Annotated in this window: 54 protein-coding genes, 1 tRNA gene and 2 pseudogenes (2 of these 57 only partly in view); 10 read left to right on the top strand and 47 right to left on the bottom strand. The window is 50.9% G+C overall.

The window, feature by feature from the left end; genetic code table 11:
- From AC8GDC_RS02555 to dxr, 21 genes are all read right to left on the bottom strand, one after another.
- Nucleotides 1–185: the 5' portion of an FtsK/SpoIIIE family DNA translocase gene (locus AC8GDC_RS02555; protein WP_506558321.1), read on the bottom strand. It extends 2323 nt beyond the left edge of the window; only the first 185 of its 2508 coding nucleotides appear in the window; its start codon is at nt 183–185; its stop codon lies beyond the left edge, outside the window.
- A 50-nt stretch (nt 186–235) separates the two neighbouring features.
- Entirely contained in the window at nt 236–1867 is a 1632-nt protein-coding gene (locus AC8GDC_RS02550) for a ribonuclease J (protein ID WP_506558455.1), read from the bottom strand.
- Between the two features lie 63 nt (nt 1868–1930).
- Entirely contained in the window at nt 1931–2911 is a 981-nt protein-coding gene (gene dapA, locus AC8GDC_RS02545) for a 4-hydroxy-tetrahydrodipicolinate synthase (RefSeq protein ID WP_506558320.1), read from the bottom strand.
- A 25-nt stretch (nt 2912–2936) separates the two neighbouring features.
- Nucleotides 2937–3668, bottom strand: a complete 732-nt coding sequence (thyX, locus tag AC8GDC_RS02540; RefSeq protein ID WP_506558319.1) for an FAD-dependent thymidylate synthase — start codon at nt 3666–3668, stop codon at nt 2937–2939.
- 62 nt (nt 3669–3730) lie between these two features.
- The gene (locus tag AC8GDC_RS02535) at nt 3731–4183 is read right to left on the bottom strand and encodes a hypothetical protein (RefSeq protein WP_506558318.1); all 453 of its coding nucleotides are present in this window, start codon (nt 4181–4183) and stop codon (nt 3731–3733) included.
- A complete protein-coding gene (gene dapB / locus AC8GDC_RS02530) occupies nt 4184–4903 on the bottom strand; it encodes a 4-hydroxy-tetrahydrodipicolinate reductase (RefSeq protein WP_506558317.1) in 720 nt (239 codons plus the stop codon). It lies immediately after the preceding gene.
- Between the two features lie 23 nt (nt 4904–4926).
- Nucleotides 4927–6264: a M16 family metallopeptidase gene (locus AC8GDC_RS02525; protein WP_506558316.1), complete on the bottom strand. Its 1338-nt coding sequence runs from the start codon at nt 6262–6264 to the stop codon at nt 4927–4929.
- An 11-nt stretch (nt 6265–6275) separates the two neighbouring features.
- Nucleotides 6276–8480 (bottom strand): polyribonucleotide nucleotidyltransferase, encoded by a 2205-nt coding sequence (locus AC8GDC_RS02520; RefSeq protein WP_506558315.1) that lies wholly within the window; start codon nt 8478–8480, stop codon nt 6276–6278.
- A gap of 253 nt (nt 8481–8733) precedes the next feature.
- Nucleotides 8734–9003, bottom strand: a complete 270-nt coding sequence (rpsO, locus tag AC8GDC_RS02515; RefSeq protein ID WP_506558314.1) for a 30S ribosomal protein S15 — start codon at nt 9001–9003, stop codon at nt 8734–8736.
- Nucleotides 9004–9128: 125 nt separating this feature from the next.
- A complete protein-coding gene (locus AC8GDC_RS02510; RefSeq protein WP_506558313.1) occupies nt 9129–9647 on the bottom strand; it encodes a DUF805 domain-containing protein in 519 nt (172 codons plus the stop codon).
- Nucleotides 9648–10577, bottom strand: a complete 930-nt coding sequence (gene ribF / locus AC8GDC_RS02505; protein ID WP_506558312.1) for a riboflavin biosynthesis protein RibF — start codon at nt 10575–10577, stop codon at nt 9648–9650. It abuts the gene before it with no gap.
- Between the two features lies 1 nt (nt 10578).
- Nucleotides 10579–10992, bottom strand: coding sequence for a hypothetical protein (locus AC8GDC_RS02500; protein WP_506558311.1), 414 nt, complete (start codon nt 10990–10992; stop codon nt 10579–10581).
- Nucleotides 10993–11026: 34 nt separating this feature from the next.
- Nucleotides 11027–11392 (bottom strand): hypothetical protein, encoded by a 366-nt coding sequence (locus AC8GDC_RS02495; protein ID WP_506558310.1) that lies wholly within the window; start codon nt 11390–11392, stop codon nt 11027–11029.
- Nucleotides 11389–12279 carry a tRNA pseudouridine(55) synthase TruB gene (gene truB / locus AC8GDC_RS02490; protein ID WP_506558309.1) on the bottom strand — a complete coding sequence of 297 codons (891 nt, stop codon included), beginning with the start codon at nt 12277–12279 and terminating at the stop codon, nt 11389–11391. Before truB ends, AC8GDC_RS02495 begins: the two co-directional genes overlap by 4 nt.
- Nucleotides 12280–12281: 2 nt before the next feature.
- Nucleotides 12282–12719: a 30S ribosome-binding factor RbfA gene (gene rbfA / locus AC8GDC_RS02485; protein WP_506558308.1), complete on the bottom strand. Its 438-nt coding sequence runs from the start codon at nt 12717–12719 to the stop codon at nt 12282–12284.
- Nucleotides 12720–12721: 2 nt separating this feature from the next.
- Nucleotides 12722–15331: a translation initiation factor IF-2 gene (gene infB, locus AC8GDC_RS02480; protein ID WP_506558307.1), complete on the bottom strand. Its 2610-nt coding sequence runs from the start codon at nt 15329–15331 to the stop codon at nt 12722–12724.
- Nucleotides 15332–15551: 220 nt separating this feature from the next.
- The gene (gene nusA, locus AC8GDC_RS02475; RefSeq protein ID WP_506558306.1) at nt 15552–16529 is read right to left on the bottom strand and encodes a transcription termination factor NusA; all 978 of its coding nucleotides are present in this window, start codon (nt 16527–16529) and stop codon (nt 15552–15554) included.
- Between the two features lie 21 nt (nt 16530–16550).
- Complete coding sequence (locus tag AC8GDC_RS02470; RefSeq protein ID WP_506558305.1) at nt 16551–18311, bottom strand: proline--tRNA ligase; 1761 nt, start codon at nt 18309–18311, stop codon at nt 16551–16553.
- A gap of 24 nt (nt 18312–18335) precedes the next feature.
- Entirely contained in the window at nt 18336–19493 is a 1158-nt protein-coding gene (ispG, locus tag AC8GDC_RS02465; protein ID WP_506558304.1) for a flavodoxin-dependent (E)-4-hydroxy-3-methylbut-2-enyl-diphosphate synthase, read from the bottom strand.
- A 61-nt stretch (nt 19494–19554) separates the two neighbouring features.
- The gene (locus AC8GDC_RS02460; protein ID WP_506558303.1) at nt 19555–20856 is read right to left on the bottom strand and encodes a M50 family metallopeptidase; all 1302 of its coding nucleotides are present in this window, start codon (nt 20854–20856) and stop codon (nt 19555–19557) included.
- Between the two features lie 61 nt (nt 20857–20917).
- The gene (dxr, locus tag AC8GDC_RS02455) at nt 20918–22009 is read right to left on the bottom strand and encodes a 1-deoxy-D-xylulose-5-phosphate reductoisomerase (protein WP_506558302.1); all 1092 of its coding nucleotides are present in this window, start codon (nt 22007–22009) and stop codon (nt 20918–20920) included.
- A 53-nt stretch (nt 22010–22062) separates the two neighbouring features.
- Here dxr and gabT point away from each other — a divergent pair, with 53 nt between their 5' ends.
- The gene (gene gabT / locus AC8GDC_RS02450) at nt 22063–23397 is read left to right on the top strand and encodes a 4-aminobutyrate--2-oxoglutarate transaminase (protein WP_506558301.1); all 1335 of its coding nucleotides are present in this window, start codon (nt 22063–22065) and stop codon (nt 23395–23397) included.
- An 18-nt stretch (nt 23398–23415) separates the two neighbouring features.
- Complete coding sequence (locus tag AC8GDC_RS02445) at nt 23416–24774, top strand: transaminase (RefSeq protein WP_506558300.1); 1359 nt, start codon at nt 23416–23418, stop codon at nt 24772–24774.
- Here AC8GDC_RS02445 and AC8GDC_RS02440 read toward each other — a convergent pair.
- The 4 genes from AC8GDC_RS02440 to AC8GDC_RS02425 are packed head-to-tail and all read right to left on the bottom strand — an operon-like array spanning nt 24771 to nt 28873.
- A complete protein-coding gene (locus tag AC8GDC_RS02440; protein ID WP_506558299.1) occupies nt 24771–25574 on the bottom strand; it encodes an ABC transporter permease in 804 nt (267 codons plus the stop codon). The two genes, AC8GDC_RS02445 and AC8GDC_RS02440, sit on opposite strands and share 4 nt — an antisense overlap.
- On the bottom strand, nt 25571–26479 hold the full coding sequence (locus tag AC8GDC_RS02435; protein WP_506558298.1) for an ABC transporter permease: 909 nt from the start codon (nt 26477–26479) through the stop codon (nt 25571–25573). The genes AC8GDC_RS02440 and AC8GDC_RS02435 overlap by 4 nt, the downstream gene beginning before the upstream one ends.
- 3 nt (nt 26480–26482) lie before the next feature.
- On the bottom strand, nt 26483–27613 hold the full coding sequence (locus tag AC8GDC_RS02430) for an ABC transporter ATP-binding protein (protein ID WP_506558297.1): 1131 nt from the start codon (nt 27611–27613) through the stop codon (nt 26483–26485).
- Nucleotides 27614–28873 carry an ABC transporter substrate-binding protein gene (locus AC8GDC_RS02425; RefSeq protein WP_506558296.1) on the bottom strand — a complete coding sequence of 420 codons (1260 nt, stop codon included), beginning with the start codon at nt 28871–28873 and terminating at the stop codon, nt 27614–27616.
- Nucleotides 28874–29117: 244 nt separating this feature from the next.
- On the opposite strand from AC8GDC_RS02425, the gene ald reads away from it, so the two are divergent.
- Complete coding sequence (ald, locus tag AC8GDC_RS02420; RefSeq protein WP_506558295.1) at nt 29118–30233, top strand: alanine dehydrogenase; 1116 nt, start codon at nt 29118–29120, stop codon at nt 30231–30233.
- Between the two features lie 250 nt (nt 30234–30483).
- Here the strand turns inward: ald and AC8GDC_RS02415 are convergent.
- Nucleotides 30484–31158: pseudogene (locus AC8GDC_RS02415) on the bottom strand (FtsK/SpoIIIE domain-containing protein); the annotation flags it as partial.
- A 163-nt stretch (nt 31159–31321) separates the two neighbouring features.
- Complete coding sequence (locus AC8GDC_RS02410) at nt 31322–32758, bottom strand: aminobutyraldehyde dehydrogenase (protein WP_506558294.1); 1437 nt, start codon at nt 32756–32758, stop codon at nt 31322–31324.
- Nucleotides 32759–32933: 175 nt separating this feature from the next.
- Here AC8GDC_RS02410 and AC8GDC_RS02405 point away from each other — a divergent pair, with 175 nt between their 5' ends.
- The 6 genes from AC8GDC_RS02405 to AC8GDC_RS02380 all read left to right on the top strand — a co-directional run bounded on the left by AC8GDC_RS02405 (nt 32934) and on the right by AC8GDC_RS02380 (nt 37983).
- Nucleotides 32934–33407, top strand: coding sequence for an Lrp/AsnC family transcriptional regulator (locus tag AC8GDC_RS02405; protein ID WP_506558293.1), 474 nt, complete (start codon nt 32934–32936; stop codon nt 33405–33407).
- 176 nt (nt 33408–33583) lie between these two features.
- Nucleotides 33584–34936 carry an aspartate aminotransferase family protein gene (locus AC8GDC_RS02400; protein ID WP_506558454.1) on the top strand — a complete coding sequence of 451 codons (1353 nt, stop codon included), beginning with the start codon at nt 33584–33586 and terminating at the stop codon, nt 34934–34936.
- A 96-nt stretch (nt 34937–35032) separates the two neighbouring features.
- Nucleotides 35033–35512 (top strand): methylated-DNA--[protein]-cysteine S-methyltransferase, encoded by a 480-nt coding sequence (locus AC8GDC_RS02395; protein ID WP_506558292.1) that lies wholly within the window; start codon nt 35033–35035, stop codon nt 35510–35512.
- A 62-nt stretch (nt 35513–35574) separates the two neighbouring features.
- Nucleotides 35575–36096: a DNA-3-methyladenine glycosylase I gene (locus AC8GDC_RS02390; RefSeq protein WP_506558291.1), complete on the top strand. Its 522-nt coding sequence runs from the start codon at nt 35575–35577 to the stop codon at nt 36094–36096.
- A 10-nt stretch (nt 36097–36106) separates the two neighbouring features.
- Nucleotides 36107–36577, top strand: a complete 471-nt coding sequence (locus AC8GDC_RS02385; RefSeq protein WP_506558290.1) for an RNA polymerase sigma factor — start codon at nt 36107–36109, stop codon at nt 36575–36577.
- A 41-nt stretch (nt 36578–36618) separates the two neighbouring features.
- Complete coding sequence (locus AC8GDC_RS02380; RefSeq protein WP_506558289.1) at nt 36619–37983, top strand: hypothetical protein; 1365 nt, start codon at nt 36619–36621, stop codon at nt 37981–37983.
- 41 nt (nt 37984–38024) lie between these two features.
- On the opposite strand, the gene AC8GDC_RS02375 is transcribed toward AC8GDC_RS02380, so the two are convergent.
- From AC8GDC_RS02375 to argS, 19 genes and pseudogenes are all read right to left on the bottom strand, one after another.
- A complete protein-coding gene (locus AC8GDC_RS02375; protein ID WP_506558288.1) occupies nt 38025–38291 on the bottom strand; it encodes a F0F1 ATP synthase subunit epsilon in 267 nt (88 codons plus the stop codon).
- Between the two features lie 2 nt (nt 38292–38293).
- Nucleotides 38294–39742 (bottom strand): F0F1 ATP synthase subunit beta, encoded by a 1449-nt coding sequence (atpD, locus tag AC8GDC_RS02370; RefSeq protein WP_506558287.1) that lies wholly within the window; start codon nt 39740–39742, stop codon nt 38294–38296.
- A gap of 15 nt (nt 39743–39757) precedes the next feature.
- The gene (locus tag AC8GDC_RS02365) at nt 39758–40666 is read right to left on the bottom strand and encodes a F0F1 ATP synthase subunit gamma (RefSeq protein ID WP_506558286.1); all 909 of its coding nucleotides are present in this window, start codon (nt 40664–40666) and stop codon (nt 39758–39760) included.
- Between the two features lie 36 nt (nt 40667–40702).
- Entirely contained in the window at nt 40703–42340 is a 1638-nt protein-coding gene (gene atpA, locus AC8GDC_RS02360) for a F0F1 ATP synthase subunit alpha (RefSeq protein ID WP_506558285.1), read from the bottom strand.
- A gap of 44 nt (nt 42341–42384) precedes the next feature.
- The gene (locus AC8GDC_RS02355) at nt 42385–43188 is read right to left on the bottom strand and encodes a F0F1 ATP synthase subunit delta (RefSeq protein ID WP_506558284.1); all 804 of its coding nucleotides are present in this window, start codon (nt 43186–43188) and stop codon (nt 42385–42387) included.
- 5 nt (nt 43189–43193) lie between these two features.
- Nucleotides 43194–43742, bottom strand: a complete 549-nt coding sequence (locus AC8GDC_RS02350; protein ID WP_506558283.1) for a F0F1 ATP synthase subunit B — start codon at nt 43740–43742, stop codon at nt 43194–43196.
- Between the two features lie 19 nt (nt 43743–43761).
- The gene (gene atpE / locus AC8GDC_RS02345; RefSeq protein ID WP_506558282.1) at nt 43762–43992 is read right to left on the bottom strand and encodes an ATP synthase F0 subunit C; all 231 of its coding nucleotides are present in this window, start codon (nt 43990–43992) and stop codon (nt 43762–43764) included.
- A 47-nt stretch (nt 43993–44039) separates the two neighbouring features.
- On the bottom strand, nt 44040–44864 hold the full coding sequence (atpB, locus tag AC8GDC_RS02340) for a F0F1 ATP synthase subunit A (RefSeq protein WP_506558453.1): 825 nt from the start codon (nt 44862–44864) through the stop codon (nt 44040–44042).
- Between the two features lie 108 nt (nt 44865–44972).
- The gene (locus tag AC8GDC_RS02335) at nt 44973–45383 is read right to left on the bottom strand and encodes a Cg1360 family ATP-synthase-associated protein (RefSeq protein ID WP_506558281.1); all 411 of its coding nucleotides are present in this window, start codon (nt 45381–45383) and stop codon (nt 44973–44975) included.
- Nucleotides 45380–46483: a glycosyltransferase family 4 protein gene (locus AC8GDC_RS02330; protein WP_506558280.1), complete on the bottom strand. Its 1104-nt coding sequence runs from the start codon at nt 46481–46483 to the stop codon at nt 45380–45382. The genes AC8GDC_RS02335 and AC8GDC_RS02330 overlap by 4 nt, the downstream gene beginning before the upstream one ends.
- Before the next feature lie 3 nt (nt 46484–46486).
- Nucleotides 46487–47173 (bottom strand): L-threonylcarbamoyladenylate synthase, encoded by a 687-nt coding sequence (locus tag AC8GDC_RS02325; protein WP_506558279.1) that lies wholly within the window; start codon nt 47171–47173, stop codon nt 46487–46489.
- Nucleotides 47174–47198: 25 nt separating this feature from the next.
- On the bottom strand, nt 47199–48050 hold the full coding sequence (gene prmC / locus AC8GDC_RS02320; RefSeq protein ID WP_506558278.1) for a peptide chain release factor N(5)-glutamine methyltransferase: 852 nt from the start codon (nt 48048–48050) through the stop codon (nt 47199–47201).
- A complete protein-coding gene (prfA, locus tag AC8GDC_RS02315; protein ID WP_506558277.1) occupies nt 48051–49127 on the bottom strand; it encodes a peptide chain release factor 1 in 1077 nt (358 codons plus the stop codon). It lies immediately after the preceding gene.
- A pseudogene (rho, locus tag AC8GDC_RS02310) lies at nt 49127–50368 on the bottom strand (transcription termination factor Rho); the annotation flags it as partial. The pseudogene rho and the gene prfA, both read right to left, overlap by 1 nt.
- A 409-nt stretch (nt 50369–50777) precedes the next feature.
- The gene (gene thrB, locus AC8GDC_RS02305; RefSeq protein ID WP_506558276.1) at nt 50778–51713 is read right to left on the bottom strand and encodes a homoserine kinase; all 936 of its coding nucleotides are present in this window, start codon (nt 51711–51713) and stop codon (nt 50778–50780) included.
- A gap of 3 nt (nt 51714–51716) precedes the next feature.
- Nucleotides 51717–52808: a threonine synthase gene (gene thrC, locus AC8GDC_RS02300; protein WP_506558275.1), complete on the bottom strand. Its 1092-nt coding sequence runs from the start codon at nt 52806–52808 to the stop codon at nt 51717–51719.
- Nucleotides 52809–52841: 33 nt separating this feature from the next.
- Nucleotides 52842–54149: a homoserine dehydrogenase gene (locus AC8GDC_RS02295; protein ID WP_506558274.1), complete on the bottom strand. Its 1308-nt coding sequence runs from the start codon at nt 54147–54149 to the stop codon at nt 52842–52844.
- Between the two features lie 24 nt (nt 54150–54173).
- Nucleotides 54174–55589 (bottom strand): diaminopimelate decarboxylase, encoded by a 1416-nt coding sequence (lysA, locus tag AC8GDC_RS02290; protein WP_506558273.1) that lies wholly within the window; start codon nt 55587–55589, stop codon nt 54174–54176.
- A 2-nt stretch (nt 55590–55591) separates the two neighbouring features.
- The gene (gene argS / locus AC8GDC_RS02285; RefSeq protein ID WP_506558272.1) at nt 55592–57250 is read right to left on the bottom strand and encodes an arginine--tRNA ligase; all 1659 of its coding nucleotides are present in this window, start codon (nt 57248–57250) and stop codon (nt 55592–55594) included.
- 142 nt (nt 57251–57392) lie between these two features.
- Between argS and AC8GDC_RS02280 the strand changes: the two genes are divergently transcribed.
- Nucleotides 57393–57464 (top strand) — tRNA-Arg (locus tag AC8GDC_RS02280).
- On the opposite strand, the gene rdgB is transcribed toward AC8GDC_RS02280, so the two are convergent.
- Nucleotides 57453–57671, bottom strand: partial view of an RdgB/HAM1 family non-canonical purine NTP pyrophosphatase gene (gene rdgB / locus AC8GDC_RS02275; RefSeq protein WP_506558271.1) — the 3' end only. It continues 312 nt past the right edge of the window; 219 of the gene's 531 nt are visible here — the last part of the coding sequence; its start codon lies beyond the right edge, outside the window; it ends in the stop codon at nt 57453–57455. The genes AC8GDC_RS02280 and rdgB overlap by 12 nt on opposite strands.

Raw genomic sequence — 57671 nt, 5'->3', positions numbered from 1 at the left:
CGACGGTCTTCTTTGGAAATCTGATCAGGAGAAAGCGCTCTGGCGGCTCCACCGAATCCGTGAGCCAGGGCCAAGTAAAGACGAACCAGTGGGTGCGCACGTGAAGAACCCTCAGCCTTGGGCTTTAGAACCTGAGTCTTGGCTGGGGCGCGTTTTCTCGCGGGAGGCGATTTTCTGGTTGCCATGGCTCCAAAACTACTAGCGGGCGGCCCAAAACCCGCGGAACCTAGGGCGGCTAGCCGTGAATGACCACCGGAATGATCATGGGCTTACGGCGATGAGCCTTAGAGACCCAGCCACCAACACTTCGGCGAATAACTTGCTGAAGTGAATGAGTGTCCCTTATTCCTTCCCTAGCTGCCTGCAGCAGGGCCTTTTCAATTTGAGGTTTAACATCGTCAAAAACGTGATCTTCCTCGGCGAATGCCCGCGCCCTAATCTCAGGACCAGCGGTTATCAATCCAGAATTTGGATCCACCACAACGAAAACAGAAATGAATCCTTCTTCGCTCAATACTCGGCGATCTTTCAAATCTTCTTCGGTGATTGTTCCAACTGTCTTGCCATCAACGTAGAGCAAACCGCACTCCACTTCGCCAACCACCTTGGCTACACCATCGCTCAAATCAATTACGAAACCATCCTCAGCCAGAATGATGTTGTCTTTGCTGATTCCCGTTTGCTCGGCAACCCGGGCATTGGCAACTAGGTGACGGTACTCACCGTGCACTGGCAAAACATTCTTAGGTTTCAAGATGTTGTATACGTACATCAGCTCCCCGGCTGCGGCATGACCGGAGACGTGGACCTTGGCATTTCCCTTGTGGATTACGTTTGCTCCGAGCTTTGTAAGTCCGTCAATAACTCGGTAGACAGCGTTTTCGTTTCCAGGGATGAGCGAGCTTGCCAAAATCACGGTGTCGCCCTCAGCGATTTCAATTTCATGTTCCAACTTGGCCATCCGCGATAGCCCAGCCATTGGTTCTCCCTGGCTACCGGTGGACATAAACACCAGCTGAGAATGTTTGTATTTGTTTGCATCCTTCAAATCAACGATGGAATCATCAGGAACTTTCAAAAAGCCCAGCTCCGCAGCAATTTGCATATTGCGAACCATGGATCGACCAACCAGCACCACCTTGCGGTTGTTGCTAACGGCGGCATCAATTACTTGCTGAACCCTATGCACGTGAGAGGCAAAGGAAGCCACAATCACGCGCTTGGTGGCGCGTCCGATGACATCGTGCAGTACGGGACCAATGTCTTTTTCTAGAGGGGTAAATCCTGGCACGTCGGCATTTGTCGAGTCGCACAAAAACAGATCAAGGCCAGCTTCACCGATTCTGGCAAAGGCTCGAAGGTCTGTGATACGGCCATCGAGTGGAATTTGGTCCATCTTGAAATCGCCTGTGTGCAGAATGGTTCCAGCTTTGGACTTGATCAAAACAGCAAGAGCATCAGGAATCGAGTGATTCACAGCGATGAACTCAAGTTGGAAATCGCCCATAACCTCAACATCGCCCTCGCGAACGGTGTGAGTGTAGGCAGGCAGTCGGTGCTCCTTGAGCTTGGCCTCGATAAAGGCAAGTGTCAAAGCTGACCCGATGATTGGGATATCTGCTCTCATGCGAAGAAGGTATGGCACTCCCCCGATATGGTCTTCGTGACCGTGAGTAAGAAATATTCCAATAATGTCGCTCAGGCGATTTTTCAGGTAGCCAAAATCAGGCAGAATCACATCGACGCCTGGCTGATGTTCTTCTGGGAAAAGGACTCCGCAGTCAACAATAAGTATCTTGCCGTTGATTTCAAAAACGGTCATGTTTCGACCGATTTCACCAATTCCACCTAGTGGAATGATTCGCATAACGTCTTTTTTGAGTGGAGCCGGATGAGGCAGGGTTAGGACCACAGTCTTCTTTCTTTGACGCTACCTAGTTGTGCCAGCCACCTTCGGCAGCGCACCGCCAGCGGCAGCATTTCTATCTGGTCTAAAGTTTGCAAACGACAAGCCCGGAACTGTTCCGACCTTCTCAATTCCATCTTCAATTCTTGCGGCTTCATCGTCTTCTGGACCAACCAAAGGAAGTCGAACACGAGGTGAGCCGATTTGACCCAATCCGTGAAGCACATACTTAGCAGCAACTGTTCCTGGAACATTTGTCATGATTGCGCGCTGCAAAGGCTCTAGAGCGTTATGCACCTTGAGCGCGTGGTGAAAATCATTACGGTTGGTGGCATCAACTAATTCGCGGTACGCAGCAGGGGCTACGTTTGCGGTGACACCGATAAGGCCGGTAGCACCAATTGCGATGTGAGGCAAAACATTTGAGTCATCGCCAGAGAAATACATCAGGTCGGTTTCGTTCATGATTCTGGAAGCTTGTGCTAGATCGCCAACTGCGTCCTTGACCGCAACGATGTTTGGGTGCTTGGCGGCTCTGTGGAAAGTCTGTTGAGAAATTGCGACTCCGGTGCGACCTGGGATGTCATACAAAATTACCGGCAGGTCAGTTGCATCAGCAATCAGTCTGAAGTGAGTCAAGATTCCAGCTTGAGTTGGCTTGTTGTAATAAGGAGTCACGATCATCACGCCATCGGCGCCAGCTTTTTCACTCTGCTTGTATAGCTGCATCGCGTGAGCGGTTTCGTTTGATCCACCACCGGTGATTATCTTGGCCCTGCCAGCCGCAACAGATTTTCCAACCTCAACAAGTTTGATTTTCTCGGCATCGGTAAGTGTCGAAGTTTCACCGGTAGTACCAGTGACAACAACTCCGTCGGCACCGTTGGAGATGACGTAATCGATGTGCTTTTCAGTCGAAGCCCAGTCGACTTCACCTTCTGGTGTCATAGGCGTGACAAGGGCGACCAAGACTTGGCCGAAGATGTCCTTGTTGGTTTTTGCCATGACTAAACCCTAGCCCAAGGGCAAGTTATGGTGCTACTCGCCCGTTTTGATTGAAAGTCTCGTAGCTGTATGGCATGAGCTTTGCCCACTCATCTTCCATCTTCTCTGCACACATTTCGATCTCACGCTGTGGGTAGGACGGGAAGTGAGTGCCCTCGCGCTTGGTGCGAAGACTCAGGAAGTTCATAAGGGCACGCGCATTCATGGTGACATACATGCTCGAGTAGATATTCAACGGCAAAACAATTCGAGCAACTTCTCTTGCTACCCCTGCCTCAAGCATGCGCTGGTAGGACGCAAAGGCCGTAATTGACGCAGTCCGAGATTCTTGCTCAACAAGAGCAATCTGCTCAGCAGAACCGGGGTGAAATTCATAGTGACCGGTCTTACCGGTCTGCACCAAGTTGCGATCTGGTCCTGGAACATAGAAAACAGGTGAAAGCTCTTTGTAGCGGCCGGATTCCTCGTTGTAGCTTGCAATGCGGTGACGCATAAACTCTCTAAATACAAAAATTGGTGCCTGAACGTAGAAAGTCATTGAGTTGTGCTCGAACGGTGATCCGTGACGATCACGCATTAGGTAATTGATTAGACCTCGGTCGCGCTTGTCGGTCTCGGCATCCTGGTTTGCGGTTGCAGCCTCTAGGGACTGCTCACCCTGAGTAGACACTCGGGCAGCAAAAAGAACGTCCTGGTCGCTAGCGTTTGCTCGAACCAGTTCGACCGTGACATCGGATCTAAAAATTACGTCAGACATTCCCACTAGCTTAGCTACTGGCTCGAAACCCCGAAGGCAATTCCGCGCCGAGCCTTACGGAACTAGCTAATTGGACCCTTGCCAGTCAAAGTGATGGCCTGCCTCATGGCCTTCCTGGCTCTTGCCCTATCCCCTGCAGCGTCATATGCCAAACCAAGAGCAAACCAAGCTTTCCAATTGGTCTGATCCGCTTCAACACTTTGACGAAACTGTTCGAAAACTTCTTGAGCAGATTCCTTTGTTGGTCTGCCACTGGGACGAAGCTCAAACGGAAACTGTGGCCAAGCGTTTTCCTTTTTTAGTTGATCGCCTAGCTTTTCGATTCGAAGACCAAAACGCAGCTCCATAAAGATTCCCCAAAAAGCAACCGCTGGTAAAAACAGCATCAGGGAGCCGATTGCAATACCGATTGGCTCTCCGGAACCAACAAGAGCAAATGACCGATCAGCTACCAGCACCAAATACATAAGCACTAGAGCGCTCATAACCAGTGCGCCAAATTTAGCTGAGGTCAACTACTTTTCCTCGAGCAGGTTCATTAGTCCAACGGTTAGACCAGTGCGGCCCGGGCTTTTTCGCATAGCCAGCAGCAAGCCCTGAGCGTAGACCTCGTGCGAATCAACGACGTGCTTGAAGTACAGAGTTTCATTAGGACCGGCCATCAAAACTTCTTGCTCTGCATGAGCATCTTCGATTCTCAAACTTGTGATTGGCACACCGTTGAAAACCGGGGCGGGGTTGCCTGGGGTCACCGGCTTAGCATCCCGACCTTTTCTAGCGGCTGAAATTTCTTGCGCAGTAAATAGCGCCGTTCCAGAAGGTGCGTCGAGTTTTTTGGTGTGATGGGTTTCAATAATCTCAATTGCGTCAAAATACTTGGCAGCCTCTGCCGCAAACTTGGTTGCTAGAACCGAGCCAATCGAGAAATTTGGAATAACAACGACAGTCGCACTTTTGCCAACCATTTTGTCCCTGAGGGCATCGAGCTTGTCTTTGCTCCAACCGCTAGTGCCGACAAGGATCTTGATGTTGTTTTGGATTGCAAAATCCACAATCGCAACCGATGCATCGGGCTTCGTCAAATCAACCAGCAGGTCAGCTCCGATAGCCTCAGCTGGAGAGTTGTGGGAGCTAAGAGCTGAGTGAAGCTCTAGGTCTGGGTTTTGCTCGATCAAAGAAAGAGCGAGCTGGCCCATCCGACCTGATGCGCCGATAACCGAGATTTTGATTGCCATGCTACAAACTTACCCAGTACCGCTTAGCGGACAAAACTTTCAAACATGGTTTCGGTCACATCGCCCACCGCAACTATTGAGCGTGGCAGTTTCAATAGGTCCTGAGCGAGAGCCTGGACCTGAGAAAGTTCAACGGCAGAAAATCTCTCAATGGTTTCATCCAGGTCCATAAACTCCCCCGCCACTATCTCGGCACTTGCCAACCGGGACATTCTGGCCTGGTTAGTTTCGAACTTCAAAGCTAATGAGCCTGAAATGTTTCCTCTGGCAAGGGCTAGTTCTTCTGAGGTGATTCCGCTCTGAGCTACCTTGTCGAGCTCTGCGATCATAAGCTCGGTGACTTCCTTAGCTTTCGCTGGTGAGCATCCGGCGTAAAGACCAAATGTTGCGGCGTCGGAGTAGCCCTGATTGAAGGAGTAAACCGAGTACGCAAGTCCGCGCTTTTCACGAATCTCTTGGAACAATCTCGAGCTCATTCCGCCACCAAGCACAGTGTTTAGAACACCCATTGCATAACGTCTTGGGTCATCGACATACAAACCTTCGGAACCAACCATGATGTTCACTTGAGAAATTGGTCGGTGAATGACATTCAGCTTGCTGCCACGTGAAATCTTTGCAGGGTTCAACAGTCTTCTTGGTACCGGCTTGGCTTGTAGACCTAGGTCCCAGCCAGCAACAGATAGTCCTTGCTCAACGAGTTTGATTAGCTCCTGGTGATCAACGCTTCCAGCTGCCGCCACAACCAAATCCTGAGGACGGTAGTTGTTTTGGTAATGCTCCCATACCGCAGCGCGTGAAACGGCGGTGATGGTCTCGATCGTTCCGCCAATTGGTCGACCCAGTGGATGATCTCCCAAAACGGCACTCGAAAAAGCTTCGTGCACCACATCTTGCGGGTCATCGTCGTTCATCGCCAATTCTTCAAGAATTACTGGTCGCTCGTTCTCAAATTCTGTTTCGTCGATCAGGCTCGAGGTGAGCATGTCAGCAATTACCTCAACCGCAATCGGCAAAGCCTTATCTTGAACCTTGGCGTAGTAAGAAGTGTGTTCTTTACCAGTTGAAGCGTTGGAAGATCCCCCAACCGAGTCAAAGGCAACTGCGATGTCCATCGCGGTTCGAGTTTTGGTGCCCTTGAAAAGCAAGTGCTCTAAAAAGTGTGTGGAACCGAAGTGATTGTTTGTTTCGTCTCTGGAACCAACCGCCACAGAAAACGAGACCGAGACTGATTGGCTTCCTGGAACTTGCTCAGTCAAAATGCGAACACCGCTTGGGAGGACGCTTCTGCGAACAGAAGAGCCCCCCGAAGCGGTGAACGAAAGATCAGATTGTTCTAACGGGAGAATAACCTCGGTCATAAAGGGTTGGCTTACGCTTCCTCAACGTCAACCGGTGAAAGCGATAGCTTTCCACGGTCGTCGATCTTGGAGATTTCTACCTGGATACGCTGGCCAACCTCGAGAACATCTTCAACGTTCTCAACGCGCTTGCCGCCAGCCATCTTCTTGAGCTCCGAGATGTGTAGCAGACCATCGCGACCTGGAACTAGTGAGATGAAGGCACCGAAGGTAGCCAGCTTCACAACAGTTCCCAAGAAGCGCTCACCGATCTCTGGAACGTGTGGGTTGGCAATCGCGTTGATGGCAGCCTTGGCAGCCTCAGCGGATGGACCATCCACGGCACCGATGTAAACGGTTCCGTCGTCCTCAATCGAAATGTCTGCTCCAGTGTCGTCCTGGATCTGGTTGATCATCTTGCCCTTAGGGCCGATAACCTCACCGATCTTGTCCAGTGGAATTCTCACTGAGATAACGCGAGGCGCGGTCGGCGCCATCTCGTCTGGCTCTGAGATTGCCTGGTTCATTACTCCCAGGATGTGAAGTCTTGCTTCCTTAGCCTGAAGTAGTGCTCCATCCAAAACAGAAGCAGGGATTCCATCGAGCTTGGTGTCCAGCTGGATAGCTGTCACAAACTCGCTTGTTCCGGCAACCTTGAAGTCCATATCTCCCAGTGCATCTTCTGCACCAAGGATGTCGGTTAGAGCCGCGTAGCGGGTCTTTCCGTCAACCACGTCAGAGATAAGTCCCATCGCAATACCTGCAACCGGTGCACGAAGTGGCACACCCGCGTTTAGCATCGCCAAAGTTGAAGCACAAACAGAACCCATCGAGGTTGAACCGTTTGAGCCAAGGGCTTCGGATACCTGACGGATTGCATATGGGAATTCATCTCTTGCAGGAAGCACTGGAACAAGGGCGCGCTCAGCTAGAGCTCCGTGGCCGATTTCGCGGCGCTTTGGAGTTCCAACTCGACCGGTTTCACCGGTTGAGTAAGGAGGGAAGTTGTAGTTGTGCATGTAGCGCTTCTTGGTCACTGGTGAAAGTGAGTCAATCTGCTGCTCCATCTTCAACATGTTCAGTGTGGTGACACCAAGGATCTGGGTCTCTCCACGCTGGAAGATTGCAGAACCGTGAACACGTGGGATTACTGATACTTCAGCATCCACCTGACGGATGTCGCGCAGTCCACGGCCATCGATACGGATTCCTTCTTCAAGAACACGACGACGCATAACCTTCTTGGTCACAGACTTGTAAGCGGCGCTAAACATAGCCATCTCTTCTTCAGAAACGGTGGCTGCCATCTTTTCCTTGACCTGTGCCTTGTAGGCATCGTCCTGGTCCTGACGAGACTGCTTGTCAGCTACCTGGTAAATGCGAGCAAGTTCTTTTTCAGTTTCCTTCTCAACGATTGCGTAGAACTCATCGGTGTAAGGCAAGAACACTGGATACACGCCGCTTTCGCGAGATGCAACAGCAGCAAGTTTCTGCTGAGCCAAGATCAATTCCTTGATGAATGGCTTGGATGCTTCAAGACCTTGAGACACAACCTCTTCGTTTGGAGCGGTTGCGCCTTCATTCTTGATTAGATCCCAGGCGTTCTCAGAAGCTTCTGCTTCAACCATCATGATTGCGATGTCTTCTTTACCGTTTTCAACGATTAGACGACCTGCAACAACCATGTTGAATACCGCCCGCTCGAGCTGAGAGTACTTAGGGAATGCAACCCACTGGCCATCGATTAGTGCAACACGCACTCCACCGATTGGACCGGAAAATGGCAAACCAGCAATCTGGGTCGACATAGATGCCGCGTTGATTGCTAGAACGTCGTATAGCTCGTCAGGCTCGATAGCCATAACGGTCACAACAACCTGAATTTCGTTTCTTAGGCCATCAACGAATGATGGGCGAAGTGGACGGTCAATTAGACGACAGGCCAAGATGGCCTCAGTCGATGGACGACCCTCACGACGGAAGAATGATCCTGGGATTCGTCCCGCGGCATACATTCTTTCCTCAACGTCGATAGTCAATGGGAAGAAGTCGAACTGGTCTTTTGGCTGCTTGCTCGCGCTTGTTGCCGAGAACAGCATTGTTTCGCCATCTAGATAGACAGCTGCCGAACCCTGCGCTTGCTGCGCTAGGCGTCCTGCTTCGAAGCGAATGGTTCGCTTTCCGTACTTGCCGTTGTCAATTACTGCTTCGGCTGATTTAATTTCTGGACCTTCCATGGTCCCTCCTCTTTGTTTATAAGCGCGTTAGTTTTTTACTCAACTGTTGAGAAAAACGCGCATAGCGAGGATGAGGCGAGAGATTTTTTGCCGCTAAGACTTAGCTGCTGCCTGGTCGTCAGTAGAAAAACTTGGGGAAATTCCCAAGATCCACCACCGAGGACCAGCAAACCTATCCTCATCGCTCAATAATGAGCCTAACAGGGTAAGGCAAATAAGCCTAGGAAACTAGGCGAATAAGGTGATTTTTGCTTTAGCGGCGGATGCCGAGGCGCTCAATAAGCGCACGGTAGCGGTTGATGTCTACCTTCTGGAGGTATCCAAGAAGACGACGACGCTGACCAACCATTAGCAATAGACCACGACGTGAGTGGTGATCGTGCTTGTGCTCTTTTAGGTGCTCGGTTAGGTCCTTGATGCGCTGGGACAAAACTGCAACCTGAACCTCAGGAGAACCGGTGTCACCTGGGTGGGTTGCGTACTGAGCGATGATGTCGTTTTTTACTTTTGCTTCTAGTGACACTTTTATTTCCTTCGATTCGCTGCGCGGCGCAAAAAACCTTTTGTCTTTTGCTCTGTGGATCCGCGGCCGATACACGGCAACTTTGAAAGCTTACCTCAGCTTGGGTCTCTAGCGCCAGCCCTGAATTAGGCCTCAGAAGCGTACTTATTGCCCTGTTCGCGAGATTTAGAAGGGAGTAGGCACAAAATTAACAAAAATACCTGAACGCCAAAAGCAATCAGAAGAGTGGGTACGAAGTAGGCAACCGAGGTTGCAAGCACCTCAATCTCAGGAGCGGAGGTGGACTGCAGGTAGCCAACAACACCTATGATTCCCATCAACAAAGGAACAATCGGAAGCAGGTACAAAAACAACCACTTCCCTGACCAGCCCGAGTCCTGGATCCTTCGTGAAGTGACGGCAAGGGTTGGAATTAGAAGAACTAATGCGGCGATGCTGGAAAGTGGCGTCGGTTGGTTGATTGCCTCAATCAAATCATCGGTTTCAATTGGTGGCCAGATGATGGACTCGATCGTAGAAAGCACGATGCCAATCAACGCTGTTGCCAGAATGTAGAACCAGTACTCGCGCCTGGATGCGGTGCCTTTGAACTTTCTGAAGTTCACAAAGGCCGACTTCACGGCATCAACAAAGGTGATTTTCATTTACAGTCCTAACTGGATTCTAACTACGTCTAAATCTAGATTGATTTGCTTAACAAGTGCCTCAACTCCGTCAAACTTTGCGGCGGGTCGCACAAAATCAACGAACTCCAGTGAAACAACCTTGTCGTATAAATCAAGCTCGGTCTCATCCAAGACGTGAGATTCCACGAGCCTTGGAACGGCCTGGAAAGTCTCGTTGATGCCCACCGAGTGCGCAGCCGGGTATCTCTTGCCTTCGGAAATCAACCAGCCAGCATAGACGCCATCGAGTGGAAGGTAGCCTTCGGCATCCCGCGCGATGTTCGCGGTTGGAAAACCTATCTTTCGGCCAATTTTGAGACCGTGCTCAACCATTCCGCTAACTTCATGGACGCGTCCTAGCATTTTGTTTACTAGCTTGACGTTTCCCAAATCAAGCAGCTCCCGTACCAAGGTTGTTGAAACCACTTCCCCATCTACATGCACTCGCTTGAGCTCAATAACTTCGAAACCGTGATCGTCACCGAGGGCCTTGAGTGACCCAAAGTTTCCGGAGCCTTGATTGCCAAATCTAAATCCTTCACCAACCAAAACCAACTTGGCGTTTAGCCCATCAACAAGGATCTGTTTCACGAATTGTTCGGGGGTTAGATCTGCCAGTTCTTGATTGAACTCAAGTTGCAGCATGGTCGAGACACCAAACCCAGCGATCAGATCTGCTTTTTGACCAGGCCCAAGAATCGGTAGCTTTGCTCGTTCTGGGCGCAGCAGGTGATCTGGATGACGATCAAAAGTGACAACGGTTGGCGTCAAATTCTGATTTGCAGCAGCGTCAACCACTTCGGCGAATAGAGCTTGGTGGCCTAAGTGAATGCAATCAAACTTGCCAATGGTGATGGTGGATGGGCCAATTCCTTTTGGTATCTCAGAGAGCGAAGTTAGGATCTGCAACCTAAAACTCCCTCTGAGTTTTTCTGATCCAGAGCAATCCAAGTATTGGCAATATCAGTGGGATGTATCCGTAGCCAGAACCAAAGCCCGACCAAACGCTCTGGTGAGCAAATAGCTCTGGAGCGACAAAGGATAGAGCTCCAACCGAGAGCACACCAGCAAGTTCAAAGATGACAGACCAGAGCGCTACTTGCCGCCAACTCTTTCCAGCTTTAGCCAACGAAATTGTCGCCAAAATGTAGACCAACGCACTCACTAGTGAAAGTAAGTAGGCAAGTGGAGCTTGTTCAAATTTGGTCACTATCTGGAAGCTCGCGCGGGCAGTGGATGAAACAGCGAACACAGCATAAAAGACAATAAGAAGTCGGCCAACACCAAGTGTGCGCTTGGGGTTTGAAGCTGGTGCCTGCGTCATTTTGTTGTTAGCCGTACTTTCTTTTTTTTGTTAGCTAGTAGCTTCCAGTCCAAATCTGGTTCATGCGAACCAGCATGACTGCAACTGTTAGTGCGGCCACCCCGAGAATAACTGTTGACCAGCGATTTCTTTCAACCAGAGCCCAAAACCCGGCACCAACTGGAACCATGATCGCAACCAGCAAATAGGCATAAAACTCAACGGTATCTACTGCAGCTTCTGCTCCCCCGACAACAACAATCGTCGTGTAGACAAACTGGCCTATCAGTCCCAAAAGAACTACGCCAAGAGCACCAACGCTCCAAAGACTGGGGAGTTTTCCAATTAGGCCAAGGCCTAGGCAGAACAATCCGACAGCTACGGCGAACCAGAGCTGAGATAAATAAAGCACTTCAATCATTTTTGTTCTCCTTGAAAGACCACAACTGATTTTAAGCCTGAACCAACCGGCTCCAGAACCGCCACCAGTTCGCCCAAACCTGAAAGCCCAGCAATCAAGCCAGTTTGTTCTCCAACATCAGAAAGTCTCTTACCGTGAACCAGGTCAGTGACCTGCTTATCGCTGAGATTGATGGTTGGAAACAAATCGCTGGCAGCTTGAGCAAGTGGGGTAAGAGAAAGATTCTCAAGTTCAGTTATTTGATTTGCCTTTGCAACATCAAAGGAGCCAACCCGGGTTCGCCTGAGTTTGGTGATGTGCCCGCCAACTCCTAAGGCCTGACCTAGATCTCGAGCAAGAGCACGAATGTATGTACCAGAGGAACAATCGACCTTAACTTCCAGGTCAATAAATCCCTCGGGTGATTTAGAGCTGGAAACAAGTTCAAAAGCGCTGACTGTGACTTCACGCGATTTAAGCGCTACCTCTTCCCCGGAACGAACAAGATCGTAAGCTCTTTTGCCATCTACTTTGATGGCGCTCACAGAAGATGGTCGCTGTTGAATCACTCCAGTGAGTTTTTCAATCTCCTGCTGGATTTGTGCATTTTCTACTGCAGCTAAGGCTTCCCGGCTGGCAGTTGCCAGAACCTCAGACTGCGAATCATCGGAGATTGTTGAAACTCCAAGCCGAATAGTTGCCAGGTAGGTCTTGTCAGCGCCAACCAAAAAGGTGAGCAGCTTGGTACCTGATTCGATTCCCAAAACTAAAAGTCCGGTTGCAAGCGGATCAAGGGTGCCGGCGTGACCTACTTTTTTTGTACCGACGGCTTTTCGAACCTTCGCCACAACATCATGACTGGTCCAGTCGGTTGGTTTGTCGATTAGAACAAGACCTGAGGCAACCAAGACTATTCCTGGTCTTCGATTTGCTTTGGTTCCTTGTATGGATTGGCATCGCCTGCCGGCTTAGCAACCGCAGCTAGCTTGGCTACCTGCTCATCCCTGGCTCGAGCGGTTGCCAGAAGATCATTTAGTTGGGCTGCGTTTTCTGGAAGCTCATCGGCAATGAATTCCAGGGTCGGGGTCAAACGAATCGAAAGGTTGTGACCAACTTCTCCCCTGATGCGTCCAGTGTTGCGCTTGATGATTTCATTGGAACGAACGCGATCTTCATCAGAGCCAAAGACGGTGTAGAAAATTTGTGCATGGGAAAGATCTGGAGTCACCTTTACCTCGGTAAGCGTCACAAAACCAAGGTCTGGATCCTTGACCGCTTTTTCAAGCGCCTCGGCTACAAGTACCTTGATTCGTTCGGCTAGCTTTCGAGCTCTGGCAACATCAACCATGATTAGACCCTTGGCTTCTCGCGCATCTCGAAGGTCTGGATGATATCTTCAAGCTCTAGCTCGTTGAATCCAGCAAGGCCGATACCACACTCGAAGTCAGTCTTGACTTCGCTGGCGTCATCCTTGAATCTCTTCAGGGAGTCAACCTTTAGGTTGTCAGCGACTACGACGCCTGCGCGAAGCACACGCGCAAGAGAGTTTCGCTTGATGGATCCAGAGCGAACAATCGAACCTGCAATTGTTCCAACCTTGGAGGACTTGAATAGTTCGCGAACCTCGGCAGTACCAAGCTGGAACTCTTCGTACTCTGGCTTGAGCATTCCCTTGAGGGCCTTCTCGATATCTTCCAAAGCAGCGTAGATAACCGAGTAGAAGCGAATGTCCACTCCCTCGCGGTCAGCACGCTCCTTGGCCTTGTTATCCGGCTTGACGTTGAATCCAATGATGATCGCGTTGTCCACGGTTGCAAGGTTTACATCCGATTCGGTCACAGCACCAACACCGCGGTGGATGATGCGTAGCTGGACTGAATCGTCCACCTCGATCTTCAACAGCGAGTCTTCCAGCGCTTCAACAGCACCAGATACGTCACCCTTGATAACCAAGTTGAGGGCTTCAACCTTGCCATCTTCGAGTGCCTTGGTGAAGTCCTCGAGGCTAACGCGCTTGCGAGTCTTGGCAAGAAGTGCGTTTCTGTCGGCTGCTTCGCGCTTTTCAGCAATCTGTCGTGCCTGACGCTCATCGTCGGTCACAACAAATGTGTCACCGGCGCGAGGAACGCTCTGCAGGCCAAGTACCTGAACTGGTCTTGAAGGTGTGGCGGACTCAACTGGCTCGCCGTCTTCGTTGAACATCGCACGCACACGACCGTGAGCACTGCCGGCAACAATCGAGTCACCGACTTTTAAAGTTCCGGACTGAATAAGTACTGTCGCTACAGCTCCACGACCCTTGTCAAGGTTGGCTTCAATGGCAACACCACGAGCGTCCTTGTCTGGGTTTGCTCGCATGTCCAGAGCAGCATCAGCAGTTAACAGAACTGCGTCAAGTAGCTCAGTAATTCCCTGTTTCTTCAACGCGGAAACTGGGACGAACATAACGTCACCACCGTATTCTTCGGCGATCAAGTTGAACTCGGTTAGCTGCTGCTTGACCTTGTCAGGGTTAGCGCCTTCCTTATCAATCTTGTTCACGGCAACCACAATCGGAACTCCGGCTGACTGTGCGTGGTTTAGAGCCTCAATTGTTTGAGGCATCACGCCGTCATCGGCTGCAACAACCAAGATTGCGATGTCGGTTACCTGAGCACCACGAGCACGCATAGCGGTGAAAGCCTCGTGACCTGGGGTGTCAATAAAGGTAATGGCGCGGTCTTGACCCTCGTGCGTGGTGTGAACCTGGTAAGCACCGATGTGCTGGGTGATTCCACCAGCTTCACCTGCTTGAACGTTGGCGTTTCTGATCGAGTCCAAAAGCGCAGTCTTTCCGTGATCAACGTGACCCATGACTGTCACTACCGGTGGACGAGGTAGTAGGTCTTCTTCGTCGTCTTCGTAGTCGGTTGAAATATCCAACCCGAAGCCTTCGAACAGCTCGCGCTCTTCGTCCTCAGGAGAAACCACTTCGATCTTGTAGCCAAGCTCTTCTCCAAGAATCTGGAAAGTTTCGCCATCCAAAGACGCTGTTGCTGTAGCCATCTGACCAAGTGCGAATAGCACTGTGATCAGCTGACCGGCATTCGCATCAATCTTGTCTGCGAAGTCTTGAATCGATGCACCGCGGCGCAAACGAATAACTGTTGTTCCATCACCGCGTGGCACAACTGCGCCACCAAGGCTAGGAATACTTCTTTGTTCGAATTCTTCTCTCTTGGTGCGCTTTGACTTTCGGGCTCTTCCGCCTCCGCGTGCTCCGCCCTTACCAAACGCTCCTGCAGTTCCTCCGCCAACACCGCGACCGCGACCGCCGGCTGGTCCTCTTCCTGGGAATCCTCCACCCGGAGCACCGCCACCGAGTCCTGGCTTTGCTCCACCAAATGCCGGGCGAGCTCCGCCTGCACCAGTTGGTCTTGCTCCTGGTCTGGAAGTTCCACCTTCTGGTCTAGCTCCAGGTCTTGGGGCACCTGGTCTTGTTGTTCCAGGTCGGGCCATACCTTGAGCGGAGTTAAACGGATTGTTTCCAGGTCTTGCCATCGGGCGAGGAATACCCATTCCCTGACTTGCAGCAAACGGATTGTTTCCAGGTCTTGGAACACCCGGAACCGATGATGCGGCAGGTGGTGTCTTCGGAGCATCAGTTATTGAACTTGGGGCAAGTCTTGAAGTCTTCTTCTTTGGTGCTTCAGTTTCCTCCGGTGCTTTTGCAACCTCGGCTGCAACTTCAGGCTCGACTGCAGCGGTCTTTTTGGCAGCGGCTTTTGGCTTAGCAACTTTTTTGGTCTCTTCAGCAGGCTTGGCATCAGGGAAGGCAGCGCGAAGTTTTTTGGCAATCGGGGGTGCGATTGTGGAAGATCCGCTCTTGACGTATTCGCCGAGCTCTTCTAGTTTTGCCAGAGCTACTTTGGTATCAATACCAAGTTCTTTGGCTACGTCGTAAACACGTGGTAGCGCCACTTACTTCTCCTGTCTGGGCCTTCCCAAACAGGGCAGGCCGTTAAAGCTGTTGGGTACTCATTTCGAGATACTCATTAGATTTCCAACATCTTTTCTACCTGTTTCTTACTTTCCTAAAGGACTTGAATCAGTTTCACTGGTTCGTTGTCCGATTTTGACCAATTGGTCCGTGGCGGTAAAGCCATCAAAGGCCAGTCTAGGCCCAAAGTGCCAAAACGCTCTAGTCGTCTTCCAAAATACTGTCGGGCTGGATGTCAATCTTGGCTCCGGTGAGCTTGGCGGCAAGCCTGGCGTTCTGGCCTTCTTTACCGATAGCCAGCGATAGCTGGAAATCAGGGACCAAGACCCGAACCTGGCGCTCTTCCGCGTTGATGAGAAAGGCATCGGAAACCTTCGCAGGAGAAAGCGCATGGGCCACAAACTTTGGCAGATCGTCGGAGAAATCAACGATGTCGATCTTCTCGTCGTTGAGCTCATTCTGAACAGCGCGCACCCGCTGCCCTAGTTCACCAATGCAGGCTCCCTTGGCATTGACCGCAGGATCATTTGCTCGAACAGCAATCTTGGTTCGGTGACCGGCTTCTCTGGCAACTGAAACAATCTCAACTACTCCATCGGCGATCTCCGGAACTTCCATGGCAAACAACTTGCGAACTAGTCCAGGATGAGTTCGAGAAACTGTGACTTGAGGACCCTTAGTTCCCTTGGAAACATTTGTCACGTAAACGCGTACGCGCTTACCATGGGCGTAATCTTCTCCGGGAACCTGCTCTTCCGGAGGCATGATTGCTTCTATCGAACCCAAGTCAACATAGACCATGTACGAGCGCTGTCCCTGCTGAATGGTTCCGGCAACGATGTCGCCATCTTTACCCTTGAATTCTCCAAATAGACCTTCGTCGTTTATGTCTCGAAGGCGAGAGGCAATTACTTGCTTGGCAGCGCTGGCTGCGATTCGACCAAAGCCATCGGGGGTGGACTCGGTCTCACCGGTTTCGTTGCCTTCTTCGTCGAGGTTGGTTGCAAAAATCTGAACGTGGCCGGTTTTCTGATCCAGCACGGCACGGGCTTTATCGGTATTGCCGACGGTGCGGTGGTAAGCGGCCAAGATGGCGGCTTCAATGATTTCAACGAGTTCCTTGAACGGAATCTCTTTTTCGCGCTCCAGTACCCTAAGGACACTCAGGTCGATATCCACGGGCAAACCTCCAGACGCTATTTAAATTTCAGACAAGGCTGATTCTAGCTTGATAGAACGCCTTTCCCCACTCCTGCGATTCCAGAGCTCAACTTCTCCAGTTTCCAGCCCCTTGCCAACAATCAACACCTTTGGAATTCCAAGTAGCTCGGCATCGGAGAACTTAACTCCCGGGGAAACCTTGGTGCGATCATCAAGCAAAACAGTTTTGCCGGTTGCCTCAATTTCGCTCGCCAGTTTTTCAGCTGCAGCGAAAACCGAATCGTCTTTACCCGCGGCCACAACGTGAACATCGGCCGGTGCAACTGACGCAGGCCAAATCAGACCCTTGTCGTCGTTGTTTGCCTCGGCCAAAACTGCAACCAGTCTTGTGACACCAATTCCGTAGGAACCCATGGTGACAGTCACCAACTTGCCGTTTTCATCTAGAACTTTTAGATCCAATGCTTCGGCGTATTTTCTACCCAGTTGGAATACGTGACCGATTTCAATTCCACGAGCTAGTTCAAGCTCACCCGAACCATCCGGGGCCTGATCGCCAGCACGAACTTCAGCAATATCTGCAATTCCATCCGAAGTGAAATCTCTTCCAGCAACCAAGTGGAAAACGTGCTTTTGATCCAAATTGGCTCCAGTTATCCAACTGGTTCCAGATACAACTCTTGGATCAAGTAAGTACTTGATTGCAGCAGGGGCTTTTAGCCCAAGGAACTGTTTTCCATCTTTGGTCGGACCGATGTAGCCCTTGACAAGCGCGGGTAGTTTTGCAAAATCTTCTTCTGTCGCTTGCGAAACTTCGCTCGGTGAAAAAGCGGCTTCTGCGCGCTTTTCATCAACTTCGCGATCTCCAGGAATTCCAACGATCACGAAAGAGCGTTTTCCTTCGGGGGAAGTAAGGGCTAACACAACGTTCTTCAAAGTATCTGCCGCGTTCCAACTTGTTCCATCCGACTTTTTTACTTTGTCGTTAGCAAGATCAACCAGAGTCTTGATGGTTGGAGTGTTTGGAGAATCGTGCACAACTGCTGCAGGCTGTGATCCAATGGCGATTTCTTTTGGAACTACCGTTGCAACTGCCTCGACGTTGGCAGCGTAGCCACCTGCGGATCTAACAAAAGTGTCTTCTCCGATTGGAGATGGCGACAAGAACTCTTCCGACTTAGATCCACCCATAGCCCCGGCGTCAGCTTTGACGATTACGTATTCAACACCCAAGCGAGTAAAGATTCGCTCATAGGCTGCGCGTTGAGCTTGGTAGGAAACCTCTAGTCCTTCGTCATTTATATCGAAGCTGTATGCATCCTTCATCACGAATTCTCGTCCGCGAAGCAAACCAGCACGAGGCCTTGCCTCATCGCGATACTTGTTTTGAATCTGATACAAAGACAGCGGCAGGTCCTTGTAGCTGGAGTACATATCCTTCACAAGCAGAGTGAAAACTTCCTCGTGAGTTGGGGCCAGCAAGTAGTCGGCTTTCTTGCGGTCCTGAAGACGGAATAGATTGTCGCCGTATTCGGTCCATCGACCGGTTGTTTCAAAAGGTTCTCTTGGCAAAAGTGCTGGGAAGAAAACTTCTTGCGATCCGGCATTCGCCATTTCTTCGCGGACAATTTTCTCGATCTTGGCTTTTACCAGCAGACCTAATGGGAGCCAGGTGTAAATTCCGGGAGCTGCGCGCCTGATGTAACCTGCACGAAGCAAGAGTCTGTGACCTTGAACATCAGCGTCTGATGGGTCTTCGCGAAGGGTGCGAACAAACAGTTGCGATAGGCGGATAGGCATGGGCTCAACTTTACCCGTTAGCCGCTATTTATCTTTGACTACCACCTGTGGTGAGCCAACTAGAGCTGGATCCATCTCGGCAGCTAAGCGGTTGGCTTCTTCGATGAGGGTTGCAACAATCTCGCTTTCAGGCACAGTCTTGATAACTTCACCCTTTACAAAGATCTGACCCTTGCCGTTTCCAGAAGCCACTCCAAGGTCCGCTTCTCGAGCTTCGCCTGGGCCATTTACAACACAGCCCATTACTGCAACGCGGAGTGGAACGGTTAGTTTCTCAAGTCCTGCGGTGACATCGTTGGCCAACTTGTAAACATCAACCTGTGCTCGACCACAGCTAGGACAGCTAACAATTTCAAGTTTTCTAGGACGAAGATTTAGGGACTCCAAGATCTGTGAGCCGACCTTCACTTCTTCGGCAGGAGGAGCGGAAAGTGAAACTCGGATGGTGTCTCCGATTCCCTTCGAAAGCAATGCTCCAAAAGCAACAGAAGATTTGATTGTTCCCTGGAAAGAAGGGCCAGCTTCGGTCACTCCTAAGTGAAGTGGCCAGTCACCGCGCTCGGATAGAAGTTCGTAGGCGCGCACCATAACTACTGGATCGTTGTGCTTTACCGAAATCTTGAAGTCGTGGAAGTCATGCTCTTCAAACAAACTTGCTTCCCAAACAGCGGATTCGACAAGCGCCTCCGGTGTTGCCTTGCCGTACTTTTCCATAAGTCTTGGATCAAGCGAACCTGCGTTAACACCAATTCGAATCGAAACTCCAGCGGCTTTAGCAGCTTTGGCAATCTCGCCCACGTGGCCGTCAAACTGGCGAATGTTTCCAGGGTTTACTCGAACCGCTCCGCAACCGGCATCGATTGCCTGAAAGACGTAGCGAGACTGGAAGTGAATATCGGCAATAACCGGAATCTGAGATTTCTTGGCAATGATGTGCAGAACATCAGCATCGTCCTGCGAGGGGCAAGCAACACGAACAATGTCGCAACCGGTTGCGGTCAGCTCGGCAATTTGCTGAAGAGTTCCGTTTATGTCGGTAGTTGGAGTTGTGGTCATCGATTGCACGGAAATTGGAGCGTCGCCACCTACTGCGACTTTGCCAACCATGATCTGGCGCGTCTTGCGTCTTGGCGCTAGAACTGGTGGTGGGCCTTTTGGAAGACCTAGATTTACGGCTGGCACAATGCTCCTTGCACTTTTTATCTGCTTAAAGCATAAGCACTATTTTGAATGGGCCTAAGCACTAGCCAAACAGTGAGATTGGGTTCACTAAATCAGCGGTAATCAGTAGGGCGGAGACCACCAATAGCGCGATGAAAACGAAGTAAGTAAGAGGCATCAGCAATGCCGTGTCAGCAGGCCCCGGGTCTTTTCTACCGGCGATTCTGTATAGGCCTCGCTTGATACTTTCGTAGATTCCTCCAGCAACATGACCACCATCTAAGGGAAGAAGCGGAACCATGTTGAAAGCGAAAAGCGCAAAGTTCAAAGACCCAAGAATTTGAATTCCAGTTGCCAGCTTGTCGGCAAACCCGGCCTGATTCGAAGCTGCCACTTCCCCAGCAACTTGACCTATTCCAACAATCGAAATCGGACCGTTGGGATCTCTCTCACCGCCGCCAAAAGTTATAGCGGTGACTTCTACAACTTCCTGCGGCAGCCTCAGAATTAGAGTTCCAATTTGAGCAATTGTTGACCCCGAGGCCTCAAGCGACTGAACCAAAGGAACTGGCTTTCTCTCGGGAGCTAGAAACACACCAAGGAAAGGTTGTGGTGCAGAAACTATTTCTCCGGACTCATCCAGAATCGGATTGCCAAGTGAATCAAACTGCGGACGCTGTTGAATAACAGCCGTCAAAGTCACCTTGATAACTTCGCCGTCTCGAAGAATCTCGAACTCGGCTGTTGGAGTGGCTGTTAGCAAATCTCTAATCTGTGCCCAGTCGGTTGCCTTGTTTCCAGCAACTGAAACAACTTCATCGCCTGGCTTTAGCCCTGCAACGTGTGCCGGGGTCTGCTCCGAAACCGGGCATTGAACACTGGTGTTATCAAGACAAACCGAAACCGCGTCGATCTTCAGCGAGCTTTGATAAATGCCAAAGCCGGTTAGGGCAATAACCGTCAGCAATACTCCAAGCACAAGGTTCATAAAGGGACCGCCGAGCATGATGATCATGCGCTTGATTACGGGAAGTTGATAGAACTTGCGGTTGGCATCCCTTGGGGTTTCATTTTCAGAGTGAGCAAGACGAGCCTGGGTAATCATGTCGTAGAAAAATCCAGTTTTGGTTTCTGGTTTTTTTGCCGGTGGATACATGCCAAGCATCGCGATGTATCCGCCAAGTGGGAATGCCTTTAGACCGTATTCGGTCTCGCCTACCTTTTTAGAGTAAAGAGTTGGCCCAAATCCGATCATGTACTTGGTGACTTTGACGCCAAAAAGTTTCGCCGGCAGCAAGTGACCGATTTCGTGAATTCCGATTGAAACGCCGATTCCCAGCACTATAAACAAGATGCCGGCTAGGTAGGAAAGAGTTTCGCTCACGTCAACAAACTTACTTCACGCTTATTGTGATTTAGCTCTAACCCAACCGATTGTGGGGAAACTAACAGGCCTTGGCAATCTGGGCGTCGGTTCGATCCCTCGCCCACTTCTCAGCAGCCAAAAGTGATTCCAGCGTTAGCTGCTGCTCTGGTTGATGGGCGTCGACTGCTCGCTCAATCAATTCGGTTATCTGATCAAAAGTAATCGCACCTTGATGAAAAGCCATCACTGCCTGCTCGTTTGATGCATTGTAAACAGCCGGGTAACTCTTTCCAGCCATTCCCACCTGACGAGCTAACCGAACTGCCGAGAAGACGCTTTCATCAAGTGGCTCGAACTGCCAGGAATGTGACTTGGTCCAATCGACCGGATTCGAAACTGAATCCAGTCTGTCGGGCCAAGAAAGACCCAAAGCTATTGGCAATTTCATATCCGGCGGTGAAGCTTGAGCAATAACCGAACCATCCACGAACTCAACCATTGAGTGAACTACAGACTGCGGATGCACGGTGACCTCAATGCGATCAAAAGGTATATCGAACAACAGGTGGGCCTCAATAAGCTCCAGCCCCTTATTGACTAGCGATGCCGAGTTTGTGGTGACAACTTGACCCATCACCCAGGTTGGGTGTGCCAGTGCTTGAGCAGGTGTGACCTTAGCAAGTTGATCTTTATTGAATCCCCGGAAAGGACCACCCGAGGCGGTAAGAATTAGCTTTCGAACTTCGCTGCTGGAACCTGAACGAAGGCACTGAGCAATTGCAGAGTGCTCGGAATCAACTGGCACGATTTGGCCAGGGCTTGCAAGGCTTGTGACGAGTTCCCCGCCAACTATCAGAGACTCTTTATTTGCGAGCGCCAGTGTCTTGCCGGTTTTGAGTGCGGCAAGGGTTGGGGCTAGACCAATTGAGCCAGTAATACCGTTTATAACTACATCGGCAACGGTTTCTGAAACCAGCAAAGTTGCCGCAGCCGATCCAAGGACCGCCTTTTCCTCAGGTAGTGAGAAGTGCTTGCGCTGAGCCTCAAGGGCTTCCGCGTTTGAGCCCGCGGCAAGACCGACCACCTGAAACTTGTCAGGATTTTTATCGATGACCTCAATGGCCTGGGTGCCAATAGATCCCGTGGATCCAAGGATTATGACGCGGCGCATTTACCCATATTGGCATGCTGGAGCCTCCAAATAGACAGGCGTAGAATCTAAGCATGATTACTGCAGAAATCGCCCAAGAGCGCAAACTAGTCACTGCTATTCCAGGACCTAAGTCCCAGGAACTGCATAAGAAGAAGCTTCAGGAAGTTAGCCACGGCGTTGGCACCCTGTTGCCGGTTTACATCGACCGCGCCCACGGCGCCATTTTGGTTGACGTTGACGGCAACCAGCTAATCGACCTTGGAAGCGGTATCGGAGTTGTGACCATCGGTCACACCAACCAGCAACTAGTTGATGCCGTTATTGAGCAGGTTCAGAAACTAACTCATACCCTCTTTACAGTCACCCCATACGTTCCTTATGTGCAGGTTTGTGAAATCCTGAACCGCCACACCCCCGGCAACTTCGAGAAGCGATCGGCTTTGTTCAACTCAGGTGCCGAAGCCGTTGAGAACGCAGTAAAGATTGCCCGCAAGCACACCGGTCGTGGCGAAATTGCCGTGTTTGACCACGCCTATCACGGCCGCACCAACTTGACCATGGCCATGAACTTCAAGGCCCACCCATACAACACCGGGTTTGGTCCCTTTGCTCCAGCCGTGACACATGTTCCGATGTCTTACCCGTTCCGCGACCCAGAGGGTATGACCGGTGAGCAAGCAGCACGCCGCGCGATTACTTATATGGAAAAGCGCGTTGGAGCAGAATCCCTTGCAGCAGTAGTCATCGAGCCAGTTCAGGGTGAAGGTGGATTTATTGTTCCTGCGCCTGGTTTCCTTAGAACTATTGCCGAGTGGGCGAAGAAAAACGGCATCGTGATGGTAGCCGACGAAGTTCAGTCCGGTATCGCACGAACCGGTAAGTGGTTTGCAAGCGAATGGGAAGAAGGCTTCGAGCCGGATCTTGTGATCATCGCTAAGGGAATTGCCGGAGGCATGCCAATTTCGGCAGTGACCGGTCGCGCCGAGATTATGGACGCTTCTCACCCAGGTGGACTAGGTGGCACCTACGGCGGTAACCCTGTTGCAGCAGCAGCTGCAGTTGCGGTGCTATCTCAGCTGGAAGCTGGCGGAGTGCTAGAGCAGGCCGAAAGAATTGAGCGCATTATTCGTCCTCGACTTGAGGCGATGAAGGCCAAGTACCCAGTAATTGGAGATGTTCGCGGACGCGGAGCAATGCAGGCAATTGAGTTTGTTGAGCCTGGCACCATGAATCCAAACGCCAAGGCAGTTGAGCTAGTTTCAAAGCACGCTCACACTAACGGTGTTGTGATTCTTTCAGCCGGTACCTATGGAAACGTCATCCGCTTCCTACCACCGCTTGCAATCACTGACGAGTTATTGAATGAGGCACTCGATGTAGTAGAGGCTGGAATAGCAGCCCTCTAAGCGAGGATCCTAAACACCATGACTTCCTTTCCCGATTCCGCGCGCTTAAAAAAGCTGTTTGACGAAGAGGTGAGCCTCTTCATCAAACAAAACCCCGAGTCAAAAAAACTCCACGATAAAGCTGCGGGACCGATGATGAACGGTGTCCCGATGTCTTGGATGGCTAAGTGGCCAGGACCATATCCGGTCTATGTGAAAAGCGCCAAGGGTGCTCACTTTTCTGACGTTGATGGTAATGACTACGTTGATTTTTGCCTAGGTGATACCGGTGCCATGGTTGGTCACTCCCCCGATGCATCAATTGCTGCTATCAAAAACCAACTCGAAAAGGGCATCACCTTGATGCTCCCTACCGAGGATGCGGCAATTGCCGCCCAAACTCTGGCCGATAGATTCGGCGTTGAGAAGTGGCAGTTCACTTTGACCGCCACCGATGCCAACCGCCACATCATTCGCTACGCAAGGCACATCACCGGTCGCAAAAAGATACTCATTCATGACTACTGCTACCACGGCACTGTGGACGAGACTTTTGCAAATCTAGATGATCAAGGCAACACCGTAAGCCGAGTCAATAACATCGGAGCTCCGGTAGATCCAAAAGAAACCACCTGGGTGGTTCCATTCAATGACTTAGGCGCAGCCGAAAGAGCTTTCGCATCAGGCGAAATAGCAGCAGCGCTTATTGAACCGGCAATGACAAACATTGGAATTGTGCTTCCAGAACCTGGCTACCTAGAAGGTCTTCGCACACTTGCAACAAAATACGGCGTGATTTTGATTCACGATGAAACCCACACCCTTTCTGAAGGTGTTGGTGGAATGACTAGACGGCGGAACCTAAAGCCAGATGCTGTGGTTCTTGGAAAAACCATTGGGGCTGGAATTCCAGCTGGCGCCTTTGGTATGACCAAGGAGCTTTCGGCAAGAATCTTTTCTTCTTTGCACCTAGAGCACATCGACGTCGGTGGAGTCGGTGGCACCTTGGCAGGAAACGCTTTATCGATGGCCGCGGTTCGTGCCACCCTGACTGAAGTTCTTACCGAAGAGGCATTTGCTCGAATGGAAGATCTCTGCACCATTTGGACCAAGGATGTTCAACAAATCATTGATGAGTATCAGATTCCTTGGCAGGTGTCCCAGCTTGGCTGCCGCGCGGAATACAGCTTTAGTGCGACTGCTCCTAGAACTGGCAAGGAAGCTGCGGATGCTGATGATTTCGAACTGCAGCAATACCTTCACTTGCACGCGCTAAACCGCGGAATTTTGATGACGCCATTTCACAACATGGCTTTGATCTCCCCGGCAACGACGCTTGAAGATGTGAAGCGTCACACCGAGCACTTCAGGGATGCAGCTAAGGCGCTATTCGCCTAGTTCTTTTTGGCTAGAGCTTTGGCTCGCATTGCTCCACCGATCTGGAACACCAACACCAACGCAATTGCGAAGATAAAGACAGCCGAACCAATAACGTTTGCCTCTGGCGGAATTCCTCGAACCGCAGCAGCAAAGACATACTTAGGGAAGGTCACTTCGGTACCGGAGTTGAAGGCCGTGATGATGTAATCATCGAAGCTCAATGCAAAAGCTAGAAGTGCCGCAGCCATAATGCCTGGCAGTAGCAGAGGCAAAGTAATCTTGGCAAAAACCTGAACCGGTGGTGCGTAAAGATCGCGACCCGCTTCTTCAAGCTTTGGATCTAGCGTCGCAATTCTTGCTTTCACGGTCACAACCACAAAGCTCAGGGTGAACAGAATGTGGGCAACGATTACAGTTCCGAGTCCCTTAGGAATACCAACGTTCAAGAACTGGGCCGCCAGACCTGCGCCCATAACAATCTCAGGAGTTGCTAGAGGAAGAAACAAAAGAAGATTTGTAGTTGAGCGGAATTTGAACTCGTACCTCGTGACGGCAATTGCCAACATGGTTCCAAGGATTGTCGAAACAATTGTGGCAATTGTTGCAATCAGGATCGAGTTTCCAAAAGCCAAGCAGACGTCGATGTTGTTGCAAACGCCAGTCCAGTTATCGAAAGTGAAGCCCTGCCAACCGGTGGTGTTCTTGAACGGGTCATTGAAAGAGAAAACGAATGTGTAGGCAATTGGGATCATCAAGAAAACAAAAGCAAGGATTGTGTAGGTAGGAAGTAGGTACTTGCCGAGGCTGAATCTGTTCATAGCAGATCCTCTGTTCCAGTGCGCCGAATATAGACCGCAACCAAAACAACGATGGCAGCCATCAACATCACAGAAAGTGCCGATGCACTCGGGTAGTCCTGGATTCTCAAGAAGTTGGATTCAATCACGTTTCCGAGCATGGCCGTATTCGGGCTTCCAAGAAAAGATCTGCTGGCGGTGACGTAGTCACCGGCGATTGGAATAAATGTAAGAAGCGTTCCGGATGTGATACCCGGGATTGATAGTGGGAAGGTGACCTTCCAGAAAGTGTTAGCCGGCTTGGCGTATAGGTCGCTACCTGCTTCAAGCAAAGCGGTATCTAGACGCTCAAGGTTTGTGTAAAGCGGCAAGGTCATAAAAGGAATGAAGTTATAGGTAAGACCGAAGATCACAACCATCGGAGTTCCGAGCAGGAACTCATCTTGAGCCATAAACGAGGTATCTCGAAGCAAAATCGATAGCCAAGAATCCTGACCGAAGATTTCCTTCCAAGCGAAGGTTCTAAGTAGAAAGCTGATGAAAAACGGGGCGATAACCAGAGTCAGCATTAGACCCTGAAGAATTGGATAGTTTCTTGCCTTTACGGCAATGAAGTAAGCAATCGGATAGCTGAATGCCAGAGCCAGCAGCGTTGCGACGGTTGCGTAGATAAATGAGCGAACGATTTGCTCAAGGTACTCGCCCGTTACGAAGGCGTAGTTTCCAATTTCAAAACCTGCTTGGTACTGACCGATTCCACCGCCAGGAATTGGGGCCTGAAGCGAGGTCGTGATAAGCGATACAAAAGGTGTGATGAAAAATAGCCCGAGGTAAATCATTCCTGGCAGGAGCAGAAGCAAAACAATTCTTGATTTTTTAGGTTGGCCAGCCGCTGAGATTTTTCCCCTAGTAGCTAACTGAGCCATTGCTTACTTACCCTCTTGGGCTTCTGCAGGTAGGTCAGAAAGGCCGAAGCTGTGCTCCACCTTCCAGCTAACCCAAACCTTTGCACCCAGTTCGGTCACAGGTGACTTACCAACGTTCTGAGCGAACACAGTCACTTTGCCAATCTGCGGGATCTCGATCAGGTACTGGTTGCTAACGCCAGTAAATCGAATGTCTATAATTTCTCCAGGACCAATGATGTTCAAGCCAGCCGAAGCATCGGGAGCCTGGTCCTCGTGGAAAGTTGCCTTCTCAGGGCGAACACCAATTGCGATTTTTCCGGTGGTCTTTTCTGCTCGCTTGGTAGGAACAGTGATTTTGTTTCCCAGAACGTTGATGCTTACCGAATCAGCGTTCGACTCCGCTACCTCTCCAACAAACAAGTTGGACTGGCCCAAGAACTTCGAAACGAAGATGGTCTTTGGTCTTTCGTATAGGGCCTCTGGGGCACCCATCTGCTCGATGCGACCTTTGTTCATAACAGCGACGGTGTCGGCCATGTCCATGGCTTCTTCCTGGTCGTGAGTCACGTGCAAGAAGGTAAGTCCAACTTCCATCTGGATAGCCTTTAACTCAACTTGCATCTGGCGACGCAGCTTCAAATCCAGAGCACCTAGAGGCTCGTCAAGCAGCAACAGTGAAGGACGGTTAACCAGCGCCCTGGCCAGAGCCACACGCTGCTGCTGTCCACCAGAGAGCTGAGTTGGGCGACGCTGAGCTAGGTGTTCAAGTTCCACAAGCTTTAGTGCATCGACGGCTTTTGGCATCGGATCGGAAACCTTGCGCTGCTTCAATCCAAAGGCAACGTTTTCCAAAACGGACATGTGAGGAAATAGTGCGTAGTTTTGAAAAACGGTATTGACAGGTCGCTCGTGTGGCTTATCTGCAGTTACGTCTTTGTTTCCGATCAGGATCTTGCCCTTGGTCGGGGAATCAAGACCTGCAACCAATCGAAGGGTTGTTGTCTTTCCGCAACCGGAAGGACCCAGCAGGGCGAAAAACTCGCCCGCTGGAATCTTCAGATCAAGATCTTCGATCGCGACGAAACCTGGAAACTCTTTCCGGATTCCAACTAGCTCGAGATCTGCACCTCGTGCTACGAACTCGGTTGCCACCTATGCGCCCAGAAGGACACGCTGCCAAGCGGTTGAGAACGTCTGCTCTTCCTCCGGGTTTAGAGCTCGGAATGCGTGAGTCAACGACAAGAACTCTTCGCTTGGGAAGATCAAGTTGTTCTCAGCAAGAGCTGGGTCAAGCTTGATTGCCTCATCGTATGCTCCTGCAACAGGTGTGATGTAGTTCACCCAAGCAGCAAGCTCTGCGGCGTTTACTGGGTCGTAGTAGTAGTTCATCAGCGCTTCAGCGTTCTTCTTGTGGGTAGCTCCAATTGGAACAGTGAACACGTCAGAAGAAATAGTTCCACCGGAGGAAGGAAGGAAGAAGCCGAACATGTCCTTGGTGCGCTTTGACATGTTCATCTGGACAACGTCACCAGACCAAACAATTCCAGCTACGTAGTCTCCGTTTCTAAAGCCCTTGGTGTACTCGTTACCTTCGATGTTGCGGATCTTGCCGTCGGCATACAAACCAGCAACCTTGTCGACGATGTTCATGTAAGCATCTTCAGTGAAAGAAGAGGCGCTGGTAATGTCAATTCCCTCAGAGAGTGCAATCACACCAATGGTGTCGCGCATCTCTGACAAAACTACAATTCGACCATTGAGCTCATCGGCCCATAGGTCTTCAACGCTCTCAGGAGCTTCTTTGCCAGTTAGGTCCTGGTACAAAGCCTTGTTGTAAGCAATTCCACCCAAGATGCCCTGATATGGAAGTGTGTAGTCACGGTTCGGGTCATAGGAAGCTCCGAGGTAAGCAGGAGCCAGATTTGCCTTGTTAGGGATGTTGGCAGCATCAAGCTTCTGAGCAAAACCATTTGCAACGTATCGAGCGGCCATCCACTCTGTAGGGCAGATAACGTCGACGCCGATGTCCTGACCTAGCGCAAGCTGATCTTTAACAATTGCGAAGTACTCATCGTTATCCAAGTAAGTCTCTAGGTACTCAACTGCAATTCCAGTTTGCTCCTGGAATCGGTCAAGGGTTGGACGAGAGGTCTCGTCTTCTGATAGGTCCATGTATTCGGTCCAGTTATCCCAAACCAAAATCTTCTCTGTGTCAGAAACATCGACACCAGGGGTCAATGCTGTAGGTTCTGTGTTGGTTTCTGCTGCCGGAGCACACGCTGCCAAACCTAGAGCCGCTGCAGTTCCACCGATACCAGCAAGTGCTGTTCTTCTAGTGAGCTGCTGACGTCTGTGCATTTTTACCAGTTCGGCCATCATTGGATCTGCTGGAAGTGAGTTGGGGTCTTTCATTTGACTACTCCTATTTACGTTGGTAAGGAAACAAGGTAGGAGACCCAACTCAAGCTGGGCTCTTCAGCCCCAATCTTGCCACAAATCAATAACCCCTCAAGCCAAAAAAGGCCAAAATGGCCTCAGCGTGGCACGGCTCATTTCTGAGAGTTTGTAGGGAGATAACAGGGCCTCGGCCGGCGGGCCCAAACGGGTATCCTGAGTCTGCGCCATAGTGGCGCCTGAAAAAACAGCAGGAGCCCCCATGAAGATCTCAGTTCCCAAAGAGGTCAAGAACAACGAGTTTCGCGTCGCCATCACCCCAGCTGGAGTTCACGAACTGGTAGGTCTGGGCCACGAGGTCTTCATCGAGCAAGGCGCGGGCCTTGGCTCTTCAATTAGCGACCAGGAGTACCTAGAGGCAGGTGCCAAGATCACCAGCGATGCCGCGAGCACTTGGTCCTCAGCTGAATTGGTTTTGAAAGTAAAAGAGCCAATTGCCTCCGAGTACCCTCATCTTCGCGAAGGCTTGACCTTATTTACTTACCTTCATCTTGCAGCTGATCTTCCGCTAACTAAAGAATTGGTTGCCAAAAAAGTCACGGCGATTGCCTATGAAACCGTTCAGCTTCCCTCTAGACAACTTCCGCTGCTAGCTCCAATGTCAGAGGTAGCAGGTCGCCTTGCTCCACTTGTTGGCGCTAACACAATGCTTCGTCAAAACGGAGGCAACGGAATGCTTTTGGGTGGAGTTCCAGGAACCAGACCAGCACGGGTAGCAGTCCTAGGCGGCGGAGTCGCCGGCACCAATTCGATTGCGGTTGCAGTTGGCATGGGAGCAGAAGTCACTGTTTTAGATACCAACTTGAACCGCCTTCGCGAGCTGGACGCTTTGTATGCCGGAAGACTACGAACCATCGCAAGCAACAGCTTCGAAATTGAGCGGGCAGTCAAGGACGCCGATTTGGTCATTGGTTCGGTTCTGATCCCGGGAGCAAAGGCTCCGAAGCTTGTTACTAACGCTCTGGTCAAGAAGATGAAGCCTGGAGCAGTGCTGGTTGATATCGCAATTGACCAAGGAGGTTGCTTCGAGGACTCGAAGCCAACTACTCACGCGGACCCGACTTTCAAAGTTCACGACACTGTTTTTTACTGCGTAGCGAATATGCCTGGAGCTGTACCTCACACCTCTACTTATGCCCTGACCAACGCAACCCTTCCATACGTGAAAGCAATTGCGACTCTGGGATGGAAACAGGCGCTGCAGGCTGATCCTGCTTTGGCTCTGGGCTTGAGTACATTTGCCGGAGCAGTTGTGAACGAGCCGGTAGCGGTTGCTCACCAGATGGAATCAAAACCTCTAGCTTCGGCTTTGGCGTAAATCCCAAAGGAAAGTAAAAACCTTCAGCAGAGGTGTTGGCTGTAGCTAGATAGCCACTTCCCCACCCAGTAACCGCGGCAAGAGATAGTTTGCCTGGATTCATTCCAAGCTGAACCAAGTCAATTGGATCTGAACTTGCCATAGCAATCCGTGCCCGCAAGTTCGTGAGCATCGATCGGGGTATTCCGGTCAGTGACTGAGTTGCTGCGATTAAGTGAATACCAAGTGATCTTCCCCTGGCACAAACATCCTCCAGGCAAGAAATGGCTTTTGCACCGGTAGCCAAAGCTGCCGCCAACTCATCAACCACAACGACAATTTCAGACATCTGCTCCCCAAGCTCATTGAACTGCTCGATGCCGGAAACCTGGCGAGAAGCAAAAATCTGTTCTCTTTTTTCAAGCTCCCCCGCCACAAAATCCCAAAGTTGCTTTTGCTTTGAAGTATCTAGATCGGTTGCAAGACCAACCGCTTGGGGCTCAAACTGCTCGAGGGTGGCTCCGCCCTTGAAATCAAAAAGCACCAAATCGCAGGAGCTTTGTTGAAGAAGCGAATACAAAAGCAGCTTCAATAGTTCAGATTTTCCGGAGCCGGTTGGACCAACAATGATCAAGTGCGGACCCGCAGTTGCAAGACTCAACACTTTCTGGCTGGAGTTGTTTGCCCCAATCCAAAGCTGCAGCGATTTGGCCGGATCCAAATCAAAGCCATGTTCAAAAATTTGATCTTTGGTCCAGGCTAGAAAATCCGGGGCAATTTGACGTGCGTGATTGGCAAGTAGCAACTCGTGCCACTGCTTTTTCCAGAACAATTCGAATCTTGGCAGCACGCGATTGGCTATGGCCACTTGACCTGTCGAAACATCGATTCTCGAATCTGGTTCAAATACCGGGTAGCGATTCTTATAGAGCGAAGCTCCGAGCATTAGGGAAACCATCAACGTGCTGATCAGAGCTAGTTGCCAATAGCCGCTAGAAAAGCCGGCAGTTAATCCGATGATTAGGGAAGGTAAGTACCAGATCAGCTGCATAAAAACTAAACCTGCCTGAGATTCAGGCAGGTTTAGTCAAAGAATTCAAAGCTGTGGATTAGTCTCCGATGTAGCTCATGACGTGCTTGATGCGGGTGTAATCCTCGAAGCCATACATCGATAGGTCCTTGCCGTATCCGGAGTGACGGAATCCACCGTGAGGCATCTCAGCTGCAAGCGGTATGTGGGTGTTGATCCACACGCAACCAAAGTTCAGTCCCTTGCTAAAGCGCATCGCTGTGGTGTGATCCTTGGTCCACACACTCGAAGCCAGACCGTACTTCACATCGTTCGCGTTTCTCAGGGCCTCGTCAGCGTCCTTGAACTTCTGAACTGTGATTACCGGACCAAAGATTTCAGATTGAATGTGCTCATCTTGCTGCTTCAGCCCTGACAAAACGGTTGCCTCTAGGAAGTAGCCCTCTGATCCAACCTGGGTGCCACCGATTTCTAGGTTGGCATGAGAAGGTAAACGATCGATAAAGCCCTTCACGCGCTCAAGCTGACCGGCGTTGTTCACCGGGCCAAACAATATGTCGTCGCGGCTTGGGTTTCCGGTGATTGCGTTGGCCTTTACTTCCGCTACCAGAATCTTCAAGAACTCATCGTGGACGCTTTCTTGAACCAAGATGCGAGTAGCAGCGGTGCAGTCCTGACCGGCGTTGAAGTATCCGGCAACGACAATTTGCGCTGCAGCTTTTTGTAGATCAGCATCAGCAAAGACAATCACTGGCGCCTTTCCTCCAAGCTCGAGGTGCACCTTCTTTACATCGGCCGAAGCTGCCTTAGCAACTTCCATACCAGCGCGAACTGAACCGGTGATTGAAACCATCTGCGGAATCTCGTGCTCGATTAGCGCACGTCCGGTGTCGCGGTTTCCGGTCACGACGTTGAATACGCCCGGTGGAAGATGCTCTGCTGCAATTTCAGCAAGTAGCAGTGTTGAAGCAGGGGTAGTGTCCGATGGCTTTAGAACAATGGTGTTTCCAGCAGCAAGAGCTGGTGCGAATTTCCAAACTGCCATGTTCAATGGGTAGTTCCAAGGAGTCACCTGACCGATGACACCAATTGGCTCGCGACGAATAGAAGAAGTATGGTCTCTGGCATACTCAGCAGTTGCGCGACCCTCAAGGTTTCTGGCAGCACCTGCGAAGAATCTGATCTGATCGACGCTTGGGTCCATCTCGTACTCAACCAAAGTAGGTCTTGGCTTTCCGGTGTTCTCTGATTCAACATCGGCTGCTTCTTCGGCACGGGCTGCTAGTGAATCTGCAATTCTAAAAAGAGCTAGCTGACGCTCGGAAGGAGTGAAGTTAGACCAAACATCAAAAGCCTTTTCGGCTGCCTTGTACGCTCTGTCCACATCGGCATCCGAGGAAACCGCTGCGGTTGCATAGGTGACACCGTTGGCTGGGTTGATTACATCTGAGCGCTCTGAGCCCTTGGAATCAACGTATTCACCGTTGATGAAGTTTTTTAGCTCTTTTACTGCCATTTCCATGCTCCTTTTAGAAACCGATAGCAACACCGTTGTTGGATACCGCTAGACAAGATTCTAACCCCGAAATTTCGACCCAAAAAGCGAGCTTTGGATTAGAAATCAGCAGCGAAAGCTCGAATTGGCTTCGGATTCGTTTGCTAAATGGCCAAACCGCTGGCAAAATCCATATATGTCAAGAACCGGTAGGACCATGGTCTCGGGCCTTGACGAGCTCTCAAAACTGATCGTTGAGCAGCTCCAGCAAGATGGCCGCAAATCTTATGCCGAAATCGGCAAAGCGGTGGGCCTTAGCGAAGCAGCCGTGCGCCAGCGCGTGCAAAAACTCACCGATAAAGGTGTCATGCAAATCGTCGCGGTCACAGACCCCATGCAGCTGGGCTTTTATACCCAGGCCATGATTGGCATTCGCTGCAATGGAGACACCACGAATTTGGCGGATGAGCTCTCGAAACTGCCTGAAGTTGACTACGTTGTTATTACGGCTGGAAGCTTTGATATTCTGGCTGAAGTGGTTTGTGAAAATGACGACTCACTTATAAACCTGCTCAACAACAAGATTCGCAAGTTTGATGGAGTCACTTCAACTGAGACTTTTGTTTATCTCAAGCTTCAAAAACAGCTATACAACTGGGGAACACGGTAGTACAAACAACCAAAATGGAAGAGTAAAAAATGGCAGTCAAAGAAAGTCGAGCAAAGAAGCTCGTAGCAGGGATCAAGTCACTTCTAAAATCCCCACTCAAGAAGATCACTTCTGGGGCCAAGGGGAAACTCCCTCTGGTTGAGGCCCGCAAGGCCGGAACCAAAATCACCCCAGCCATGCTGCAAAAATCTGCCAAGGCGCACCTCTGGATGCACTTCACCAGGTACAGCCTCTTCGAAAACAAAGACATGCCGATCATCGCTCGCGCTGAAGGCCACCACATCTATGACGTCAATGGTGAGAAGTACTTCGATGGCCTCTCTGGACTTTTCTCTGTAAACGCAGGTCATGGTCGCAAGAGATACGCTGACGTTGCTGCAAAACAGATGCAGGAGCTCGACTTTTTCCCACTCTGGGGATTCGCCCACCCGAGGGCTATCGAGCTTGCCGAGCGTCTACTTTCTTATGCACCGGAGAACCTAAACCGCGTTTTCTTCACCACCGGTGGTGGCGAAGCGGTTGAGTCGGCTTGGAAGATTGCCAAGCAGTATTTCAAGATGACCGGCAAGCCAACCAAACACAAGGTTATTTCTCGCCACGTGGCTTACCACGGCACCAGCCAGGGAGCACTTTCCATTACCGGTATCCCTGCAATGAAGAAGATGTTTGAACCTCTGGTTCCATCAACCTTCCGCGTTCCAAACACTAACTTCTACCGCGCACCTAGCAATTTCAAGAACGAGGATGAGTTTGGTCTTTGGGCTGCTAACCGCGCTGAAGAAATGATTCTGTTCGAAGACCCAGATACCGTTGCGGCTATCTACGCAGAGCCAATCCAGAACTCCGGTGGTTGCTTCACAGCTTCACCGGTCTACTGGAAGAGACTGCGGGAGATTTGCGACAAGTACGACGTGCTTCTGGTAGCCGATGAGACCATCACCGGTTTTGGAAGATCCGGAACCATGTTTGCTTGTGAAAGGTACGGCATCGTTCCAGACATGATGGTGCTGGCCAAGGCTATGACCTCTTCGTATCAGCCACTAGGTGCTTTGATGATCACCGAGCGCCTATTCGAGCCATTCAAAGCCGGAACCAACATCTTGGCTCACGGTTACACCTTCGCAGCTCACCCGGTTGCTTGTGCAGTAGCGCTTGAAAACCTCGATGTGTTTGACGAAGAAGACCTAGTTGGAAACGTTGCCAGAAACACAGCAAAGTTCCGAAAGACCCTAGAGAAGCTTTACGATTTGCCAATTGTTGGCAACGTGCGCGGCGATGGCTACTTCTTCGCAATTGAACTAGTAAAAGACAAGGCCACCAAGCAGACCTTCACTCCAGCTGAGTGTGAGAAGCTGCTTCGCGGATACCTTGCTGGAGCGATGCTGAAGGTCGGACTTTACGCTAGAGCAGACGACCGCGGAAACCCAGTAATCCAGCTAGCGCCACCGCTAACTATTGGACCTAAGGAATTCGACGAATTGGAGCAGATGCTGCGCAAGGTGTTAACCCCTGCGATGAGCAAGATCTAGAAAAGTTCTGTAGGAACCCCCAGGTCTATTACCTGAGGGTTTTCCACATATCCAAATTGATTAGTTCCAATCCCCTAATTGTTGGAGAATAAATCCATGAAGCTCTCCCCTAAAGCTGTAGCGAGTGTGGATACACCTATTGGCCCAATTACTTTGATTGCTCAGGGCGAAAAGATAGTTCGAGTTGAACTTGGAAAAAGAGCTCGCGCTGAGGGTAGTTCCAAAGTGCTAACCGAGGCCAAAAATCAACTCGCAGCTTATTTCTCAGGCAAGCTCGAACGCTTCACCGTCCCGATTGACGCAGTTGGCACTGAATTCCAAAAATCAGTCTGGAAAGAAATTGCCAAGATTGGCTTTGGTCGAAAACTTAGCTACGGCGAAATTGCAGCCAAGATCGGCAATCCCGCTGCCTCGAGAGCAGTGGGTGCGGCCGTTGGTTCTAATCCGACACCTTTGCTGGTTGGCTGTCACCGAGTATTGGGCTCCACCGGCAAGATAACTGGATTCACCGGAGGCAAAGGCATCAAGACCAAAGCCTGGCTGCTGGATCACGAGCAGATCGAGTTTCGAGCTTGAGTGGCCACGTCACCAAGTATGAAGACGGGCTAACTCGCTGCCGGTGGCCACAAAACGACGAATTGTATATTCACTATCACGACACCGAATGGGGTGTGCCACTAACAGGTGACGACGCCATGTTTGAACGGGTTGCCCTCGAGGGCTTTCAGGCTGGGCTTTCATGGATCACCATTTTGCGCCGGAGAGAAAACTTTAGAAAAGCCTTCAAGAACTTCGAGATTGCCAAAGTGGCCCGCATGAGCGACAAAGATGTCGAAAAGCTAATGGGCAATGATGGAATCATTCGAAACCGAGCCAAGATTGCATCTACCATTTCCAACGCCAAGCTAACGCTAAAGCTTGAGGATTCCCTATCGGAAATCATCTGGAGCCATGCTCCAAAGGTTCGCACCAAACGAGTCTCGGCAGAGAAGTTTGAATTTGTTGCAATAACCCCTGAGTCTGAGGCCTTGAGCAAGACACTAAGGAAGCTTGGATTTTCTTTTGTTGGGCCGACGACTATGTATGCGCTGATGCAGTCAATCGGAATGGTCAATGACCACGCCCCCGGATGCTTTAGGCGAAATCAGCTACAAGATTAGACTTGAGCAAGTGAGCCCAGAAGAATTCACCGCGTTGTATCGAGGTTTCTTGCCTCAGATTTCCAGCTATCTGGTTAGACGTTGCGAGAAATCAGATGTTGAAGAGTTAGCCTCTCGGGTATTTGAAATTGCCTGGCGTAAAAGAGCTCAAGCGCCTAAGGAATATGAACTGCCCTGGCTTTACCGAATCGCAGGTTTCGTAGTTGCTAATCACCGCAGGGCCATCAAAACTGAACAGAACTTCGTAGCTAGATTCAAGCCGTTAGATTTTGCCCCTTCCCCTGAGGACATAGCTATTGCCGATCTGAGCCTCTCAAATGCCTGGGGCAAGCTAAACCCCTTTGAGCGTGAAGCAATCTCACTGACCGCCTTTGAAGGACTAAGCAATCAAGATGCTGCCAAGGTCCTTGAAATCAGCCCAAATGCCTTTACCCAGCGACTAGCCAAAGCCCGGGCCAAGCTAAAGGCAAATCTTTCGTAGATTTCTAGACACATTTGGGCGAGCCCAGACATAACCTATATATGACAAACAATGACGAACTAGACCAGCGGCTAGCAAAGGCCGACCCTGCCATCAAGCGCGTAGCGCCGGAGCTTCGTGAAAGCATTCTCGCCTCCGCGATAGCAACAGATAGCAAGCTCACGCTGCGAGCACGTTTTGAGCTTCTGAGCCAAAACCTCAGGCGAGCAAGCCTTGGTCTTGCTGTTGGGGGTTCGGCAGCAGCGGTTGCTGTTGCCATGGTGCTAACTTCTGCCCCAACTCCACTCATCCAGCTATCTGGCATGCAGGGATCCGCAAACCCAGAATCTGTGTCAGCCCGAATGGACGGCGGCGCCGACAAAATGATGATGCCATACGTCAACTTTGAGTACGTGGCGGGTCCAAATCTTTCCAGTGAAACAGGATCCGGTCAGGTCTTCAAGTTGGTTCGCCAATCAACACCGGAAGAAGTTCTGGCTAATGTGGCAGCTGTCTTTGGTGTTGAAGGATCAATCAAGAAATACCCGGACTTTGCAGAAACCAATCCTGGCTATTTCTTTGGCCAGTCCAATGACCCATGGGGCTATGACGGCAAGAACCCGGTGATTTCCCTCTGGTGGTCAGGAACCGCTTCTTGGAACTACTCCAACCCAATTGCATATCCTGAATCTAAGTGTGAGGAAACCGACGCTGACGGAAACTGCATCGCCTGGACTGAGTTCAAGCCAACACCGGAACTACTGCCAACAAAAGAAGAAGCTACCGCCAAAGCGCTTGAGGTATTCAATGCAACAGGACTAGATGTTTCAGCATCAGAGATTCGCATCGATGCTTCAGAGTGGGGCGTTAGCGCATCGGCTTCGATGTATGTGGATGGCCAACCTACCAACGTTGAGTGGTACCTGGGCTGGTCCTCAACCGGAGTACTTAGCTACGCCGGTGGTCACTCAGTGGCAGCCGAGGCTATGGGAACCTTTGACACCATCTCTGCTCTATCCGCAGTCGACAGACTTTCTGACTGGAGATGGAGCGGTTCACCCTCAGGTATCTTCTACCAGCGCTTCCAGCCTCCGATGATGACTGAGCCTGCCCCATACATAAAAAGCGGCGAGGCTAGTTCCGATTCAGCTCCCGCTGACTCATCGATTGCAATCGATCCGATGCCAGGCGAGGAATTTGTGCCCGAGACTGTGACATTGACAGTTGTTGAATCGGAAAGCGCTTTGCTGAGTGTCTGGGACGCCAACGGCGAAGTGTGGCTAGTTCCTGGATACATCATGGTCAATGACCAAGGCTGGTTCGGTGCTGTTATCGCCTTGATTGAAGGTGTGATTGAACTGCCTAAGGAAACTGAAGTTGACATCATGCCGCTACCGGCTGATGACTCAAGCGTTTCAAACAAGTAGGACTGCGGTGCAGAAGCTTCTGCAAGTAGTTTGATTTTGTACTAAACCAGCGAAGCGTTTCTAGCAACAACGGTCACTACGTCGTGCTCAACGCTTAGAAAGCCATCCTCGGCACTGAACTTCATAACTTCGCCCTCGGGCAAAGTCACGCGAACTTCACCGCTGGACAAAATTGCCAGCATAGGTTCGTGGCCTGGCAATAGACCAATCTCGCCCTCGACGGTTTTGGCAACCACCATTTTGGCGGCACCCGACCAAACCGACGAGTCGGCGGAGACTAGTTCTACTTTTAAGCTCTTTTCGGACAAAGTTAGTTACCGGATTCCTTCTGAATCTTTTCCCACTGACGCTGAACATCTTCAAGTCCTCCGACGTTGAAGAATGCCTGCTCGGCAACGTTGTCGAATTCACCTGAGGCGATCTTCGAGAAGCCTTCGATGGTCTCCTTCAGTGGAACGGTTGATCCTGGAACACCGGTGAACTTGGTAGCCATGTAGGTGTTTTGAGATAGGAACTGCTGGATACGACGAGCTCTAGATACGGTGACCTTGTCTTCTTCAGAAAGCTCCTCAACACCCAAGATGGCGATGATTTCCTGAAGTTCCTTGTTCTTCTGCAGAATCTGCTTCACGCGAACTGCAGTCTCGTAGTGATCCTTCGCGATGTAGCGAGGGTCCAAGATTCGAGAGGTCGAAGCAAGTGGGTCCACCGCTGGGTATAGACCCTTAGATGCAATTTCACGGCTTAGCTCGGTTGTTGCATCCAAGTGAGCAAATGTGGTTGCAGGGGCTGGGTCAGTGTAGTCATCGGCAGGTACGTAAATAGCCTGAAGAGAAGTAATTGAGTGACCACGGGTAGAGGTAATTCTCTCCTGCAGCAGACCCATCTCATCGGCCAAGTTTGGCTGGTAACCCACAGCAGATGGCATACGACCTAGCAGTGTCGAAACCTCAGAACCTGCCTGAGTGAAGCGGAAGATGTTGTCGATGAACAACAACACGTCCTGCTTTTGAACGTCACGGAAGTACTCAGCCATGGTTAGAGCTGAAAGTGCAACGCGAAGACGGGTGCCTGGTGGCTCATCCATCTGGCCGAACACGAGAGCTGTCTTGTCGATAACTCCGGACTCGGTCATTTCGTCGATCAAGTCGTTACCTTCACGGGTACGCTCACCAACACCGGCGAACACCGAAACACCGTCGTGGTCTTCAGCTACGCGGTAAATCATTTCCTGAATTAGAACTGTCTTACCAACACCAGCACCACCGAAAAGACCAATCTTTCCACCCAGTACGTATGGGGTTAGTAAGTCGATGACCTTGATACCGGTTTCAAACATCTGAGTCTTGGACTCCAGCTGGTCGAAAGCTGGTGGCTGACGATGGATTGGCCAGCGCTCTGTGATCTCAATCTTTTCGCCTGGCTTACCGTTTAGAACTTCACCGGTCACGTTGAATACGCGACCCTTGGTCACATCCCCCACCGGAACAGAGATTGGGGCACCGGTGTCATTAACGCTGCCGCCACGCACCAAACCATCGGTTGGCTTTAGTGCGATGGCACGCACCAGGTCATCACCTAAGTGCTGAGCGACTTCAAGGGTAAGAGTGATTGTCTCCCCCAGTAGCTCGATCTCGGTGGTTAGGGCGTTGTAGATCTCAGGGATGGCATCGTGTGGGAACTCGATGTCAACAACTGGACCGTTTACTCGCGCAATGCGCCCGGTTCCTGCCTTTGGGGTGGTCTTTGTCTCGGCCATGTTCTTTTCTTTCTCTTAGTCCTCGTCGCCTGAAGTGGACAGGGCATCTGCTCCACCGACGATTTCGGAAATCTGCTGTGTAATTTCGGACTGACGTGCTTGGTTGCTCAATCTGGTGTAGTTCAAAATCAACTTCTGGGCGTTGTCTGTTGCGCTCTTCATGGCCTTCTGGCGGGCAGCGTGCTCAGAGGCTGCCGACTGAAGCATGGCGTTGAAGATACGGCTTTCGATGTATACCGGAAGCAGTGCATCAAGCACCTTGTTTACATCTGGCTCAAATTCGTAAAGCGGGAATACTTCAGATTTGCTAGGTGGCTCAACGCCTTCAACTACCTCAAGGGGTAGCAGGCGCACCACCTCAGGAATCTGGGAGATCATCGAAACAAAGCGGCTGTAGACAAGGTGAATCTCATCCACTCCACCATCTTTGAAATCTGTGCTGAAATCTGCCACCACTGCATCGGCGATTGCCTTAGCGGTTTCAAATTCTGGAAGATCGGTTCCACCGATCCACTGCTTTCTTGCGGTGCGGCGGCGGAAGTTGAAGTAGCCAACGGACTTTCGTCCAACTAGGTAGTAAACAACGTCTTTACCCTGAGATCTAAGCAGTGTTGATAGCTGCTCAGTTTCCTTTAGAACGTTTGAGGAAAACGCTCCGGCTAGACCTCGGTCTGAAGTGAAGATAACAATCGCGGCGCGATCGATTCTTTCAGGCTCGGTGGTTAGCGGGTGATCGATGTTTGAGTAGGTGGCAACCGCAGAAACTGCGCGAGTGACTGCCCTTGAGTAAGGAGTAGAAGCGGCAACGCGCTGCTGCGCTTTGTAAATGCGAGACGCCGAAATCAACTCCATGGCGCGAGTGATCTTCTTAGTGGTCTGTGCCGACTTGATTTTCTGTCGGTAGACCCGTAGCTGTGCTCCCATTTCTCTCCTTTCCTATACCTAGTTAGCTTTAGTGCCTTAGCGCTTCTGCTTTACGATCTTTTCCTGGTTGACGTCTTCTTCTTCCATTGCGGCAACGCTTTCGTTACCTACAGAAGCTAGAGGAACACCCTGGCCAGTCTGGAAGCTCTTCTTGAACTTCTCGATAGCACCTTCAAGCTCGCGAACGGTGTCGTCCTCGAGGTTGTTGGTTTCACGAATAGTTGTAAGGGCCTGCGAGTTGCGCTTTAGGTAGTCCAAGAATTCAGACTCAAAGCGAAGCACATCTTCAACTGGAACCTCATCGAGCTTGCCTGAGGTACCTGCCCAAATCGATACAGTTTGGTCCTCAACTGGGTATGGAGAGTACTGAGGCTGCTTTAGAAGCTCCATCAGTCTTGCTCCACGCGCCAACTGCTGACGAGATGCAGCGTCAAGGTCAGATGCAAACATCGCAAATGCCTCAAGTGAGCGGTACTGTGCTAGCTCCAGCTTTAGAGTTCCAGAAACCTTTTTAATTCCCTTGACCTGAGCTGCACCTCCAACTCGAGAAACCGAGATACCTACGTCAATAGCAGGACGCTGGTTCGAGTTGAAAAGGTCTGACTGCAAGAAGATCTGTCCATCGGTGATCGAGATCACGTTGGTAGGAATGTATGCAGAAACGTCATTTGCCTTGGTCTCGATGATTGGTAGTCCAGTCATCGAACCGGCACCCAGCGCATCGTTTAGCTTCGCGCAACGCTCAAGCAGACGGGAGTGTAGGTAGAACACATCTCCTGGGTAAGCCTCGCGACCTGGTGGGCGGCGAAGAAGAAGCGATACCGCACGGTATGCCTCGGCCTGCTTGGAAAGGTCATCGAAGATGATCAGAACGTGCTTGCCGCCATACATCCAGTGCTGACCAATTGCGCTACCGGTGTAAGGAGCTAGGTACTTAAAACCGGCTGGGTCTGATGCCGGAGACGCCACGATTGTTGTGTACTCCATTGCTCCAGCTTCTTCCAAAGCAGCCTTCACACCAGCAATGGTGGAGCCCTTCTGACCGATTGCAACGTAGATGCAGCGAACCTGCTTCTTGGCATCGCCGGTTGCCCAGTTGGACTTTTGGTTGATGATTGTGTCAATTGCGATTGCAGTCTTACCAGTCTGACGGTCACCAATGATTAGCTGACGCTGTCCGCGACCAACAGGGATCATCGCATCGATTGCCTTGATACCGGTCTGCAGTGGCTCGTGAACGGATTTTCTAGCCATAACGCCGGGAGCCTGAAGCTCAAGTGCACGACGTGCCTCAGCCTTGATCTCACCTAAACCATCGATTGGGTTACCCAATGGGTCAACAACGCGACCTAGGAAGCCATCGCCAACTGGAACAGAGAGTACCTCGCCGGTGCGCTGTACTTCCATACCTTCTTCAATGCCCTCGAAGTTTCCGAGCACAACGGTACCGATCTCACGCTCGTCAAGGTTTAGAGCAAGACCCAGGGTGCCATCAGCGAACTTCAATAGCTCGTTGGCCATCGCACTTGGCAAGCCTTCAACGTGCGCGATACCGTCACCGGCGTCGATTACGTGGCCCACCTCGTTTCGCGAGGCCTTGTCTGACTCATATGAGTTCACAAATCCCTTCAGGGCGTCGCGAATCTCGTCTGGGCTGATTTTCAGATCTGCCATGTGCTTCCTCTACTTCTGGGGCGAACCCCGTTTTAGATGTTGGCTTACGCCAGCATCATCCTTGCTTGCTTGAGACGGTTAGCAACGCTACCGTCAAGAATCTCTCCAGCGATTTGTACCTTTACGCCACCGAGGATTGCTGGGTCTACCTCGATGTTCAGTCTTAGTGCCTGGCCGTGAGTCTTAGTTAGCGCACTCTCCAGTGCGCTTCTTTGGCTCTCACTCAGCGGCGTCGCTACCGTCACGTTTGCAACTAGACGCTCTGCGAATGCAGCCAGTAGCTTTCCGAACTGCTCAAGTACAACTGCCAAACGGCGCTTGGTTGAACCAACCACCGCGAAGCGAATCAACAGACCTGCCTCTGGACCAAACTTGCCTGCCAAAAGTGCATTCACTAGAGCAATCTTTTGATCGCTCGATGCCTGTCTTGAGGCAAGTGCGATCTGAAGCTCCTGGTCAGAGTCAACTACCTGGCGGAACTCAAACAGCTCAGCCTCAAGAGCTTCTAGCTTGTTCGACTTGGCTGCGATTGCCGCAACCGAGTGAACAGCTAGCTGCTCAAGTGCACGAACTAGATCAGAACCGCTAGACCAGCGAAGATCAACTAGCTTTGCAACAAAATCAACAGTCTTTGAAGAAACGCTCTTGCCAAAAACAGCCGCTAGGGCAGCTTTTTTGCCAGCGATCTCGGCGGAAGGGTCCGAAAGAATGTTGCGTAGTTGCTTAGAGTCGGCCACGGCTGAACCGATTGCGAAAAGTTCTTCCGCAAACTTCAGGTCAGCGTCGTTTAGCAACGGCGTGATAATTTCCTTCGCCGCTGCTACCGCTTGTCTAGTTGAGCTGGACATGGTTTCTAGTTGCCTGCCTTTTGAGACTGAATGTCCTTCAAGAACTCATCAACAACCCTGGAGGCTGTTGCGCTGTCCTTGAGGCTTTCGCTAACCACTTTCGAGGCTAGGTCGATTGCCATGGAACCAACTTCAGCTCTTAGTGAGATCAATGCAGCCTGACGCTCCGCCTCGATCTGCGCTTTAGCAGTTGAGGTGATGCGAGCGGCTTCTGCCTGAGCTTGCTCTTTCAATTCGGCAAGAATGGCTGCGCCTTCGGCGCGTGCCTCTTCACGAATTGCGCTAGCTTCGGCGCGATTGTTCTCTTGAGCCTTGGAGATCTCATCGGTTTTGGCAGCTGCCTCAGCCTGAGCTTTCTCAGCGGCAGCTAGGCGTCCTTCGATAGCTTCAGTTCTCTCATTCAAAGTCTTCTTGAAATTCGGAAGAACTTTGAACCAAAAGAAGCTCAGCATTATCACGAAGACAACCGACGACCAAAGGATGTCGTAGTCAGCTGGCAGGAGAGGGTTTTTAGCCTCTGTCTCTGCTGCAGCGACGAAGATCCTTGAAATCATTGTTTAGTCCTGACTTGGTTTAGGCGAAGATGAATGGAGTTGCTAGACCGATAAGAGCTAGCGCTTCGGTGAAAGCGATTCCAAGCCACATTGTGACCTGAAGCTTTGAAGCTAGTTCTGGCTGGCGTGCGATGGATTCGATGGTCTTTGATACAACAAGACCTACACCGATACCAGGACCGATTGCTGCTAGACCGTAGCCAACTACGGCGATGTTGCCGGATAGCTCGGCGATGTTAGTGATGTCCACTTGATTTTTCCCTTCCGTGGTTTTTCCCTGACGGTTGTCAGTTTTCTTTAGTGCTCATCTGCCAGGGCCAACTGAATGTAAACAGTTGTTAGCAGGGTGAACACATAAGCCTGTAGGAATGACACCAGAATCTCAAAGAGAGTAAAGGCGAATCCAAAAATAAATGTCCCGATACCGAAGAACTTGAAGAATCCATCGGCGTAAAAGAAGAAGAACTGGGTTGCTCCGAAGCAAAGTACCAGCAAAAGATGTCCGGCAACCATGTTCATGGTCAATCGAAGTGCCAAGGTGACCGGTCTCAAGATAAAGGTGGAAAGGAACTCAATTGGGGTCACCATTACATAAAGAGCTGGTGGAACCCCGGATGGGAACAAGGAGTTCTTGAAGAATGCAAATCCATGTTTTTTCATGCCAGCGTAGATAAAGGTGACATAGGCGGCGACAGCTAGGACGATCGGTAGTCCAATGACCGAAGATGCAGCGATGTTGAGCCCAGGGATGATTCCAGTGATGTTCATGCCCAGCACTGTGAAGAAAATCGTTGTTAGTAGCGGTAGGAAGCGGTCGCCATCAACTTTTCCAAGCTGACCGTGCGCGATCCCAGTGCGAACGAAGTTGAGGGAAATCTCCCCGATTAGCTGGAACTTGGTTGGAACAAAGCTCTGATTGCGACTGGCTTTCTGGAAGGAACGGGTCCAGAGATAGAACAAGATCAGCAATAGCGAGACAACCAGAAGGCGAATCAGCATGATTCTGTTCAATGCGAAAGGAGTGCCCTCAAACGCGATGATTTCAGGGTAAAACTCCATGATGGAGGGTCCCTTGTAGTTACCGGATTCGTCGGTTACCGCTGCCTTGATAAGAAGGCTCAGTGCGTTATCTAGCAGGGCAGGCTCCTGTTTCGGGGCGATTTATCGCGGCGATTTACAGTGTCGATGCCCCAGTCGTTGCGGCACCTGTAAAAGTGTAGCAAGAAAAAACTAGGCCTCGACCACGGGGATCCGGGCTGAAAGCACGGCAATGGAGTCAATAACCAGGGACCCCAAAATGGCCGCGACCAGGGTAAGAAACAGCACTGGGCCGTTTATGAACTCAGCCCCCTGTAAAGACCTTGCCAGAAGAGCAAACCCAATTAGCTTGATAAGCCACCCGCCCATGACCACTCCAAAAAAGCCGGCCAAGGAAAGCTTTCTTCCAATCATCATGCTCACGACGGTTAGGGCACCAAAAGCAAAAGCCAGTCCCGCACCGATTAGCGCACTAACAACCCCGTTCATGCTCTCTACAAAGTATCCGGCCAGTGAACCGAGTGAGGCAATCAAACCAGTCAAAAGGGCCGTTTGTCCCAAAACTTTCTTGAATAGCTGATCAGCGCTGGTTGATGATTTCATCTGGCTGCCTTTCTTCGACGCTCAATAACTGGCCACAATGTAAAGATCATCGCTGGAAAAGCTGCAACTATGGTCAAAATCAAAACCAGCTCAGCAGAGATGAACAATAACGCCAAGGCACTAAGTGAAATCACTGCAGTCCAAAGATAAAACACCGTCACCGAACCGGTATGGCTGTGACCAAAATCCTGAAGTTTGTGGTGGAGATGCTTTCGGTCCGCCGAAAAAGGAGACTTGCCGGCACGGATTCTTCGAAGCACCGCAAGAGTCAAATCAAGTAGCGGCAACATCAAAATTGCCAATGGCAATATCAAAGGCAGAAAAGCTGGTGCCAACAGCGAAGTCGATACAGCGCCCGGGTCAACCTGACCGGTGACTGCCAGTGCTGAGGTGGCCATCAAAAGACCAAGTAGCATCGCCCCGCTGTCGCCCATGAAGATCTTGGCTTTGTGCCAGTTCAGTGGCAAAAAGCCAAGACAAACACCGATAACGATTGCCGAAATCAAAGATGCCAAGTTGAAGTAGTTGGTGGGTGAGGTTTGCTGGGCCAGTAGATAGGTGTAGATGAAGAAGACGCTAGTGCCGATTAGCACTACTCCCGCCACCAGGCCATCCAAGCCATCAATGAAGTTCACTGCGTTTATAACCAAAACCGTGATAAAGATTGTCACCACGATCGAGACGCCGTAGCTGCCAATCACCAACCCGCCGATTGGCAAAGAGACAATCTGAACTCCTTGCCATGCAAGGATTCCAGCAGCCATGAACTGGCCTGCGAGCTTGATGGTCCAGTCCAAATCCAAAATGTCATCTAGTACACCGATGATCGCAATCAGCGTTGTTGCTGCTGCAATGGCAAGGATGTGAATCGGATCTTCAAACACAGAGCTGAACCAACCAAGCGATGCAGCAACCGCAAGAGATACCAAGAAACCGATTAGCATCGCCAACCCACCGATACGAGGAGTTGGATCGGTGTGGACATCACGTTCGCGAATCTCGGGCATGATTGAGTGCTTACGGCTGAGGCGAAGTGTCAAAAATGTGGCAGCAAAAGTCACCAGGGCGGCAACTGCCATGATCAATAGGTAGGCTCTCAAGCGCTAGCCCTCCAAGAATTCGCCAAGAACTGTTGCAAGTTTTTGTTGACTGAGTGCCCCACGGCGAACAATTTTCACCTTGCCAGTTGTGACGATCTCTCCGGACTCAGAAACAGTGTCGACCAAACTGGTCATGTCAACAATTGTCGAGGCCTCACCCTTCGGGCTGGCTCCCCCGTCAAGGTAAACCTTGACCTTTGCTCCGAGAGCAATCTCAGCTTGCTGGCATGTGATGGCTGCAGGTTCGCCAGTCAGGTTTGCACTCGAAACTGCAAGCGGACCGGTTTCTTGGAGCAGAGCTAGTGCAATTTTGTGATCTGGCATGCGAAGTGCGACGGTGCCTTTAGTCTCGCCAAGATCCCAAGTAAGGGAAGGCTGCGCTTTCAAAAGCATGGTTAGCGCGCCAGGCCAAAAAGTTTCTGCCAATTTGTGAGCTAGCTGAGGGATATCTTGTGCAAGACCTTCCAAAGCTGCGGCGTTTCCGATTAGTACCGGTGGCGGAGCCTGACGATCTCTTCCCTTAGCTGCAAGTAGTTTTGTCACTCCCTCGTGAGAGAAAGCGTCACAAGCCAAACCGTAAACAGTATCGGTTGGAACTACCACTAACTCTTTTCTTCCAAGGGCGGCTTTTGCCAGTCTCATGCCTGTCAATAAATCGGTGTCGACGGAACAGTCGTAGATTCGCTCCACTGAACACCGCCTATTGTCTATGCCTTTATGGTCTTACTGCCGAAATCATCCGGTCTTTGCCGGTTAGATCTGAAGCAGAAACCACTTCCTGCCAACCTTGGGTTAATAGTAGTTCACCGATTGCAGGGGCTTGGGTGTGGGCATGTTCAAGCACTAGGTGCCCACCGGGCCTTAGTAAATACCAAGCTCGAGTGGAAATCTGGCGAATCACATCCAGCCCGTCCGCCCCGCCATAAAGGGCAAGAGCTGGATCATGAAGCTGCACCTCTAAGTCAATTGGAACTGCGGCATCTGGAATGTAGGGCGGATTGGAAACCACTAAATCCACGCCCGCTTCAAGTTCTTCCAGCGCAGTTGTTAGGTTCTCATTTCTAAGAGCCTTCGGATCTAATCCGTAGCGTTGATAATTTCGAGTCAAGAACGAAAACGCATCCTTTGACAACTCAACGGAATAAACAATCGAACCGGCAACTTCAGTATTGAGTGCAATGGATATTGCTCCGCTTCCAGAGCACAAATCCACAATCACTGGATTCTGAATGGCTTCAAGCTTTTGTATTGCTAGATCAACAAGCTGTTCTGTCTCAGGACGCGGAATGAACACACCGGGTCCAACTTCTAGCTCCAAGTGCCTAAAGGGTGCAAGACCAGTGATGTGCTGAAGTGGTTCACGCTTTTCACGTCTTTGAACCGATTCTAGGAATTCTGAAAGCTTGTTCTCGGGAAAACTTTCTCCCGCAATTGCCAGAAGTGTTAGCTCTGATCGGGACGCTTCGAGAATAAAACACCCAAGCAGTTCAGCATCGACACTTGGAGATAAAACTCCCGCGGCGGAGAACTTGTCGGTAGCTAATTCCAGGGCTTCCGAAATGAGCATTTACTTCTGCCCCAGTGCTGCCAGTCTGGCTTCTTCGTCAGTTTGAATTGCGGACTGAACTACCGGTTCTAAAGCACCGTCCATAACCTGATCTAGGTTGTAGGACTTGTAGCCGGTTCGGTGATCAGCGATGCGGTTTTCAGGAAAGTTGTAAGTTCTAATTCGCTCTGACCGGTCAACCGATCGAACTTGAGATTTTCTTGCAGCAGACTGCTCGGCATCGATCGCTTCCTGCTTCGCAGCCAAAAGTCTTGCACGAAGCACGCGCATGGCGGCTTCACGGTTTTGTAGCTGAGACTTCTCGTTCTGCATCGAAACCACGATGCCTGTTGCAAGGTGTGTGATTCGAACTGCAGAGTCTGTGGTGTTCACAGACTGTCCACCGGGACCGGAGGAGCGGAAAACATCAACCCGGATATCGTTTGCGCTGATCTCGACTTCTTCAGGAGCATCAACTTCAGGGAAGATCAACACTCCGGCAGCCGAGGTGTGAATGCGGCCTTGAGTTTCAGTGACTGGAACACGCTGAACGCGGTGAACTCCACCTTCATACTTCAGGTGTGCCCAGACTCCCTCGGCAGGGTCATTGGAATTTCCCTTGATGGCAAGCTGAACATCTTTGTAGCCGCCGAGGTCGGATTCGTTTTTGTCTAGAATCTCGGTCTTCCAGCCCTTTGAGTTGCAGTACTGGATGTACATGCGCAGAAGATCAGCAGCGAATAGGGCTGATTCAGCACCACCCTCACCGGCCTTGATTTCCATGATTACGTCTCGACCGTCGTCAGGATCTCTTGGAATTAGCAGGCGACGAAGTTTCTCGTTGGCCTCTTGAAGTTTTTGCTCTACGGCAGGCAATTCTGCTGCGAATGCTTCGTCTTCTTTTGCAAGTTCCTTTGTCGCAGCCAAGTCATCGTTTAGCTCAACAACCTGGTGGTAGGCAGAAACGATTGCGCTAACTTCCGCGTAGCGTCGGTTTAGCTTCTTGGCTAAGGCTGGATTCTGATGCACTGCTGCATCAGATAACTGCTCCTGAAGCGAGGCGTGCTCAGCCAGCAGGGGCTGGACTGAATCGAGCATTATTCTCCGTCAGAACCTGAAGGAATCGGCATGGACTTTTGAACCTGCATTAGGAATTCAACGTTGCTTGAGGTTTCCTTCAAGCGGTTCAGCACAAGCTCAAGAGCTTGCTGCTGCTCAAGACCTGCAAGTGCACGACGAAGCTTCCAAATAATCTTGGTCTCGTCCGGGTTCATGAGCATCTCTTCGCGTCTGGTACCAGAAGCGTTTAGATCCACCGCTGGGAAGATTCTCTTGTCGGCAAGTGCTCGAGACAATCGAAGCTCCATGTTTCCGGTTCCCTTGAACTCTTCGAAGATAACCTCATCCATCTTGGATCCGGTCTCAACCAAAGCAGTTGCAAGGATGGTTAGCGATCCGCCATCTTCAATGTTTCTAGCAGCACCAAAGAAACGCTTCGGTGGGTAAAGTGCTGACGAGTCAACTCCACCGGAGAGAATTCGACCGGATGCTGGAGCGCTTAGGTTGTATGCGCGACCTAGGCGGGTGATTGAGTCCAAAAGAACTACTACATCGTGGCCAAGCTCAACTAGGCGCTTCGCGCGCTCAATTGCAAGTTCGGCAACCGTGGTGTGATCTTCTGCAGGGCGGTCGAAAGTAGAAGCGATAACTTCACCCTTGACTGTGCGCTGCATGTCGGTTACTTCCTCAGGACGCTCGTCAACTAGAACAACCATTAGGTGAACCTCTGGGTTGTTAGTTGCAATCGCGTTGGCAATGGCCTGGAGAACTAGTGTCTTTCCAGCCTTTGGAGGAGAAACGATCAATCCACGCTGACCCTTACCAATTGGAGCAACCAAGTCGATGATTCGAGTTGATAGCTTGTTGGCTTCGGTTTCGAGGCGGAGTCTGGTCTGTGGGTAAAGCGGAGTTAGCTTTCCAAACTCCACGCGCTCGGTTGAAGCGTCCTGGTCGAGACCGTTGACAGAGTCAACGCGCACTAGAGCGTTGAATTTCTGACGGCCCTGACCTTCGCCCTCGCGAGGCTGACGGATGGCACCAACTACGGCGTCACCTTTTCTAAGTCCGTACTTCTTTACCTGTCCCAATGAAACGTAAACGTCATTTGGACCTGGCAGGTAGCCGGAGGTACGAACGAACGCGTAGTTTTCTAGAACGTCGAGAATACCTGCGACGCTAATTAGCACGTCATCTGGAGAGATCTCTGGTTCTGCTTCTTCACGGTCATTTCCGCCGCCACCGCGTCTGCGGTCACGGTCACGATCGCGGTAGCGATTACGGTTTCTAGAATTACGGCCACCGCCACGACGCTCGTCGTCAAAGTCGCGGTTTCTGCGGCGTTCGCCACCTTCTGAGTTTGAGTTTGAGTCGCTGCTTGAAGAATCGCTTGAAGAGTTTTCTCTCGGGGCCTTGGCCTCTGACGAGTCTGACTTATCTTCTGCAGGCTTTGAGCCTCTGGTGCGAGTCTTTATTGATGCTGATTCGGTTGCCTCGGCTGGAGCGGCAGTTTCTGCTACTGCTCTGCGGGATTTGCGAACCGGCTTGTTGTCTTGGATTTCATCCATTTATGTGATTGCTCTTTCTTGAGTGATTAGATAACCGACTTTGAAAATCTGATTATCGCCAACACGATTTGAATCGCGTGGTATCGCAGTTATTTTCTGCGGGGATTGCACCTAGATTTGACGCTTATTTGCCGTCTTGTTTTTGGTGTACCTCTAGCGTAGCACCTTTATTGTCCACGGCCAACAGTAGCGGTTGCCACTGTGGATACTTCTTTTCAACTAATTCCTTGGCTCTAAGCCTCTCGGAAGGGTCGCTGGCAAGGACTAAAACCGAAGGCCCAGCACCCGAAACTACGGCAGCATGGCCATTACTTCTAAGCACTCTAATCAGCGCATCGGTTTCTGGCATAGCTGAGGCTCGGTAGTTTTGGTGGAGCTTGTCCTCGGTGGCAGCCAAAAGCAGTTCAGGTGACTGAACCATGGCCGCAACCAAAAGAGCTGATCGAGAAACGTTGAACACCGCGTCCGCGTGGGGCACAGACTCAGGCTGCATCGATCTGGCAAGCTCGGTAGACATCTTGCTACTTGGAACAAGAACCAGAGGCGATACTCCGCGGTGCACTGAAAGCTTCTTGGTGTGAGGTCCCGACTCGTCTTCCCAGGCAATACTCAATCCCCCAAATAGTGCAGGGGCAACGTTGTCTGGATGATTCTCGAATTCGGTAGCAAGATCAAGCATTAGCTTGTCGCTTACTTCGGCAATACCGGTAAGCAAACCCTTGGCCGCCATGATTCCGGAAACGACCGCTGCTCCTGATGAACCCATGCCACGACCGTGAGGAATGCGGTTAACGGCACGAAGGGCAAGGCCTGGGGCTGGCTGCTTGAGACGCTTAAAAGTTTCAAGAATCGCGCGAACAACCAGGTGAGATTCATCCAATGGAACCTGGCCTTCACCTTCGCCGCTGACAACTACCGAGATAGTTCCAGGTTTTGTAGCGGTGACTTCTAGGTCGTCATAGTAAGCAAGCGCGATTCCAAGCGTGTCGAAACCCGGGCCCAGGTTTGCAGATGTTGCAGGTACCTTTACCTTTACTACGGTTCCTTCAGCTACTGGCATTTTTTAGGCCAATCCCAATCTCTCCGCTACCTCAGCGGCATTTGTCGAAACTGCTTCTGGGGTGATCTCTTTTCCTGCTTCGTCCTTAAGGGCCCAACCTGGGTCTTTGAGTCCATGGCCGGTCACGGTGATAACAATTAATGCGCCAGCAAAACTCTCTCCAGTTTGTGAAGCTTTGTATAGCCCAGCTGCACCGGTGGCCGAGCTTGGCTCAACAAAGACGCCAGCTTCTTGAGACAAGAAGCGATGCATCCAAAGGATCTCTTTGTCAGATACCGCACCAAACTTGCCTTTAGATTTTTCCCTAGCAATCTGAGCTAGGTCCCAAGAAGCAGGATTTCCAATGCGAATGGCAGTGGCAATGGTGTCTGGGTTTTTTACCGGAGAGCCCTGAACAAAAGGTGCCGAGCCCTCGGCTTGGTAACCATACATCTTCGGCAAAGCTTTGATGCGACGAGCCTTGAAATCTTCTTGGTATCCCTTGAAATACGCAGAGTAGTTTCCAGCATTTCCAACCGGAAGCACGTGAAAATCAGGAGCCTGACCCAAAGCGTCAACAACTTCAAAGGCTGCAGTTTTCTGACCTTCGATGCGGTCAGGGTTCACCGAGTTCACCAAGTGCACTGGGTAGTTGGTTGATAGATCTCTAGCCAGAGTTAGACAGTCATCGAAGTTTCCCTGAACCTGAAGAATCTGAGCCTTGTGCGCAACTGCCTGAGAAAGTTTTCCAAGTGCAATCTTGCCCTCTGGAACCAACACCACAGACTTGATTCCAGCTGCAGCTGCATAAGCAGCAGCAGATGCCGAAGTGTTTCCAGTAGATGCACAAATCACAGCTTTAGCTCCGTGGCCTACGGCCTTGGAAACGGCCATGGTCATACCGCGGTCCTTGAATGAACCGGTTGGGTTCATTCCTTCAAACTTAAGATAGACGCGGTCTGCTCCGACGAGTTTTGCCAGAGCCGGGGCTTCAATAAGTGGTGTGCCACCCTCTCCGAGGGTGATGACCGGGGTGCTCTTGTCTACATCAAGTCGGGAGAAATACTCATTGATAACTCCGCGCCACTGATGCGCCTTCTTTGGTTTACCAAACAAGGTAAACACCTCTTTCCATTGCAATAAATCTCATTACAGTCCCTCAACCCGAATAAAGGAGGAAACTGCCTGTACTGCCTCGTTGGATTTCAAAGCCTTGACCACGCCAGCCAAAGCTGCATCGCTTGCTAAGTGAGTACCGATTTCCAAACTTGCGGTTTGCAAGTTACGTCCCAGCACCGCCTGCTCAACAGTTTCAATAGAAACGCCGTGCTCAGAGAACAAGCTAGCAATCTTTGCAAGCACACCCGGCTGATCTTTTACTTCCAGCTGAATCACGTAGCGAGTCTTGACTCGGCTCATATCCAGGACTTCAAAGTTTGCGTGGATTGAATCAGCAAGACCTGGTCCGCCAGCAACGTGGCGTTTAGCAGCTGAAACTACGTCTCCCAAAATCGCTGAGGCTGTTTGGGTTCCTCCAGCACCAGATCCATAGAACATCAATCGGCCAGCAGCTGCGGCCTCAACAAAAACGGCGTTGTAGGCACCATCGACTGAGCCCAGAGGGTGAGATCTTGGAACAAGGGCTGGGTAAACCCGAACCGAGACTCCCTCAGGGCCAGAGTCGTCAGCCTCAATAAATTCACAAATTGCAAGCAACTTGATTACAAACCCATCGCGTTTCGCAGCTGCAATCTGCTCTGCTGTGACTCCGGTGATTCCCTCACGGTAAACCTTCTCCAGAGGAACCTCGGTGTGAAAAGCCAGCGAGGCAAGAATTGCTGCCTTCTGTGCGGCGTCGTAGCCATCAACATCCAAAGAAGGATCGGCTTCGAGGTAGCCAAGCTCGGTGGCTTCCTTCATGGCGGCTTCAAGCGTGATTCCGCTTTTGTCCATTCGGTCAAGAATGTAGTTGGTCGAACCGTTTACGATTCCCATGATTCGAGTCACGCGGTCTCCAGCAAGAGACTCGCGAAGTGGACGAATGATTGGAATGGCCGCGGCAACCGAAGCCTCGAAGTAAAGCTGAGCGCCGACCTGTTCGGCTGCGTTGAATAGTTCTGAACCGTGAGTTGCAAGTAGTGCCTTATTGGCTGTGATTACATCTGAGCCAGAATTAAGGGCCATAAGAATGTAGTCCTTGGCTGGCTGTAACCCACCCATAACTTCAATCACGATGTCAGCGCCAAGAATCAAACCCTCGGCATCTGTAGTCAATAGCTCTTTTGGAAATCCGTTGCGCTTGGTTTTTAGATCCCGAACAGCAATGCCAACTAGCTCCAGATCCGCACCAACGCGCGCTGCTAATTCACTTTTTTGCTCAAGCAATAGCCTGGCGACCTCGGATCCAACTGATCCGGCGCCAAGCAACGCAACCCTGATAGGGCGATATTCACTCAAATTCGATTCCTTACCCATTCAAAACTACCCTGTCTTGTCTTCCGAGTAGCCAGGGTCGCGAGCAAACATGTCGGCTTCGGTTTCAGCTCTAAGTATTAGCTGAGCATTTCCGCCCTTGACCGCAACAATTGCGGGGCGAGTTAGATAGTTATAGTTGCTAGCCAGTGAGTGACAGTAGGCGCCGGTTGCGGCAACGGCCACTAGGTCGTTGGGGTTTACATCAGCTGGAAGGTAGCAGTTTCTGACAACAATGTCGCCGCTCTCGCAGTGCTTACCAACCACTCGCGCTAGTGCTGGCTTTGCTGTTGAAGACCGAGAGGCAAGAATCGGTGAGTAGTCGGCACTATAAAGACTTGGACGTGCGTTATCGCTCATGCCTCCATCGATGCTGATGTACTTTCTAACTCCAGTTACACCATCTTCAGAAAGCTGCACGTCTTTAATGGTTCCGACGTTGTAGACAGTGATTCCCGCAGGTCCTGAAATTACACGGCCAGGTTCAAAGCAAAGTACCGGAACCGCAATACCTGCTTCGCCACACAGCTTGGCTACCTCATTCGAAATCTGGTCAGCAAAAACCTCGATAGCTGGAGCTTGATCGGCAGATGTGTAGTTAATTCCAAAACCGCCACCGATGTTGAGCTCCGGGACCTCTCCGCCTTCAAGTAGCTGTTTGTGCAGCGGGATCAATCGACGAACCGATTCAACAAAGCCTTCAATGGCAAAGATCTGCGAACCGATGTGCGAATGCAGACCAAGAAACTTCAGGTGAGAGTGTGATCTGATCTTCGCTACCAATGCCGGAACATCTGAAATCGCGATACCAAACTTCTGATCTTCCCTCGCGGTTGCAAGGTACTCGTGGGTGTAAGCGTGCACCCCAGAATTGACGCGAATGCGAACAGGCTGAATCTTGTCTTGCGCGCCAGCAACCGAAGCAATGCGTTCAATCTCAATTTCAGAGTCAATAACTATTGCCCCGACATTTGCTGTCACGGCCCGACCGATTTCATACAGAGACTTGTTGTTACCGTGCAGGCCGATTCGATCAGGACTAATTCCACCTGAAAGAGCAAGGGCCAGCTCTCCCCCGGATGAAACATCGAGGTTCAATCCAAGCTGGTCAATCCACTTCACGATTTCAGTGGTAAGTAGTGACTTGCCTGCGTAGTAAATCTTTGCGCTCGATCCAATTTCAGCTGCTGCCTTTTCGAAAGCGCTTTTGACCTTCTTGCCTCTTGCAAAAAAGTCATCCTTGTCAATCAGCATCAAAGGAGTTCCATACTGAGCTGCCAACTGTCCAACTGGGACACCAGCCAAAGAAATATCTCCCGCTTGGGACCTGGTCATACCAGCCGGCCAAATCTTGGAATCGATGTGGTTTGCGTCCTTTGGTTCAACCAGCCAGGCTGGAGCAAATTTAGCTTGATTAGCACTCATGATTACATCCGCTCCGGCGCTTGGACGCCTAAAAGTCCAAGACCATTTCTAAGTACAACACCGGCTGCGTCGTTGAGCCATAATCTCGTGGAATGAATTGGCTCAACCGGCTTGTCCGACAGCGGGATAACTCTGCAGTTGTCGTACCAGCGGTGGTAGCTGCCGGCAACTTCTTCGAGGTATCTTGCAATTCTATGTGGCTCTCTAAACTCAGCGGCCTGAACGGCCAGTCTTGGCAGTTCGCCAAGTTTGGCAAGTAAATCGGTCTCGGTCGGGTGATTCAGTAGCGCGGGATCAAAGTTTGAGTGGTCCACGCTCATGCTCTTTGCATTTACTGCAACCTGTTGGGTTCTGGCGTGTGCGTACTGAACATAAAACACCGGGTTGTCATTGGTCTTTTTGGATAACTGAGCAAGGTCGATATCTAATTGTGAGTTTGAAGATGACCTTGCGAGCGCATACCTTGCAGCATCAACGCCCACTGCCTCAACTAGATCCTCCATCGTGACGACAGTTCCAGCGCGCTTAGACATGCGAACTGGCTCGCCATCGCGAAGAAGGTTAACCATCTGACCAATGAGAATTTCTAGATTCACTCCTGGCTCATCGCCAAAAGCCGCACACATCGCCATCATGCGCTGAACATAACCGTGGTGGTCAGCTCCAAGCATGATTAGGCAGCGATCGAAGCCGCGCTCACGCTTATCTAAGTAGTAAGCAAGATCTCCCGCTATGTAGGCAGCATTACCGTCAGATTTGATAATTACTCGGTCCCGGTCGTCACCAAATTCAGTTGATCGAAGCCAAACAGCGCCGTCTTCGTCAAATACGTGTCCCAATTCACGGAGTCTGGTGATTGCCTTATCAACTGCTTTTGAGTCATGCAGCGAGTTTTCGTGGAAGTAAACATCAAAATCAACACCGAACTCGTGAAGCGACGCCCTGATCTCACCAAACATCTGCTCAGTTCCCTCAGCGCGGAATGCTTCTTGGGCGTCCTCGTCACTGAGGGTCAGGATCTCCTGTGAAGATTTAGCCATCACAGCGTTGGCGATCTGCTCTATGTATTGACCGCCGTAGCCATCCTCTGGCGCAGGCAAGCCTTTGGCGCGAGCCAGTAGGGATCTAGCAAAACGGTCGATCTGCTCTCCGTGGTCATTGAAGTAGTACTCACGTGTGACTTGAGCTCCTTGAAATGCCAAAACTCGAGCAAGTGAGTCTCCAACAGCTGCCCAACGGGTTCCTCCCATGTGGATTGGACCGGTTGGGTTTGCTGAGACAAACTCCAAGTTCATCTTCAGGCCCTTTAGGCTCTCGCCCTTGCCGTAGTTCGAACCTGCTTCGACGATCGCTTTTGCTAATGCTCCAGCACTTGCCAGATTCAAAGTGATGTTGATAAATCCTGGACCTGCGATATCCACCTTGGAAACTTCATCCAGAGCTTCAATTCTTGGTGCTAGCAGTTCTGCGAAAGCTCTCGGGTTCAGACCAAACAGTCCTGATAGTTGCATCGCGGCGTTGGTTGCCCAATCACCATGCTCACGATTTCTTGGGCGCTCAACAACAATCTCAGCGGGCAGTTCGGCCGCGACCAGCGAGCCATCAGCTTGCATCTGTTCCAAGATGCGCCGAATGGCCACAGCTAGTTCTGCTGGAGTCACGGTTTTGCCTCACGAGTAGGAGCTAAAAAGAATTCAAAGATCTCGGCGGTGAGAAACACCTTAGGTAAATAAAGGGAATTCTTTACAAATCATACCGAGAAAGGCCCATTTCTAGCCACGCTGTTAGGCTGAAGCAAGTATTGCCCCCATAGCTCAGGGGATAGAGCACCGCCCTCCGGAGGCGGGAGCGTAGGTTCGAATCCTACTGGGGGCGCAAAAAGCTAGCCAGCTGAGACAGCGCCATAGATCGATGACTAATTGAGTTTTTCACCATCGGCTCCAGCTCTCCAGTGGTCACCTCGAAGCCTTCAGGAATAAAGATTGGGTCGTACCCAAATCCGTTTTCGCCAGATTCTGAAAACGCAATTCTCCCAGGGCACACTCCAGTGAAGGACTGCTCCCCCGCATCACTCACCATAGA

It is taken from the genome of Rhodoluna miladensis (SeqCode) (assembly GCF_965234705.1).
In the GTDB taxonomy this organism is placed as follows: Bacteria; Actinomycetota; Actinomycetes; order Actinomycetales; family Microbacteriaceae; genus Rhodoluna; species Rhodoluna miladensis.
This window is presented reverse-complemented; position numbering and strand designations above follow the sequence as displayed.

Coding starts and splice junctions, on each gene's coding strand:
- AC8GDC_RS02425 (WP_506558296.1), bottom strand. CDS start 28,873: ATGAAAGACCCCAACTCACTTCCAGCAGATCCAATGATGGCCGAACTG.
- prmC (WP_506558278.1), bottom strand. CDS start 48,050: ATGCTCATTTCGGAAGCCCTGGAATTAGCTACCGACAAGTTCTCCGCC.
- AC8GDC_RS02520 (WP_506558315.1), bottom strand. CDS start 8,480: ATGGAAGGTCCAGAAATTAAATCAGCCGAAGCAGTAATTGACAACGGC.
- atpD (WP_506558287.1), bottom strand. CDS start 39,742: ATGGCCGAGACAAAGACCACCCCAAAGGCAGGAACCGGGCGCATTGCG.
- AC8GDC_RS02365 (WP_506558286.1), bottom strand. CDS start 40,666: ATGGGAGCACAGCTACGGGTCTACCGACAGAAAATCAAGTCGGCACAG.
- atpA (WP_506558285.1), bottom strand. CDS start 42,340: ATGGCAGATCTGAAAATCAGCCCAGACGAGATTCGCGACGCCCTGAAG.
- dapB (WP_506558317.1), bottom strand. CDS start 4,903: ATGGCAATCAAAATCTCGGTTATCGGCGCATCAGGTCGGATGGGCCAG.
- AC8GDC_RS02355 (WP_506558284.1), bottom strand. CDS start 43,188: ATGTCCAGCTCAACTAGACAAGCGGTAGCAGCGGCGAAGGAAATTATC.
- AC8GDC_RS02400 (WP_506558454.1), top strand. CDS start 33,584: ATGCTGCAAAAATCTGCCAAGGCGCACCTCTGGATGCACTTCACCAGG.
- thyX (WP_506558319.1), bottom strand. CDS start 3,668: ATGTCTGACGTAATTTTTAGATCCGATGTCACGGTCGAACTGGTTCGA.
- ald (WP_506558295.1), top strand. CDS start 29,118: ATGAAGATCTCAGTTCCCAAAGAGGTCAAGAACAACGAGTTTCGCGTC.
- AC8GDC_RS02525 (WP_506558316.1), bottom strand. CDS start 6,264: ATGACCGAGGTTATTCTCCCGTTAGAACAATCTGATCTTTCGTTCACC.
- AC8GDC_RS02550 (WP_506558455.1), bottom strand. CDS start 1,867: ATGCGAATCATTCCACTAGGTGGAATTGGTGAAATCGGTCGAAACATG.
- AC8GDC_RS02445 (WP_506558300.1), top strand. CDS start 23,416: ATGACTTCCTTTCCCGATTCCGCGCGCTTAAAAAAGCTGTTTGACGAA.
- AC8GDC_RS02500 (WP_506558311.1), bottom strand. CDS start 10,992: ATGACGCAGGCACCAGCTTCAAACCCCAAGCGCACACTTGGTGTTGGC.
- AC8GDC_RS02470 (WP_506558305.1), bottom strand. CDS start 18,311: ATGCCTATCCGCCTATCGCAACTGTTTGTTCGCACCCTTCGCGAAGAC.
- prfA (WP_506558277.1), bottom strand. CDS start 49,127: ATGCTCGATTCAGTCCAGCCCCTGCTGGCTGAGCACGCCTCGCTTCAG.
- AC8GDC_RS02405 (WP_506558293.1), top strand. CDS start 32,934: ATGTCAAGAACCGGTAGGACCATGGTCTCGGGCCTTGACGAGCTCTCA.
- rbfA (WP_506558308.1), bottom strand. CDS start 12,719: ATGGTTGATGTTGCCAGAGCTCGAAAGCTAGCCGAACGAATCAAGGTA.
- AC8GDC_RS02435 (WP_506558298.1), bottom strand. CDS start 26,479: ATGGCTCAGTTAGCTACTAGGGGAAAAATCTCAGCGGCTGGCCAACCT.
- AC8GDC_RS02440 (WP_506558299.1), bottom strand. CDS start 25,574: ATGAACAGATTCAGCCTCGGCAAGTACCTACTTCCTACCTACACAATC.
- dapA (WP_506558320.1), bottom strand. CDS start 2,911: ATGGCAAAAACCAACAAGGACATCTTCGGCCAAGTCTTGGTCGCCCTT.
- AC8GDC_RS02380 (WP_506558289.1), top strand. CDS start 36,619: ATGACAAACAATGACGAACTAGACCAGCGGCTAGCAAAGGCCGACCCT.
- AC8GDC_RS02510 (WP_506558313.1), bottom strand. CDS start 9,647: ATGAAAATCACCTTTGTTGATGCCGTGAAGTCGGCCTTTGTGAACTTC.
- AC8GDC_RS02410 (WP_506558294.1), bottom strand. CDS start 32,758: ATGGCAGTAAAAGAGCTAAAAAACTTCATCAACGGTGAATACGTTGAT.
- lysA (WP_506558273.1), bottom strand. CDS start 55,589: ATGAGTGCTAATCAAGCTAAATTTGCTCCAGCCTGGCTGGTTGAACCA.
- AC8GDC_RS02350 (WP_506558283.1), bottom strand. CDS start 43,742: ATGATTTCAAGGATCTTCGTCGCTGCAGCAGAGACAGAGGCTAAAAAC.
- dxr (WP_506558302.1), bottom strand. CDS start 22,009: ATGCGCCGCGTCATAATCCTTGGATCCACGGGATCTATTGGCACCCAG.
- AC8GDC_RS02395 (WP_506558292.1), top strand. CDS start 35,033: ATGAAGCTCTCCCCTAAAGCTGTAGCGAGTGTGGATACACCTATTGGC.
- thrB (WP_506558276.1), bottom strand. CDS start 51,713: ATGCCAGTAGCTGAAGGAACCGTAGTAAAGGTAAAGGTACCTGCAACA.
- AC8GDC_RS02495 (WP_506558310.1), bottom strand. CDS start 11,392: ATGATTGAAGTGCTTTATTTATCTCAGCTCTGGTTCGCCGTAGCTGTC.
- AC8GDC_RS02335 (WP_506558281.1), bottom strand. CDS start 45,383: ATGAAATCATCAACCAGCGCTGATCAGCTATTCAAGAAAGTTTTGGGA.
- gabT (WP_506558301.1), top strand. CDS start 22,063: ATGATTACTGCAGAAATCGCCCAAGAGCGCAAACTAGTCACTGCTATT.